The sequence below is a fragment of the Streptomyces alboflavus genome (genome assembly GCF_000716675.1).
Taxonomy (GTDB): Bacteria; Actinomycetota; Actinomycetes; order Streptomycetales; family Streptomycetaceae; genus Streptomyces; species Streptomyces alboflavus.
In genome coordinates, this window is record NZ_JNXT01000048.1 from 1 (window position 1) to 57,671 (window position 57,671).

The 57,671-nt window shown below is 71.9% G+C and carries 49 protein-coding genes (1 of these 49 running past the window's edge); 32 read left to right on the forward strand and 17 right to left on the reverse strand.

Features of this window, described 5'->3' with window-relative positions:
* The 6 genes from OO63_RS29875 to OO63_RS29900 all read right to left on the reverse strand — a co-directional run.
* Nucleotides 1-2,083 (reverse strand): TPM domain-containing protein (locus tag OO63_RS29875; RefSeq protein ID WP_063750476.1); only part of this gene is annotated, 2,083 nt, incomplete at its 3' end.
* A gap of 97 nt (nt 2,084-2,180) precedes the next feature.
* Nucleotides 2,181-3,449 (reverse strand): alpha/beta hydrolase family protein, encoded by a 1,269-nt coding sequence (locus OO63_RS29880; RefSeq protein ID WP_051811329.1) that lies wholly within the window; start codon nt 3,447-3,449, stop codon nt 2,181-2,183.
* A gap of 118 nt (nt 3,450-3,567) precedes the next feature.
* Nucleotides 3,568-4,404 (reverse strand): succinate dehydrogenase/fumarate reductase iron-sulfur subunit, encoded by an 837-nt coding sequence (locus OO63_RS29885; RefSeq protein ID WP_033264612.1) that lies wholly within the window; start codon nt 4,402-4,404, stop codon nt 3,568-3,570.
* Nucleotides 4,401-6,344 carry a fumarate reductase/succinate dehydrogenase flavoprotein subunit gene (locus OO63_RS29890; RefSeq protein WP_030359734.1) on the reverse strand — a complete coding sequence of 648 codons (1,944 nt, stop codon included), beginning with the start codon at nt 6,342-6,344 and terminating at the stop codon, nt 4,401-4,403. The genes OO63_RS29885 and OO63_RS29890 overlap by 4 nt, the downstream gene beginning before the upstream one ends.
* The gene (locus OO63_RS29895; RefSeq protein WP_030359735.1) at nt 6,345-7,178 is read right to left on the reverse strand and encodes a hypothetical protein; all 834 of its coding nucleotides are present in this window, start codon (nt 7,176-7,178) and stop codon (nt 6,345-6,347) included.
* Between the two features lie 45 nt (nt 7,179-7,223).
* A complete protein-coding gene (locus tag OO63_RS29900; RefSeq protein ID WP_030359736.1) occupies nt 7,224-7,544 on the reverse strand; it encodes a hypothetical protein in 321 nt (106 codons plus the stop codon).
* 570 nt (nt 7,545-8,114) lie between these two features.
* Between OO63_RS29900 and OO63_RS29905 the strand changes: the two genes are divergently transcribed.
* From OO63_RS29905 to OO63_RS29935, 7 genes are all read left to right on the forward strand, one after another.
* On the forward strand, nt 8,115-10,436 hold the full coding sequence (locus OO63_RS29905) for an ABC transporter family substrate-binding protein (protein ID WP_030359737.1): 2,322 nt from the start codon (nt 8,115-8,117) through the stop codon (nt 10,434-10,436).
* Between the two features lie 248 nt (nt 10,437-10,684).
* Nucleotides 10,685-12,592 carry a translational GTPase TypA gene (gene typA, locus OO63_RS29910; protein ID WP_030359738.1) on the forward strand — a complete coding sequence of 636 codons (1,908 nt, stop codon included), beginning with the start codon at nt 10,685-10,687 and terminating at the stop codon, nt 12,590-12,592.
* A 487-nt stretch (nt 12,593-13,079) separates the two neighbouring features.
* Complete coding sequence (locus tag OO63_RS29915; protein ID WP_030359739.1) at nt 13,080-14,702, forward strand: peptide ABC transporter substrate-binding protein; 1,623 nt, start codon at nt 13,080-13,082, stop codon at nt 14,700-14,702.
* 87 nt (nt 14,703-14,789) lie between these two features.
* On the forward strand, nt 14,790-15,719 hold the full coding sequence (locus OO63_RS29920) for an ABC transporter permease (protein ID WP_030359740.1): 930 nt from the start codon (nt 14,790-14,792) through the stop codon (nt 15,717-15,719).
* Entirely contained in the window at nt 15,712-16,668 is a 957-nt protein-coding gene (locus tag OO63_RS29925) for an ABC transporter permease (protein ID WP_030359741.1), read from the forward strand. The genes OO63_RS29920 and OO63_RS29925 overlap by 8 nt, the downstream gene beginning before the upstream one ends.
* 11 nt (nt 16,669-16,679) lie before the next feature.
* Nucleotides 16,680-17,738 carry an ABC transporter ATP-binding protein gene (locus OO63_RS29930; protein ID WP_030359742.1) on the forward strand — a complete coding sequence of 353 codons (1,059 nt, stop codon included), beginning with the start codon at nt 16,680-16,682 and terminating at the stop codon, nt 17,736-17,738.
* Nucleotides 17,731-18,879: an ABC transporter ATP-binding protein gene (locus tag OO63_RS29935; protein WP_030359743.1), complete on the forward strand. Its 1,149-nt coding sequence runs from the start codon at nt 17,731-17,733 to the stop codon at nt 18,877-18,879. The genes OO63_RS29930 and OO63_RS29935 overlap by 8 nt, the downstream gene beginning before the upstream one ends.
* Before the next feature lie 66 nt (nt 18,880-18,945).
* On the opposite strand, the gene OO63_RS29940 is transcribed toward OO63_RS29935, so the two are convergent.
* Entirely contained in the window at nt 18,946-19,524 is a 579-nt protein-coding gene (locus OO63_RS29940) for a Uma2 family endonuclease (protein WP_030359744.1), read from the reverse strand.
* A gap of 155 nt (nt 19,525-19,679) precedes the next feature.
* On the opposite strand from OO63_RS29940, the gene OO63_RS29945 reads away from it, so the two are divergent.
* The 5 genes from OO63_RS29945 (at nt 19,680) to OO63_RS29965 (ending at nt 25,388) form a co-directional block, all read left to right on the forward strand.
* Entirely contained in the window at nt 19,680-21,308 is a 1,629-nt protein-coding gene (locus tag OO63_RS29945) for a peptide ABC transporter substrate-binding protein (protein WP_030359745.1), read from the forward strand.
* A gap of 67 nt (nt 21,309-21,375) precedes the next feature.
* Nucleotides 21,376-22,299 (forward strand): ABC transporter permease, encoded by a 924-nt coding sequence (locus OO63_RS29950; protein WP_030359746.1) that lies wholly within the window; start codon nt 21,376-21,378, stop codon nt 22,297-22,299.
* Nucleotides 22,292-23,278 (forward strand): ABC transporter permease, encoded by a 987-nt coding sequence (locus tag OO63_RS29955; protein ID WP_030359747.1) that lies wholly within the window; start codon nt 22,292-22,294, stop codon nt 23,276-23,278. The genes OO63_RS29950 and OO63_RS29955 overlap by 8 nt, the downstream gene beginning before the upstream one ends.
* A 6-nt stretch (nt 23,279-23,284) precedes the next feature.
* Nucleotides 23,285-24,328, forward strand: a complete 1,044-nt coding sequence (locus OO63_RS29960; protein WP_051811330.1) for an ABC transporter ATP-binding protein — start codon at nt 23,285-23,287, stop codon at nt 24,326-24,328.
* Nucleotide 24,329: 1 nt separating this feature from the next.
* Nucleotides 24,330-25,388: an ABC transporter ATP-binding protein gene (locus OO63_RS29965; protein WP_199819517.1), complete on the forward strand. Its 1,059-nt coding sequence runs from the start codon at nt 24,330-24,332 to the stop codon at nt 25,386-25,388.
* Nucleotides 25,389-26,030: 642 nt separating this feature from the next.
* Here OO63_RS29965 and OO63_RS29970 read toward each other — a convergent pair.
* On the reverse strand, nt 26,031-28,202 hold the full coding sequence (locus tag OO63_RS29970) for a prolyl oligopeptidase family serine peptidase (RefSeq protein WP_033264613.1): 2,172 nt from the start codon (nt 28,200-28,202) through the stop codon (nt 26,031-26,033).
* A 211-nt stretch (nt 28,203-28,413) separates the two neighbouring features.
* Here OO63_RS29970 and OO63_RS29975 point away from each other — a divergent pair, with 211 nt between their 5' ends.
* The 8 genes from OO63_RS29975 (at nt 28,414) to OO63_RS30010 (ending at nt 36,831) form a co-directional block, all read left to right on the forward strand.
* Nucleotides 28,414-28,608 (forward strand): hypothetical protein, encoded by a 195-nt coding sequence (locus tag OO63_RS29975; protein ID WP_030359751.1) that lies wholly within the window; start codon nt 28,414-28,416, stop codon nt 28,606-28,608.
* Between the two features lie 205 nt (nt 28,609-28,813).
* The gene (mshB, locus tag OO63_RS29980) at nt 28,814-29,722 is read left to right on the forward strand and encodes an N-acetyl-1-D-myo-inositol-2-amino-2-deoxy-alpha-D-glucopyranoside deacetylase (protein ID WP_030359752.1); all 909 of its coding nucleotides are present in this window, start codon (nt 28,814-28,816) and stop codon (nt 29,720-29,722) included.
* Nucleotides 29,723-29,949: 227 nt separating this feature from the next.
* Nucleotides 29,950-30,303, forward strand: coding sequence for a DUF6113 family protein (locus OO63_RS29985; protein ID WP_106983407.1), 354 nt, complete (start codon nt 29,950-29,952; stop codon nt 30,301-30,303).
* A gap of 140 nt (nt 30,304-30,443) precedes the next feature.
* Complete coding sequence (locus OO63_RS29990) at nt 30,444-32,729, forward strand: hypothetical protein (RefSeq protein WP_030359754.1); 2,286 nt, start codon at nt 30,444-30,446, stop codon at nt 32,727-32,729.
* A 199-nt stretch (nt 32,730-32,928) separates the two neighbouring features.
* The gene (locus OO63_RS29995) at nt 32,929-33,903 is read left to right on the forward strand and encodes an ABC transporter ATP-binding protein (protein WP_030359755.1); all 975 of its coding nucleotides are present in this window, start codon (nt 32,929-32,931) and stop codon (nt 33,901-33,903) included.
* A 62-nt stretch (nt 33,904-33,965) separates the two neighbouring features.
* The gene (locus tag OO63_RS30000; RefSeq protein ID WP_051811335.1) at nt 33,966-34,760 is read left to right on the forward strand and encodes an ABC transporter permease; all 795 of its coding nucleotides are present in this window, start codon (nt 33,966-33,968) and stop codon (nt 34,758-34,760) included.
* Nucleotides 34,761-34,789: 29 nt separating this feature from the next.
* Nucleotides 34,790-36,061, forward strand: coding sequence for a sensor histidine kinase (locus OO63_RS30005; protein ID WP_030359757.1), 1,272 nt, complete (start codon nt 34,790-34,792; stop codon nt 36,059-36,061).
* A gap of 80 nt (nt 36,062-36,141) precedes the next feature.
* The gene (locus OO63_RS30010) at nt 36,142-36,831 is read left to right on the forward strand and encodes a response regulator transcription factor (RefSeq protein WP_078619458.1); all 690 of its coding nucleotides are present in this window, start codon (nt 36,142-36,144) and stop codon (nt 36,829-36,831) included.
* An 82-nt stretch (nt 36,832-36,913) separates the two neighbouring features.
* Here OO63_RS30010 and OO63_RS30015 read toward each other — a convergent pair whose 3' ends face one another.
* The 3 genes from OO63_RS30015 to OO63_RS30025 all read right to left on the reverse strand — a co-directional run bounded on the left by OO63_RS30015 (nt 36,914) and on the right by OO63_RS30025 (nt 40,260).
* Nucleotides 36,914-37,762 carry a transglutaminase family protein gene (locus OO63_RS30015; protein WP_030359759.1) on the reverse strand — a complete coding sequence of 283 codons (849 nt, stop codon included), beginning with the start codon at nt 37,760-37,762 and terminating at the stop codon, nt 36,914-36,916.
* 170 nt (nt 37,763-37,932) lie between these two features.
* On the reverse strand, nt 37,933-38,787 hold the full coding sequence (locus tag OO63_RS30020; protein WP_030359760.1) for a transglutaminase-like domain-containing protein: 855 nt from the start codon (nt 38,785-38,787) through the stop codon (nt 37,933-37,935).
* Nucleotides 38,788-39,192: 405 nt separating this feature from the next.
* Nucleotides 39,193-40,260, reverse strand: a complete 1,068-nt coding sequence (locus tag OO63_RS30025; protein ID WP_030359761.1) for a GNAT family N-acetyltransferase — start codon at nt 40,258-40,260, stop codon at nt 39,193-39,195.
* Between the two features lie 143 nt (nt 40,261-40,403).
* On the opposite strand from OO63_RS30025, the gene fdxA reads away from it, so the two are divergent.
* Nucleotides 40,404-40,724 (forward strand): ferredoxin, encoded by a 321-nt coding sequence (fdxA, locus tag OO63_RS30030; RefSeq protein WP_030359762.1) that lies wholly within the window; start codon nt 40,404-40,406, stop codon nt 40,722-40,724.
* Between the two features lie 93 nt (nt 40,725-40,817).
* Entirely contained in the window at nt 40,818-41,972 is a 1,155-nt protein-coding gene (locus tag OO63_RS30035; RefSeq protein WP_051811332.1) for a bifunctional succinyldiaminopimelate transaminase/glutamate-prephenate aminotransferase, read from the forward strand.
* A gap of 134 nt (nt 41,973-42,106) precedes the next feature.
* On the opposite strand, the gene OO63_RS30040 is transcribed toward OO63_RS30035, so the two are convergent.
* Both OO63_RS30040 and OO63_RS30045 read right to left on the reverse strand, forming a co-directional pair.
* Nucleotides 42,107-42,544 (reverse strand): hypothetical protein, encoded by a 438-nt coding sequence (locus OO63_RS30040; RefSeq protein WP_030359764.1) that lies wholly within the window; start codon nt 42,542-42,544, stop codon nt 42,107-42,109.
* A 323-nt stretch (nt 42,545-42,867) separates the two neighbouring features.
* Nucleotides 42,868-43,890, reverse strand: coding sequence for a heavy metal transporter (locus tag OO63_RS30045; protein WP_428835933.1), 1,023 nt, complete (start codon nt 43,888-43,890; stop codon nt 42,868-42,870).
* A 120-nt stretch (nt 43,891-44,010) separates the two neighbouring features.
* On the opposite strand from OO63_RS30045, the gene dapE reads away from it, so the two are divergent.
* Both dapE and OO63_RS30055 read left to right on the forward strand, forming a co-directional pair.
* Complete coding sequence (gene dapE, locus OO63_RS30050) at nt 44,011-45,132, forward strand: succinyl-diaminopimelate desuccinylase (RefSeq protein ID WP_030359766.1); 1,122 nt, start codon at nt 44,011-44,013, stop codon at nt 45,130-45,132.
* Nucleotides 45,133-45,279: 147 nt separating this feature from the next.
* Entirely contained in the window at nt 45,280-46,029 is a 750-nt protein-coding gene (locus tag OO63_RS30055; RefSeq protein WP_051811337.1) for an LOG family protein, read from the forward strand.
* 245 nt (nt 46,030-46,274) lie between these two features.
* Here the strand turns inward: OO63_RS30055 and folP are convergent, their stop codons facing one another.
* Nucleotides 46,275-47,135 (reverse strand): dihydropteroate synthase, encoded by an 861-nt coding sequence (gene folP, locus OO63_RS30060; RefSeq protein WP_030359768.1) that lies wholly within the window; start codon nt 47,133-47,135, stop codon nt 46,275-46,277.
* 150 nt (nt 47,136-47,285) lie between these two features.
* Between folP and OO63_RS30065 the strand changes: the two genes are divergently transcribed.
* Together OO63_RS30065 and OO63_RS30070 are read left to right on the forward strand one after the other, a co-directional pair.
* Nucleotides 47,286-47,699, forward strand: coding sequence for a DivIVA domain-containing protein (locus OO63_RS30065; protein ID WP_030359769.1), 414 nt, complete (start codon nt 47,286-47,288; stop codon nt 47,697-47,699).
* Complete coding sequence (locus tag OO63_RS30070) at nt 47,696-48,286, forward strand: DNA-3-methyladenine glycosylase I (protein ID WP_030359770.1); 591 nt, start codon at nt 47,696-47,698, stop codon at nt 48,284-48,286. Before OO63_RS30065 ends, OO63_RS30070 begins: the two co-directional genes overlap by 4 nt.
* A gap of 43 nt (nt 48,287-48,329) precedes the next feature.
* Here the strand turns inward: OO63_RS30070 and chcB are convergent, their stop codons facing one another.
* On the reverse strand, nt 48,330-49,130 hold the full coding sequence (chcB, locus tag OO63_RS30075; protein ID WP_030359771.1) for a 2-cyclohexenylcarbonyl CoA isomerase: 801 nt from the start codon (nt 49,128-49,130) through the stop codon (nt 48,330-48,332).
* Nucleotides 49,131-49,469: 339 nt separating this feature from the next.
* Here chcB and OO63_RS44055 point away from each other — a divergent pair, with 339 nt between their 5' ends.
* On the forward strand, nt 49,470-49,637 hold the full coding sequence (locus OO63_RS44055; RefSeq protein WP_003966491.1) for a DUF3117 domain-containing protein: 168 nt from the start codon (nt 49,470-49,472) through the stop codon (nt 49,635-49,637).
* Between the two features lie 271 nt (nt 49,638-49,908).
* Here OO63_RS44055 and OO63_RS30080 read toward each other — a convergent pair whose 3' ends face one another.
* A complete protein-coding gene (locus OO63_RS30080; protein ID WP_078619455.1) occupies nt 49,909-50,607 on the reverse strand; it encodes an O-methyltransferase in 699 nt (232 codons plus the stop codon).
* A gap of 172 nt (nt 50,608-50,779) precedes the next feature.
* Here OO63_RS30080 and sigE point away from each other — a divergent pair, with 172 nt between their 5' ends.
* From sigE to OO63_RS30105, 5 genes are all read left to right on the forward strand, one after another.
* On the forward strand, nt 50,780-51,553 hold the full coding sequence (gene sigE / locus OO63_RS30085) for an RNA polymerase sigma factor SigE (protein ID WP_193560569.1): 774 nt from the start codon (nt 50,780-50,782) through the stop codon (nt 51,551-51,553).
* Nucleotides 51,550-52,530 carry an anti-sigma factor family protein gene (locus tag OO63_RS30090; protein ID WP_078619456.1) on the forward strand — a complete coding sequence of 327 codons (981 nt, stop codon included), beginning with the start codon at nt 51,550-51,552 and terminating at the stop codon, nt 52,528-52,530. Before sigE ends, OO63_RS30090 begins: the two co-directional genes overlap by 4 nt.
* Nucleotides 52,531-53,222: 692 nt before the next feature.
* Nucleotides 53,223-54,881: a S1C family serine protease gene (locus OO63_RS47075; RefSeq protein ID WP_428835934.1), complete on the forward strand. Its 1,659-nt coding sequence runs from the start codon at nt 53,223-53,225 to the stop codon at nt 54,879-54,881.
* Between the two features lie 182 nt (nt 54,882-55,063).
* Nucleotides 55,064-55,552: a sec-independent translocase gene (locus tag OO63_RS30100; protein ID WP_030359776.1), complete on the forward strand. Its 489-nt coding sequence runs from the start codon at nt 55,064-55,066 to the stop codon at nt 55,550-55,552.
* A gap of 287 nt (nt 55,553-55,839) precedes the next feature.
* Nucleotides 55,840-56,511: a hypothetical protein gene (locus OO63_RS30105; RefSeq protein WP_030359777.1), complete on the forward strand. Its 672-nt coding sequence runs from the start codon at nt 55,840-55,842 to the stop codon at nt 56,509-56,511.
* A 114-nt stretch (nt 56,512-56,625) separates the two neighbouring features.
* Here the strand turns inward: OO63_RS30105 and OO63_RS30110 are convergent, their stop codons facing one another.
* A protein-coding gene (locus OO63_RS30110; RefSeq protein WP_030359778.1) for an Mrp/NBP35 family ATP-binding protein crosses the window boundary here: on the reverse strand, nt 56,626-57,671 show its 3' portion. The gene runs 88 nt beyond the window's last position; 1,046 of the gene's 1,134 nt are visible here — the last part of the coding sequence; the start codon falls outside the window, past its right edge; the stop codon is at nt 56,626-56,628.

Here is a 57,671-nt window from a genome sequence, read left to right on the forward strand (position 1 = left end):
CGCCGAAGCCGCCCCCGCCCGTCCCCCCGGCGCCCCCGCGCCCGAGCCCGCCGAGGATCTGCCCGAGGACGATCCCGCCGAGCACGGCCCCGCCCGTTCCGCCCGCGCCACCGCCCCCGCCGCCGTACGGATTGCCGTAGGCCCGGACGTCCCGCTCGGCGAGCGCCTGGGCCTCGCGGGCCAGGGAGTCGGCGCGCCGGGCATCGGCGAGTGCCGCACCCGCCCCCGCACCGCCCGACACCGCCTCCGCCCCCTCTGCCCCCTCCGCCCGCTCCAGGTGCCGCTGCGCCTCCGCGAGCCGCGTCCGGGACGCGGCTCCCACCGCGCCGCGGTGTGTCGTGACGTAGTCCGTGGCCGCGGCGACGGCGCTGCGGGCGGTGAGGAGGGCCTGGCCCAGGAGGGACCGGGCGCGGGCGTCCGTGTTTTCGCGGTCCTCGCGTTCGCGCGCGCCGGACAGGGCGGCGTCGAGCGCGGCGTCGGCCTCCTCCACCCGGCGCAGGGCGTCGATCGGGTCGTACGGCCCGGCGGCGACGGCCCGCCGCACCGCGCCGGTGACGGCCTCGGCCCGGGCCACGCGCCCGCGCAGGTCGGCGTCGGGCGCGCCGCCGGTGCCGGTGAGCCGTCCGCGGGCCTCGGCGAGGTCGGCCTCCGCCTCGCTCAGGGCACCCGGCAATCGGCCCGCCGCCCGGGCGAGTTCACCGGCGAGCCGCTCGACGGCGGTGAGGAAGGTGTCGGCCTGGTCGACGGCGCCCTCGGCCGCGCGCAGGTGGACGGCGGCCGTGCCGTTGTCGGCGCCGTCGACGGCCGTGCGGGCCTGGTGCAGCTGGCCGGTGGCGAACACGAGCCGGTCCTTGGCCTGTTCGATGTTGCCGACGACCGCTTCGCTCGCGCCGGGGGAGTAGCGGGCGCGCAGCTCCTTCAGGGTGCTCTCGGCTTCCATGGTGCGGGCACTGACCTGCTGGAACGCCGTCTCGGCGTGGTCGAGGGCGGCGGGCGCGGCGCGTTCGAGGGCGCGCAGCTGGTCGAAGGCGGCGGCCTCGGCGTCCAGGCGGCGGCCCGCCTCGGTGCAGCGGGCGACGATCTCGTCGAGCATGCGGCGCCGGGTCGCGTCGTCCTCCGGGTAGGCGTCGTCGAGCTCCTGTCGCAGCCGGAAGGCTGCCGTCAGCTCCGCGCGCGCGGCGGCCACGGCGGCCGTGAAGGGCCGCGCGGCCTCCTCACCGAACTGGGCGGTGGCGAAGCCCAGTTCCTCGGCGCTGGTGCGCACCGCGTCGTCGGTCTCCACGAGCAGGGCCCTGGCCCGGGCGTCGAGGTCGGGCAGCGGCTCGGGCCCGGCGCCGGTGCCACGGCCGGGTGTCGTACGGGAGGTGAGGCGCCGCCGCCGACGCCGGAACGCGACCAGCGCGAAGCCGCCCGCCGCGCAGGCCGCGACCACCGGGAGCACCAGATCGCCCGCCACCCCGTCGTCGGCGCCGCCGCCGGTGCCGCCCCCGCCGGGATCGGCCTCGCCCGGGGTGATCGTCGGTGCCACCACCCGCTGCCCGTCGAGCACCGCCGCGTACCCGTTCGCCGCGCCGACGGCGGCGCCCGCCCAGTCGTGGCGCCGCAGGGCGGGCTCGACGGCGGTGGCGGCGACGTCCCGCAGCTGCTCGTCGGTGAGCCGGGCGGCCGCGTCGAGGGAGTAGGCGTACTGCCGGTCGTGGGTGGCGACGGCGAGCAGCACGTCGTCGGCGCCGAGGCCGTTGCGGTCGGCGGTGGTGTCGGCCCAGTCCTGCGCGGACCGCCCGGAGAAATCGCGTACGTACACGACGAACAGCTGGATCCGCTGCTCCTCGTAGAGCCGGTCGAGCGCGTCGGCGACGGCGGCGCGGCGGTCGCCGAGCGCGTCGGTGCGGTCGGTGATCTGGCCGTCGCGGTCGAGACGGACCGGGTCGTCGGCGGGCGCGGCACGCGCGGAGGGCGCGGCGGGCAGGGCGGACGCGGCGCCCGCCGGGGGCGCCGACAGCGGGAGCCAGCACCAGAGCAGCAGCGCGGCGGCCGCCGCCCGCGCGGATATGTGCGACGGGGCGCGGGAGGACGGCGTCACATCTGGCAGCGTATGACCGCATATGGGGTCACGCGACCGGGGCGGGGCGGCACCCCCGTCGCCGCCCCGCCCCGCACGCCCCGACCCCGCCGCCTGGCTACGGAGCCACGAACCGGACCTCGGGGAAGCGGTCCGAGGGGCCGTCGAGCAGGTGGTCGTCGCGCCCGCCGAGCGTGCGGTCGAAGAACGAGGCCACGTACGCGCGCTGGGCGGCCGTGGCGCGCGCCGGGTCGACGGTGCCGATGTTCTTCTCGACCACGTCGCGCCCCACCCCGGCCTGCGGCAGGACCGCGGCGAGGTCGGTGTAGGTCTGGTGCTTCGCGCCGCGCAGGTTCAGGTCGCGCTTCCAGCCGGTGCCGTGCTTCCAGAAGGAGCCCCAGGACGGCTCGGTGGTGTGGTCGCTGCCGTCCCGGCCCATCAGCAGGAACGGCCGGTGGTCCAGGCCGTGCCGGGCGACGGGCGTGAGGTTGGTGCCCTGGGGTTCCCCGTTGTGCTCCAGCGTGCCGTCCAGGTTGACGCCCGCCTTCACGCGCTTGTCCTCGTACATGGTCTCGGCGGCGGCCATCCCGCCCGCGGAGTGCCCGACCACGCCGACGCGGCTTTGGTCGACCGCCCTGCCCAGGCCGTGCGGCAGCGCGCCGAGCCGGTCGAGCACGAACTTGTCGTCGGCGACGCGGGTGGTCAGGACCTTCTCCATGAGTCGCGGCAGCTTTTCCGGCGGGCTCTTGGCGAGCGCGTCCCGCAGCGGCTTGTCGGTCTTCACGGAGCCGTCGGGGAACTCGACGCCCGGCGACTCGTAGGTGTGGTCGACGGTGACGACGACATAGCCGCGGCTTGCCATCTCCTCGACGAGGGAGGTGCCCCAGGTGCGGGGGTCGTTCGCGCCCGCCGAGTACAGCAGCACGGGCAGCCGCCCGCCGCCGGTCTCGACCCGGGCGCCCTCCCGGGCGTGCGTCCGCATGCCCGCCCAGTCGACGGCGTCCTTCGGGATCCCGTGCGGCGCGGCCGCGTTCCAGCGCGCGGCCGCGCCCTTCGCCATGTACGGCGCGAAGCCGTGCCCGCCGGTGGCACGAGCCGGGTACCAGACGCTCACCATCAGCTCCCGGTACGGCTGCGCGGTGACCCACGGGTCGTTCCGGGAGTGGTCGACCAGGCGGGTCGAGAACGTACCGACGGCGTGCGGTCCTGTGGGCGCGGGCAGCGCGGCCCGCACGCCGTGTCCCGCCGGGGCGTCGCCCGAGCCCTGCGCGGACGCCGGCGAGGCCGCCCCGGCCGCGAGCACGGTGGTCACGGCGAGGCCCAGGGCGAGGGCGCCCTTGCGGGCACGGGCGGAGGTGCGGGACGAACGAAGATCGCGGAAGTTCATGCCTCCATGCTGGCCTGGCACAACGCCCGCCACCATGGAGGCAATCCGGAGAATCCCAGCTGGGGGATTACCCCCACCCAGGACTCTCCGGCCGCTTAGCCCCTCGTCCCGTACGCCGCTAACTCGTCGGCCGCCGCCGGATCTTGTTGCCGAGCCAGACCAGCGGGTCGTACTTGCGGTCGACGGCCCGCTCCTTCAGCGGGATCAGCGCGTTGTCGGTGATGTGGATGCCCTCGGGGCACACCTCCGTGCAGCACTTGGTGATGTTGCAGTAGCCGAGGCCGTGCTCCTCCTGGGCCGTCGCCTTGCGGTCGAGGCCGGTGGCGGCGGCCGCGTCCAGGGGGTGCATGTCGAGTTCGGCGACGCGCATCAGGAAGCGGGGCCCGGCGAAGGCCGTCTTGTTCTCCTCGTGGTCACGCACCACATGGCAGGTGTCCTGGCACAGGAAGCACTCGATGCACTTGCGGAACTCCTGGGAGCGGTCCACGTCCTCCTGCATCATGCGGTACTCGCCGGGGCCGAGGTCCTTCGGCGGTACGAACGAGGGGACCTCCCTGGCCTTGGTGTAGTTGAAGCCCACGTCCGTCACCAGGTCCCGCACCACCGGGAAGGCCCGCAGCGGCGTCACCGTGACGACCTCGTCGCGCGCGAACACCGACATCCGCGTCATGCACATCAGACGCGGCCGCCCGTTGATCTCCGCGGAGCACGAACCGCACTTGCCCGCCTTGCAGTTCCACCGCACGGCGAGGTCGGGGGCCTGGGTGGCCTGGATCCTGTGGATGATGTCGAGGACCACCTCGCCGTCGTTGACCTGGACGGTGAAGTCCTCCAGATCACCGCCTTCGACGTCGCCGCGCCAGACCCGGAAGCGCGCGTCGTACGCCCCCGAGCCCTCGTCGCCGCCCCCGTCCGCGGCCGCGCTGGAACCCGTGCCGGAAGTCGTCGTACTCACTCGTAGAGCTCCTCTTCGGCGAGGTACTTGACCAGCTCCTCCTTGTCGAAGAGGGCGAGCAGGTCGGGGCGGATGGGGTCGGTCGTGACCCGGGTGAGCTCGATCTGGCCGCGCTCCGGGTCGCTCACCGCGAGGACGCCCGTCGGGTCGGCGAGGGCGCACAGCAGGTTCACGCGGCGCCACTCGCGGTTCATGCCGGGGTGGTCCTCGCGGGTGTGCCCGCCGCGGCTCTCCGTGCGCTCCAGGGCCGCGCGCGCCACGCACTCGCTGACCAGCAGCATGTTGCGCAGGTCGAGCGCGAGGTGCCAGCCCGGGTTGAACTGGCGGTGCCCCTCGACCCCGGCCCTGCGGGCGCGCCGCCGCAGCTCCGCCAGCTTCTGCAGGGCCTCGGCCATCTCGCCCTCGCGGCGGATGATGCCGACCAGGTCGTTCATGGTCTGCTGGAGCTCCTGGTGCAGGGTGTACGGGTTCTCGGGCACCGCGCCCGCCTCCGGGCTCTCGGCGCTGAACGGGCGCAGCGCCTCGGCGGCGGCCGCGTCCACCTGCGCGTCGTCCACGACCGGGGCGGTGGCCAGGTCGTCCGCGTACCGCGCCGCGTACAGCCCCGCCCGGCGCCCGAACACCAGCAGGTCGGAGAGGGAGTTGCCGCCGAGCCGGTTCGAGCCGTGCATGCCGCCCGCGACCTCACCGGCCGCGAAGAGCCCCGGCACGCCGCGCGCCGCCGCCGTGTCCGACTCGACCGCGATGCCGCCCATCACGTAGTGGCAGGTCGGCCCGACCTCCATCGCCTCGGCCGTGATGTCGACGTCCGCCAGCTCCTTGAACTGGTGGTACATGGACGGCAGTCGGCGCCGGATGACCTCGGCGGGCATACGCGTCGACACGTCCAGGAACACCCCGCCGTGCGGGGAGCCGCGGCCCGCCTTCACCTCGGAGTTGATGGCGCGGGCCACCTCGTCGCGGGGGAGCAGCTCGGGCGGGCGGCGGTTGTGGTCCGGGTCGTCGTACCAGCGGTCGCCCTCCGCCTCCGACTCCGCGTACTTCTCCTTGAAGACGTCCGGGACGTAGTCGAACATGAAGCGTTTGCCGTCGGAATTGCGCAGCACTCCGCCGTCTCCGCGCACGGACTCGGTGACGAGGATGCCCTTCACCGACGGCGGCCAGACCATTCCGGTCGGATGGAACTGCACGAATTCCATGTTCAGGAGCGGCGCCCCGGCGAGCAGCGCGAGCGCGTGCCCGTCACCGGTGTACTCCCATGAATTCGACGTCACCTTGAAGGACTTGCCGATGCCGCCGGTGGCGAGCACCACGCTCGGCGCCTCGATGACGAAGAAGCGCCCGCTCTCACGCTCGTAGCAGAAGGCGCCCGAAACCCGCTCGCCGTCCTTGAGGCTGTCTTCTTTCAAGATGCGGGTGACCGTGCACTCCTGGAACACCTTCAACCGGGCTTCGTAGTCGCCGAATTCACGCTCGTCCTCCTGTTGCAGGGCGACGATCTTCTGCTGGAGCGTGCGGATGAGTTCGAGGCCGGTGCGGTCTCCGACATGCGCGAGCCGCGGATACTCGTGCCCGCCGAAGTTCCGCTGCGAGATCCGCCCGTCCTTCGTACGGTCGAAGAGCGCGCCCCACGTCTCCAGTTCCCACACCCGGTCGGGCGCCTCGCGGGCGTGCAGCTCCGCCATCCGCCACTGGTTGAGGAACTTGCCGCCGCGCAGCGTGTCGCGGAAGTGCACCTGCCAGTTGTCGCCGGAGTTCACATTGCCCATGGACGCGGCGATGCCGCCCTCGGCCATCACCGTATGGGCCTTGCCGAACAGCGACTTGCAGATCACGGCCGTACGTGCGCCCTGCTCACGGGCCTCGATGGCGGCCCGCAGCCCGGCGCCACCGGCGCCCACGACCACGACGTCCCACTGCTGCCGCTCTACTTGAGACATCTAGAAGAACCTCGGATCGTCGAAAGCGCCGGAAGCGATCAGATACACGTAGAAGTCGGCGAGTGCGACGCTGATCAACGACGCCCAGGCGAGCAGCATGTGGCGGCCGTTGAGCCAGCCGACCCAGCGCCACATCCGATAGCGCACCGGATGCTTGGAGAAGTGTTTGAGCTTGCCGCCGACGATGTGCCGGCAGGAATGGCAGGAGAGCGTGTACGCCCAGATGAGCGTGATGTTCACCAGGAACACGAGGGTGCCGAGCCCCATGTGCCCCCACTCGTAGTCCTCGTTGCGGAAGGCGAGGACGGTGTCGTACGTGAGAATGCCCGCGACCGGCACCGCCGCGTAGAAGAAGTACCGGTGGATGTTCTGCAGGATCAGCGGGAAACGCGTCTCACCCGTGTACTTCGCGTGCGGTTCCGCCACCGCGCAGGCGGGCGGTGACGCCCAGAAACCGCGGTAGTAGGCCTTGCGGTAGTAGTAGCAGGTGAGGCGGAAACCCAGCGGGAAGATGAGGATGAGCAGCGCCGGGGAAAGACCCCACCAGCTGCCGAAGATCTCCCAGTTGGGCCCGTTCCGCATCGGTTCGCAGTTCTCCGCGACGCACGGGGAGTAGAACGGCGAGACGTAGGGCGCCTCGTAGTAGTCGGCGTTCGCGAACGCCCGCCACGTCGAGTAGACGACGAAGGCGAACAGTCCGGCGGCGGTCGCGGCGGGCTGGAGCCACCAGCGGTCCGTCCGCAAATGGGCAGCGGTGATGGCGGCGCGCGTGCCGTGCCGTACGCCGCCGGGACCCGTGCCCTTCTTCAGATGGGGTTCCGTGCCAGTGGCCAACGAGGCTCCACTCCTTCGTCGACGGGCGGATCGTCGCGGGGGTCGCTAGGGCGCGCGGCGGTCGCGGGCGCCCAGGCCCTCGTCGTCCGAGTCCGTCCACAGGGACCGGTCGTACGGCGTGTCGGGGATGGTGACCAGCTCGGGGCGGGTCTTGGGGGGCGCGGGCGGGGCCGGTGGCGCCGCGGCGGAGGTGGCCGCCGCGCGCAGCAGGGCGACGCTCTCGCGCAGGTGGTCGGTGTCCATGCGGACGCGGCGGAAGTCGACGCCCGCGAGTGCCGCGTCGGCGCGCTGCTCGATCTTGCCCACGGTGCGGACCAGGTCGTCCACGCAGCGCTGAATGGCCGTCAGATCATCGTGCAGAGCCATGACTTGCCCTCACTTCACAGGTGCGGTGGCAACGCTCATGCGCCTGAGAGTGTCGCCCCTCACATCCCGTGTTGGGAACCCACGTGCGTGGATTCGACCCCTCCGGGTGAGATCTCGGGCGCGGGCGCCTTGGGCGGGGGTGCTGTGGCCGTGGGCCGGGGTTGCCCCCGATCGCGCTGCGCGCTCGTCCTCAATCGCCGGACGGGCTCAAATTTTCCGCCGGTGGGGCAGAGGGGGGATTCCCGCCGGTGCGTCCGAGGGGAGCCGGTCGAGTTGGGGCGGGTGGGTGGGAGAAAGCCTGCCCGGCGTTTGAGGGCGAGCGCGCAGCGCGACCGGGGGCGCCCCCGGCCCACGGCCGGGTCACATCGGGCCGCGCCGCAGGGGGGAGCCAGCCGCGGCCGGGGGCCGTTCCGCCGCACGGGTGGCTTCCAGGGCGCCCCCCGTCGTGTCGGCGCCCCCGCCAGAACTCCGTCCCGTTCAGTGGATGACATACGTGTGATCAACTCCATATTTCCCCCGTGATACCGCCAAACGTGCACCCCGCACGGGCAACCCCCGGAGGTACCCGTCATGCCCCTCGACCGCTCCAGGCGATCCGCCGTCTTCCTCGCCGCCGGAGTCCTCGCGCTGCCCGCCCTCACCGGGTGCGGCTCGGGCGAGGAGTCGAGCGCCCCGACGGCCGGGCAGGACATCGCCCCCGCGGCCCGGGAGAAGATCGCCGACGGCGGCTCGGTGAAGTGGGCCGTCGACGCCCTCCCCGAGACCTTCAACTCCTTCCAGTCCGACGCCGACGAGGCCACCACGCGCGTCGCAGGCGCCGTCCTGCCGTCGATGTTCCGCCTGGACTCCCGCGGCAGACCCGAGGCGGACGCCGACTTCCTGGAGTCCGCGAAGGTCGTCGAGCGCGAGCCCCAGCAGGTCGTGCTCTACAAGCTGAACCAGCAGGCGGTGTGGAGCGACGGCCGCGAGATCGGCGCCGACGACTTCGCCGCCCAGTGGCGCGCCCTCTCCGGCAAGGACAGCGCGTACTGGACCGCCCGCAACGCCGGCTACGACCGCATCGGCAAGATCGAGCGCGGCGCCAACAACCTGGAGGTGCGCGTCACCTTCGACAAGCCCTACGCGGACTGGCGCTCCCTGTTCTCCCCGCTGTACCCGAAGGACGTCATGGGCACCCCGGACTCCTTCAACGACGGCGCCCGCACCAAGCTCAAGGTCACCGCGGGCCCCTTCGCCCTGAAGGACGTCGACCGCGACGACGGCGAGCTGACCCTGCGCCGCAGCGCCCGCTGGTGGGGCAGCCCCGCCAAGCTCGACAAGCTGGTCCTGCGCGCCGTCCCCCGCGACAAGCGCGCCGCCGCCCTCGCCGAGGGCAAGGTCGACCTCGCCGAGATCGACGCCGACGAGGCGGGCCGCATCGCCCTCGCCGCCCGCGACAAGGGCACCCGGGGCCCGCTCGCCCACGGCCCCGGCGCCGCCCTCACCCCGGCCGGGGCGCTGCGCTCCTGGGCCCGCGCCCACGGCTCCGACGAGGAGGCCGCGGACATCGAGCAGGAGGCCCGCGCGAAGACCCGCAAGGCCGTCGAGCGGTACGCCGAGGAACAGTCGGGCCTGCGCGGCTACGAGGTCCGCAAGTCCCTCGAACCCGCCTACACCCAGCTCGCCCTCAACGGCTCCGAGGGCCCCCTCGCCGACGACCGTGTCCGCCGCGCCGTCGCCCGCGCCCTGAACCGCGACGAACTCGCAAAAACGGTTCTGAAGCCCCTCGGCCTGCCCGCCGAGCCCGTCGGCAGCCACCTCGCCCTCGCCGGTCAGGACGCGTACGCCGACAACAGCGGCGCCCTCGGCGACCAGGACACGGCGGAGGCCTCCGCCCTCCTCGCCGACGCGGGCTGGACGCCGGGCGGCCCGCTCAAGGAGAAGGGCAAGGAGAAGGGGGAGGGCACGAAGAAGGAGGGCGACGGGGGCGACGCCGGGTCGGAGGCCTCGGACACCGACTCCGACTCCGGGTCGGGCTCCGGGTCCGAGTCCGACGACGGCACCTACATCGTCGGCGAGGACGACCAGAAGCCCGGCGACCCCCGCGCCGCCCTCCTCAGCCCCGACCGCGCCGCCGCCTTCCAGCAGTCCGTCCTGATGCGGCAGGCCGACGCCCTCACCGCGCGCCGCGAGGCCGACAAGGAACAGAAGAAGGACCCCGGCGGCCACGCCAAGCAGCACGCGAAGAAGCAGGCCCAGGGCGGCGCCCCGGGCGCGTACGCCCCGAAGGGGACCGCCGCCCCCAAGGGCGCCGCCCGCAAGGGGGCCAAGGGCGCCGCCGCGGGCCCGCTGGCCAAGGACGGCAAGGCGCTCACGCTGCGCTTCGTGCTCCCGTCCGGGGCGGGCTCTGAGTCGCTGCGCGGGGTCGCCGACCGGATCTCGCGGATGCTGCAGCGCATCGGGGTGCGCACGGAGATCGCCAAGGTCGCCGACGACAGCTACTTCAAGGACCACATCGCGTCCGGCCAGTACGACCTGGCGCTGTACTCCTGGCCGGCGTCCGCGTTCCCCGCGACCGACGCCCGCCCGATCTTCGCCAAGCCGGTGCCCGCCGCGGACGGCTCCCTGAACGTCGAGCAGAACTACACCCGCGTCGGCACCGACCACATCGACCAGCTCTTCGACCAGGCCGTGAGCGAGCTGGACGAGTCCGAGAACCGGTCCCTGGTGAAGAAGGCGGACGCCCGCATCTGGGCGGCGGCCGGATCCGTCCCCCTCTACCAGCGCCCCCAGCTGGTGGCGGCCCGCACCAACCTGGCCAACGCGGGCGCCTTCGGCTTCGAGACCCCGAGGTACCAGGACATGGGCTTCCTGAAGCCGGGGGCGAAGGCGGGCAAGCAGCCGAGCCAGTAGTGAAGGGGCGGACGGGCGGGAAATAGCCCGTCCGGCGCTTGAGGACGAGCCAGGCCGGAGGCCGCGATCGACGGCGCCCCCGGCCGGGCGGAACCCCGTGTTCCGGGGCTGCCCAGGAGCCCGACAAGCCGCCCCCGGCGAGGCCACGTAGGATGGGGTAAGGCCGTGGCACGTCTGCCCGGCAGGGCACGCGTACGAAATGGACGTACGCGCCGCCGTCCAAGCCTCCCGGGAGAAGCGCACCTCGCATGCCCACGCGCCACGACATTCGTAACGTCGCCATCGTCGCCCACGTCGACCACGGCAAGACGACCATCGTCGACGCCATGCTCAAGCAGGCGGGCGCCTTCGCCGCGCACGCCGCCGAGTCCCTCGACGACCGCATGATGGACAGCAACGACCTGGAGCGTGAGAAGGGCATCACGATCCTGGCCAAGAACACGGCCGTCAAGTACCACCCGAAGGATGGCGGCGACGTCATCACCATCAACATCATCGACACCCCGGGCCACGCCGACTTCGGCGGCGAGGTCGAGCGCGGTCTGTCGATGGTGGACGCGGTCGTCCTCCTCGTCGACGCCTCCGAGGGCCCGCTGCCGCAGACCCGCTTCGTGCTCCGCAAGGCGCTCCAGCAGCGGCTGCCCGTCATCCTCTGCATCAACAAGACGGACCGTCCGGACTCGCGCATCGACGAGGTCGTGAACGAGACGTACGACCTGTTCCTCGACCTGGACGCCGACGAGGACCAGATCGAGTTCCCGATCGTCTACGCCTGCGGCCGTGACGGCGTGGCCTCGCTGACCAAGCCGGAGGACGGCACCGTCCCGGCCGACAGCACCAACCTGGAGCCGTTCTTCACCACGCTGCTCCAGCACGTCCCGGCCCCCGAGTACGACGAGACCGCGCCGCTCCAGGCCCACGTCACCAACCTGGACGCCGACAACTTCCTCGGCCGTATCGCGCTGCTCCGCGTCGAGCAGGGCGAGCTGCGCAAGGGCCAGACCGTGGCCTGGATCAAGCGCGACGGCACGATCGCCAACGTCCGCATCACCGAGCTGATGATGACCGAGGCGCTCACCCGCAAGCCCGCCGAGGTCGCGGGCCCCGGCGACATCTGCGCCGTGGCCGGTATCCCGGACATCATGATCGGCGAGACCCTCGCCGACCCCGAGAACCCGATCGCGCTCCCGCTGATCACGGTGGACGAGCCCGCGATCTCCATGACCATCGGTACGAACACCTCGCCGCTGGTCGGCCGCGGCGGCACCGGCAAGGGCGCGGACGCCAAGGCGGCCGTCAAGGACCGCAAGGTGACCGCCCGCCAGGTCAAGGACCGTCTGGACCGCGAGCTCATCGGCAACGTCTCGCTGCGCGTCCTGGACACCGCGCGCCCCGACGCCTGGGAGGTGCAGGGCCGCGGCGAGCTGGCGCTCGCGATCCTGGTCGAGCAGATGCGCCGCGAGGGCTTCGAGATGACCATCGGCAAGCCGCAGGTGGTCACCAAGGAGGTCGAGGGCAAGACGTACGAGCCCGTCGAGCGCATGACCATCGACGTGCCCGAGGAGCACATGGGCGCGGTCACGCAGCTCATGGGCGTCCGCAAGGGCCGCATGGACAACATGTCGAACCACGGCTCGGGCTGGGTCCGCCTGGAGTTCGTCGTCCCGTCCCGCGGCCTCATCGGCTTCCGCACGGAGTTCCTGACCCAGACCCGCGGCACGGGCATCGCGCACTCCATCCACGAGGGCCACGAGCCGTGGTTCGGCGAGCTGAAGACCCGTAACAACGGCTCCCTGGTCGCCGACCGCGCCGGCGCCGTCACCGCGTTCGCGATGACGAACCTCCAGGAGCGCGGCGTGCTGTTCACCGACCCCGGCACCGAGGTGTACGAGGGCATGATCGTCGGCGAGAACTCGCGCTCCGACGACATGGACGTGAACATCACCAAGGAGAAGAAGCTCACCAACATGCGCTCCTCCTCGGCCGACTCCTTCGAGGCGATCGTCCCGCCGCGCAAGCTCTCCCTGGAGCAGTCCCTGGAGTTCTGCCGCGACGACGAGTGCGTCGAGGTGACCCCGGAGGCCGTGCGCATCCGCAAGGTCGTCCTGGACCAGAAGGAGCGCGGCCGCACGGCCTCGCGCGCCAAGCACGGCTGAGCCACCCTTCAGGCAGCGTCCTGAGGCCGGTTTCGCGCACTCCCCGGAGTGCGCGAAACCGGCCTCTCGCGTTGCGGCGGGCGCTACGGTTGCGGTGTGACGCGCGTCGACCCCGGGGGCCGTCACGAACTCCCTGACGGCCCTCCTGGCAACCGGTTTTCGCCCGCGATCTGTCCGGTATGCGGACCCACTTGACCGTTAGATGTGTAACACGTCCGTTTCGCAACCATCTATCTGGGATCGGTTTGTCCGGATTTTGGAAGTTGTACGTGCCAGGTGTGATTGAACCGAGACCAAAAGGGTGTGGTCGGGCCGTACCTCATGGCTAATAGTTGACCGCGTATAGCTCGGGTCAATGGGTCACGCGCTGTGGGGAGCGCCGACTCACGAGCACACTGGGGTACTCGATCTTCGCCGTCAGGGGTGGCGGCGCTGCTCTGCGTACCCCCTCTTGTAGTGAACAAGTGGACTCATGAGGAGGAACCCCATGCGTGGTGCCAAGAGCGCCAAGTGGGTCGCCATAGCCGGCGTTGTGGCGCTTACCGCTACTGCCTGTGGTGGAGGCGACGACGACAAGGGCAGCGGCAAGGTCGACCCGAAGGGGATCGTCAGCTACGCCAATGGTGAGCCGCAGAACCTGCTGCAGCCGTCCAACACCATGGAGGCGTACGGCAGCGTCGTCATCGACGCCCTCTTCACGGGGCTTGTCCACTACGACAAGCAGGGCAACATCACCTATGAGAACGCCGAGTCGGTCACGCCCGACAAGGCGAACAAGGTGTGGACCGTCAAGCTCAAGAAGGGCTGGAAGTTCCACGACAACACGCCGGTCACGGCGAAGTCGTACGTGGACGCCTGGAACTGGGCCGCCGACCCGGCCAACGGCCAGCAGAACAGCGCCTGGTACCGCGACATCGTCGGCTACGACGACGTCCACCCGGCCAAGGGCAAGGCCAAGAAGAAGGCCATGTCCGGCCTGAAGGTCGTCGACGAGAACACCTTCACCATCACGCTGAAGAACGGCATCCCGTACTACCAGTACAAGCTGGTCTACAAGCCCTTCTTCCCGCTGCCCGCGGCCGCCCTGAAGGACCCGAAGAAGTACGGCGAGGCCCCGGTCGGCAACGGTCCCTACAAGTTCTCCAAGTGGGACCGCAAGAAGCTGATCTCGGTGCGCACCTGGCCCGGCTACAAGGGCGAGGACAAGCCGAAGAACGGCGGCATCGACTTCAAGGCGTACACCAAGGACACCGCGGCCTACGCGGACCTGAAGTCGGACAACGTCGACACGATGCCGATCGTGCCGAACAGCGAGCTCGCCAACTTCAAGAACGACTTCGGCGACCGCGCCATCGTCTCCGACTACTCGGCGCTCAACACGGTCAACTTCGCCTTCTACACGCCGCAGTGGAAGAAGACCGACATCAAGGTCCTCCAGGGCCTGTCGATGGCGATCGACCGCGACACCATCGCCAAGACGGTGTTCTACGGCACCCGTGAGTCCGCGACCGGCTGGGTCGCCAAGGGCGTCAAGGGCTACCAGGACGACGCCTGTGGCAAGTTCTGCAAGTTCGACCCGAAGGCCGCCAAGGCGTCCATCAAGGCCGGCGGCGGTGTCCCGGGCAACAAGATCCAGATCCAGTACAACGCCGACCAGCCGCACAAGGACTGGGTCGTCGCGGTCTGCAACTCCATCACCAAGGCCACCGGCGTCAAGTGCACCGGCGACGCGGTGACGGACTTCGCGGCCGACACGGAGATCCGTGACCAGAAGAAGGTCAAGTCGATGTACCGCTCCGGCTGGGTGCTCGACTACCCGTTCAACGGCAACTTCCTCGCCGACCTCTACGGCACCGGCGTCGACGGCAACAAGGGCGGCTTCTCGGACCCGAAGTTCGACAAGCTGACCGCTGAGGCCGACAAGGCCAAGACGATCGACGAGTCCGCCGAGCTGTACCAGAAGGCCGAGAAGGAGCTGGTCAACAGCTTCCCGGGCATCCCGCTCTGGTACAACAAGACGCTCTCCGCCTACTCGAACAACGTCAAGAAGATCGAGTTCGACCAGGCCGGCGACCCGGTTCTGTCCGACGTCGAGGTCTTCGAGAAGTAGCAGTCGCCGGAGTTCCGCCCCGGAAGCGACGCCCGGTGATCCCGGGCGTCGCTTCCGGGCGGCTCCGCAATGGACGGAGGCACCACTATGGGGCGCTACGTCGCGAGGCGACTGCTCCAGATGATCCCGGTCTTCATCGGGACAACCCTGCTGATCTTCCTGATGGTGAACGCCCTTCCGGGTGACCCGGTCAAGGCGCTGTGGGGAGACAAGCCGCCGGACCCGGCACAGGTCGCGCAGATCAAGCACGACCGGGGTCTGGACCTGCCCCTCTGGGAGCAGTACCTGCACTACATGAAGGGTCTGTTCCAGGGCGACTTCGGCAACACCATCGCCGGCAACCGGCCCATCCTCGACGAGATCACGCAGGCGTTCCCGGTCTCCATGCGGCTCGCCGCGATGGCCTGGACGTTCGAGCTCGTCGTCGGCATCACCCTCGGTGTGATCGCCGGTGTGCGGCGCGGCCGGATCATCGACACCACCGTGACGTTCTTCACGCTCCTCGTGATCTCCGTCCCGATCTTCGTGTTCGGCCTCGGCTTCCAGCTGATCTTCGGCAACGAACTCGGCTGGGTGAAACCGACCGTGCAGGACTCGGAGAACTTCCAGCAGCTGATGCTGCCGGCGCTCGTGCTCGGCCTCGTCGGCCTCGCCTATGTGGCCCGACTGACCCGTACCTCCATCAAGGAGAACCGGTCGGCGGACTACATCCGCACCGCCGTCGCCAAGGGCCTGCCGAGACGCCGCATCATCTCCCGGCACCTGTTGCGCAACTCCCTGATCCCCGTGGTCACTTACCTCGGTACGGACATCGGAGCCCTGATGGGCGGCGCGGTCATCACCGAGGGCATCTTCAACGTCACGGGCGTGGGCAACCTGCTGTACACGGGGATCGCCCGGCGTGAGGGCGCGATCATCGTGGGCATCGTGACCGTCCTCGTCATCGTCTACCTCCTCGCCAGCCTGCTCGTCGACCTGCTCTACGCGGTCCTGGACCCGAGGATCCGTTATGCCTGACCTGATGAAGACCCCGCCCGCGGACGAGCCGGAGGTGGCGCTCGCGCCGCCGAGCGGCAAGGCGGCCGAAGCCGGAGAGGTGGGCGGTGCCCGCAGCCTCTGGGGCGACGCCTGGCGCGACCTGCGCCGCAGGCCGCTGTTCGTCGTGTCCGGCCTGCTGATCCTCCTCGTGCTCCTCGTGTCGGCCTTCCCCGGCCTGTTCACGAGCACCGACCCGGGCAGCGGCGACCTGACGAAGAACTTCCTCGGTTCGCCGAACCTGACCCACTTCTTCCAGGACGACTGGTTCGGGTACGACCGGCAGGGCCGCAGCATCTACGCCCGCGTGGTCTTCGGCGCCCGCAACTCCGTGATGGTCGGCCTCGGCGTCACGCTGCTCGTCACCTTCTTCGGCGGCCTGGTCGGCATGCTGGCGGGCTACTTCGGTGGCTTCTGGGACAGCCTGCTCTCCCGGATCACCGACGTGTTCTTCGGCATCCCGTTCCTGCTCGGCGCGATGGTCGTCCTGAACGCCTTCACCGACCGCGACGTGTGGGTGATCACCGGTGCGCTCGCGTTCCTCGGCTGGACACAGATCGCGCGCGTCATGCGCGGCGCGGTCATCACGACCAAGCACGCGGACTACGTGATGGCGGCCAAGGCACTCGGCGCGGGAACCAAGCGGATCCTGTTCCGGCACGTGCTGCCGAACGCCGTCGCCCCGGTCATCGTCGTCGCGACCATCGCCCTCGGCACGTACATCGTCGCGGAGTCGACGCTGTCGTACCTGGGCCTCGGCTTCGGCAGCGACGCCGTGTCCTGGGGTGCCGACATCTCCGACGCGACGCAGGACATCCGGAACAACCCGCACACGCTGATCTTCCCCGCCGGAATGCTCAGCATCACCGTGCTGGCGTTCATCATGCTCGGCGACGCGGTACGCGAAGCCCTCGACCCGAAGCTGCGCTGAGGGAGGCGTACGTGACGATCACAGAGAAAACCGCGGACGTCCCCGCCCCCCGCTCGGGTGAGGACAAGAGCGGTCGGCTGCTCGACGTGAAGGACCTGCACGTCGAGTTCCACACCCGCGACGGTGTGGTCAAGGCCGTCAACGGCGTCAACTACAGCGTGGACGCGGGCGAGACGCTCGCCGTGCTCGGCGAGTCCGGCTCGGGCAAGTCCGTGACCGCGCAGGCCATCATGGGCATCCTCGACATGCCGCCCGGAAAGATCCCGCAGGGCGAGATCGTCTTCCGGGGCCAGGACATGCTGAAGATGTCGGGCGAGGAGCGCCGGAAGATCCGCGGCCGCAAGATCGCGATGATCTTCCAGGACGCGCTGTCGTCCCTGAACCCGGTGCTCTCCGTCGGCTACCAGCTCGGCGAGATGTTCCGGGTGCACGAGGGCATGAGCCGCAAGGAAGCCAAGGCCAAGGCCGTCGAGCTGATGGACCGGGTGAAGATCCCCGCCGCCAAGCAGCGGGTGAGCGACTACCCGCACCAGTTCTCCGGCGGCATGCGCCAGCGCATCATGATCGCGATGGCGCTCGCCCTGGAGCCGGACCTGATCATCGCCGACGAGCCGACGACGGCCCTCGACGTGACGGTCCAGGCGCAGGTCATGGACCTGCTCGCCGAGCTCCAGCGCGAGTACAACATGGGCCTGATCCTCATCACCCACGACCTCGGTGTGGTCGCGGACGTGGCGGACAAGATCGCCGTCATGTACGCGGGCCGGATCGTGGAGACGGCGCCGGTGCACGAGCTGTACAAGCGGCCGGCGCACCCGTACACGCGCGGTCTGCTCGACTCGATCCCGCGCCTGGACCAGAAGGGCCAGGAGCTCTACGCGATCAAGGGCCTGCCGCCCAACCTCCTGAAGATCCCCTCGGGTTGCGCGTTCAACCCGCGCTGCCCCAAGGCGACGGACATCTGCCGCACGGATGTACCGCCGCTGGTTCCGGTGACGGAGCGGGACGGCGCGGAGCTCGTGGGCCGCGGCAGCGCCTGCCACTTCTGGAAGGAGACGATCCATGGCTGAGGTCAGCAAGAACGACGAGCCGACGGACGTCACGCCGAACGTCACCGAGGTGGAAGCGGTCGACGCGGAGACGCCCGAGGACGCGGTGGCCGTCATCGAGGCCCCCGCCGAGCGCGGCGAGCCGATCCTCCAGGTGCGCAACCTGGTGAAGCACTTCCCGCTCACGCAGGGCGTCATCGTCAAGCGCCAGGTCGGGGCGGTGAAGGCGGTCGACGGGATCTCCTTCGACCTCTACCAGGGCGAGACGCTCGGCATCGTGGGCGAGTCGGGCTGCGGCAAGTCGACGGTCGCCAAGCTGCTCATGACTCTGGAGCAGGCCACCGCGGGCGAGGTCTTCTACAAGGGCCAGGACATCACCAAGCTGTCCGGCCGGGCGCTGAAGGCGGTCCGCCGCAACATCCAGATGGTGTTCCAGGACCCCTACACGTCCCTGAACCCCCGTATGACGGTGGGCGACATCATCGGGGAGCCCTTCGAGATCCACCCGGAGGTGGCGCCGAAAGGCGACCGCCGCCGCAAGGTCCAGGAGCTCCTCGACGTCGTCGGCCTCAACCCCGAGTACATCAACCGCTACCCGCACCAGTTCTCGGGCGGCCAGCGCCAGCGCATCGGCATCGCGCGCGGCCTGGCGCTCAACCCCGAGATCATCATCTGCGACGAGCCGGTCTCGGCCCTGGACGTGTCCGTCCAGGCCCAGGTCATCAACCTGATGGAGAAGCTCCAGGACGAGTTCAACCTGTCCTACCTCTTCATCGCGCACGACCTGTCGATCGTCCGGCACATCTCGGACCGCGTGGGTGTGATGTACCTCGGCAAGATGGCCGAGATCGGCTCCGACGAGCAGATCTACGACCACCCGACGCACCCGTACACGCAGGCGCTCCTCTCGGCCGTCCCGGTCCCCGACCCGGAGGCCCGCGAGGGCCGCGAGCGCATCATCCTCACCGGCGACGTGCCGTCCCCGGCCAACCCGCCCTCGGGCTGCCGCTTCCGCACCCGCTGCTGGAAGGCCCAGGACCGCTGCGCCGAGGAGATCCCGCTCCTCGCCATCCCGGAGCGTTTCGTGGGCAAGGACACACCCGCCGCCCACGAGTCGGCGTGCCACTTCGCGGAGGAGAAGGACGTGGTGCACGCGGCGTAGCGCCGTGGTGCCGTGCGTGTGCCCCGTCGGCAGGCCCGGCGGGGCACACGCATGTTCCGTCGCGGGTCAGCGCCGGTCCGGCTTTCCGTAGCGCCGGAACTCGGACGTGTCGACGGTCCAGGGGCCCAGGGATACCTGGTCGCCGAAGATGTACGGCTCCTTCTCCCCGTAGTGCGTCCCGCACGGCTCGGAGTGCACCTCGATGGTGCCCTTCCTGGGGTCGACGATCAGGTAGTGCTCGATGCCCATGGCGGGGTACTCGGAGAGTTTCTCGACGTAGTCGTTCTCCGGGTTCGAGGGGGAGACGATCTCGATGACGGCGAGGACCTGCGTGGCGTCCACGGCCAAGCCCTCTTCGTCGAGCACCACCTCCGGGATCACCACCGCGTCCGGGCGCCGCATGCGGCCGATGGAGGGGTGCTCGATCTCCGGTCCGTTGGCGCAGATGTAGCCGGGGTGGGTCGCGGGGAGCTGTTCGTCCAACTGCTTGCAGATACGGCGAACCGTGCCCTCGTGCCGCTTCGAAGGGCACATCATGGCCAGTATCGGACCGGAGGGGCCGATCTCGACGCTCCAGGAGCCTTCGAGCCGCTCTGCGTAGACCCCGAGCTCCTCGGCGATGGCGCGCATCTTGGCGTAGTCCATATGTCCAGCCTAGCGAGCCTGCCCGGCCCGAGATGTGGCATCCGGATGGCCTCCCCCTCATACGGCCGGGCTAAATGTGCGGTTCGTCCGCTCTGCCGTGATATTTGCGGTAACACGCGCATTGTCGGCGCGCAGAGCGATCGAGGAGGCACTCCATGCGTGGAGCCACGCACGCCAAGTGGGCCGCTGGTGCGGTGGCCGTCGCACTCGCGGCGACGGCCTGTGGGGGTGGGAGCAGCGGTGGTGGCGGCGACGGCTCCGGGGTGGTGGGGTCGTCCTGGGGGGATCCGCAGAACCCGCTGGAGCCCGCGAACACGAACGAGGTCCAGGGCGGGAAGGTCCTGGACATGGTCTTCCGGGGGCTGAAGCGGTACGACCCGAAGACCGGCGAGGCCAAGGACATGATCGCCGAGTCCATCGAGAGCGAGGACTCGCAGAACTTCACCGTCAAGCTCAAGGACGGGTGGAAGTTCAGCAATGGCGAGGACGTCACCGCGAAGTCGTTCGTCGACGCGTGGAACTACGGGGCGCACCTGAAGAACAACCAGAAGAACGCCTACTTCTTCGGGTACATCGAGGGCTACGACAAGGTGCACCCCGAGAAGGGCGATGCGACGGCCGACACCCTGTCCGGGCTGAAGGTCGTCGACCCCAAGACGTTCACCGTGAAGCTCACGCAGAAGTTCTCCACCTGGCCCGAGACCCTCGGCTACCCCTCCTTCGCGCCGCTGCCCAAGGCGTTCTTCGACGACCACGCGGCCTGGCTGTCCAAGCCCGTCGGCAACGGCCCGTACACCATCAAGTCGTACCAGAAGGGCTCCAAGATGGAGCTCAGGAAGTGGGACGGCTACAAGGGGGACGACAAGGCGGAGAACGGGGGCGTGGACCTCAAGGTCTACACGGACAACAACACCGCCTACACGGATCTGATGGCGGGGAATCTGGATCTCGTCGATGACGTTCCGGCCTCGCAGTTGAAGAACGTGAAGAGCGACCTGGGGGATCGGTACATCAACACCCCCGCGGGGATCATCCAGACGCTCGCCTTCCCCTTCTACGACAAGAAGTGGGACAAGGCGGGCGCGGAGAAGGTCCGCCAGGGGCTCTCCCGGGCGATCAACCGGGAGCAGATCACCGACACGATCTTCCAGAAGACCCGCACCCCCGCCAAGGACTGGACCTCGCCGGTGCTCGGCGAGGACGGCGGCTACAGCGACAGCGTGTGCGGTGAGTGGTGCGAGTACGACGCCGACGAGGCCAAGAAGCTCGTTGAGGAGGGCGGTGGCATTCCCGGCGGCACCCTCAAGATCTCGTACAACGCGGACACCGGCTCCCACAAGGAGTGGGTGGACGCCGTCTGCAACTCCATCAACCGGGCCCTCGGCAACGACAAGGCCTGCGTCGGCAACCCCATCGGCACCTTCGCCGACTTCCGCAGCCAGGCGTCCCAGCAGAAGCTCGACGGGGCCTGGCGCGCGGGCTGGCAGATGGACTACCCGCTGATCCAGAACTTCCTGGAGCCGAACTACTACACGGACGCCTCGTCCAACGACGGCAAGTACTCCGACAAGGACTTCGACAAGCTCATCAACGAGGCCAACGGGGAGACGGACGCGGCCAAGGCCGTCACCAAGTTCCAGGACGCCGAGAAGATCCTCGCCAAGGACATGCCCGCCATCCCGCTCTGGTACCAGAACGGCAGCGCCGGCTACTCGGACCGGGTCTCCGACGTCGCGCTGAACCAGTTCAGCGTGCCGGTGTACGAGGAGATCAAGGTCAACTGACGTCGGTGGAGCGGCCGTTCGGCGCCCCCGCCGGGCGGCCGCTCCCACTACTCCTGGAGCGAGCCCCATGGGTCGTTATGTGATCCGGCGTCTGCTGCAGATGATCCCGGTCTTCTTCGGCGCCACCCTGCTGATCTTCCTGATGGTCAACGTGATGGGCGACCCCATCGCGGGCCTCTGCGGCGACCGCAAGTGCGACCCCGCGACGGCCGCCCAGCTGAAGAAGGAGTTCGGCCTCGACAAGCCCGTGTGGCAGCAATACGCGACGTACATGGGCAACGTCTTCACCGGCGACTTCGGCACCGCCTTCAACGGTCAGAAGGTCACCGAGCTGATGTCCTCGGCGTTCCCCGTGACCCTCAGGCTCACCCTCGTCGCCATCGTCTTCGAGATCGTCATCGGCATCTCGCTCGGCGTCCTCACCGGCCTGCGGCGCGGCAAGCCCGTCGACACGGTCGTGCTGCTCCTGACGCTCGTGGTCATCTCCATCCCCACGTTCGTGACCGGCCTGCTGCTTCAACTGCTGCTCGGCGTCGAGTGGGGCGTCATCAAACCGTCCGTGTCGACCGAGGCGACCGTCGACGAACTGATCGTGCCGGGACTCGTGCTCGCGTCCGTCTCCCTGGCGTACGTCACCCGCCTCACCCGGACCTCCATCGCCGAGAACCGCCGCGCCGACTACGTCCGCACGGCCGTGGCGAAGGGCCTGCCGCGCCGCCGCGTCATCACCAGGCACCTGCTGCGCAACTCACTGATCCCGGTGGTCACCTTCATCGGCACGGACGTGGGCGCCCTCATGGGCGGCGCCATCGTCACCGAGCGGATCTTCAACATCCACGGCGTCGGCTTCCAGCTCTACCAGGGGATCCTGCGGCAGAGCACCCAGACCGTCGTCGGGTTCGTGACGGTGCTCGTCCTCGTGTTCCTCCTCGCGAACCTGATCGTCGACCTGTTGTACGCCGTACTCGACCCGAGGATCCGCTATGCCTGAACCCCATGAGCCCGCCGAGGGCGCCATTGCCGGGACCGGCGCGGGCGGCGCGATGGACCTCGCGGCGAGTGAGGCGACGACGCTGGCCCCGGGCGGTCCCGAAGGCGGCCCCGGCGGCACCGGCGCCGCCGCCCCCGCCCGCAGCCTGTGGTCCGACGCCTGGCACGACCTGCGCCGCAACCCGGTCTTCGTCATCTCGGGCCTGATCATCCTCTTCCTGGTCTTCATCTCGCTGTGGCCCTCCGCGATCGCCTCCGGCGACCCCCTGGACTGCGACCTCGCCAACGCCCAGAAGGGCTCCTCGCCCGGCCACCCCTTCGGCTTCAACGGCCAGGGCTGCGACGTCTACACACGCACCGTGTACGGCGCCCGCTCGTCCGTCACCGTCGGCGTCTGCGCCACCCTCGGCGTCGCGGTCCTCGGCAGCGTGCTCGGTGGGCTCGCCGGGTTCTTCGGCGGCGTGTGGGACGCGATCCTCTCCCGCATCACCGACATCTTCTTCGCGATCCCCGTCGTCCTCGGCGGCCTGGTGCTGCTCTCCGTCGTCACCAGCAACACCGTCTGGCCCGTGATCGGCTTCATGGTCCTGCTCGGCTGGCCGCAGATCTCCCGCATCGCCCGCGGCTCCGTCATCACCGCCAAACAGAACGACTACGTCCAGGCCGCCCGCGCCCTCGGCGCCTCCAACTCGCGGATGCTGCTGAGGCACATCACGCCCAACGCCGTCGCTCCGGTCATCGTCGTCGCGACCATCGCCCTCGGCACCTACATCGCCCTGGAGGCCACCCTGTCCTACCTCGGCGTCGGCCTGAAGCCCCCCACGGTGAGCTGGGGCATCGACATCTCCGCCGCGTCCCAGTACATCCGCAACGCCCCGCACATGCTGCTCTGGCCCGCGGGCGCCCTCGCGGTCACCGTGCTCGCGTTCATCATGCTCGGCGACGCGGTGCGCGACGCCCTCGACCCGAAGCTGAGGTAGGCGCCCATGGCGACCACGGCATCCCACACGGCAACCGGCACCGCAACCGACCCGGCAGCCAAGCTGCTCGAAGTCCGCGACCTGCACGTGGAGTTCAGGACCCGCGACGGCGTCGCCAAGGCCGTGAACGGCGTCGACTACGCCGTGGACGCGGGCGAGACCCTCGCCGTGCTCGGCGAGTCAGGATCCGGCAAGTCCGTCACCGCGCAGGCCGTCATGGGCATCCTCGACATCCCGCCGGGCCGCATCACCTCCGGCGAGATCCTCTTCCAGGGCAAGGACCTGCTGAAGCTCAAGGAGGACGAGCGGCGCAAGATCCGCGGCGCGGGCATGGCCATGATCTTCCAGGACGCCCTCAGCTCCCTGAACCCCGTGCTGAGCGTCGGCGACCAGCTCGGCGAGATGTTCGTCGTGCACCGCGGGATGTCCCGCAAGGACGCCCGCGCCAAGGCCGTCGAGCTGATGGACCGGGTCCGCATCCCGGCCGCCAAGGAACGCGTCACCCAGTACCCGCACCAGTTCAGCGGCGGCATGCGCCAGCGCATCATGATCGCCATGGCGATGGCGCTCGAACCCTCCCTGATCATCGCCGACGAGCCCACCACCGCCCTCGACGTCACCGTCCAGGCCCAGGTCATGGAACTCCTCGCCGAGCTCCAGCGCGAGCTGCACATGGGCCTCATCCTGATCACCCACGACCTCGGCGTGGTCGCCGACGTCGCCGACACCATCGCCGTCATGTACGCGGGCCGCATCGTCGAGAAGGCCCCCGTGCACGAGATCTACAAGGCCCCCGCGCACCCGTACACCAAGGGCCTGCTCGAATCCATCCCGCGCCTGGACCAGAAGGGCCAGGACCTCTTCGCCATCAAGGGCCTGCCTCCCAACCTCATGAACATCCCGCCAGGATGCGCCTTCAACCCGCGCTGCCCGATGGCCCAGGACGTGTGCCGCACCGACGTCCCGCCGCTCGCGCGGGTCACGTACGAGGGACTCACCGCGGAGCGGCGCAGCGCCTGCCACTTCTGGAAGGAGACCCTCCGTGGCTGACATGGCCAAGACGGCGGGCGTGGCCGAGAAGCCGGTCACGACCGAGCCGCTCCTCCGGGTGCGCGGGCTCGTCAAGCACTACCCGCTCACGCAGGGCATCCTCATCAAACGGCAGATCGGCGCCGTCAAGGCCGTCGACGGCGTCGACTTCGAACTCGGCGCCGGGGAGACCCTCGGCATCGTCGGGGAGTCCGGCTGCGGGAAGTCCACCGTCGCCAAGATGCTCGTCAACCTGGAGCGGCCCACCGCCGGGGAGATCCAGTACAAGGGCGAGGACATCACCAAGCTGTCGGGGCGTGCGCTGAAGGCGGTCCGCCGGAACATCCAGATGGTGTTCCAGGACCCCTACACCTCCCTCAACCCGCGCATGACCGTCGGCGACATCATCGGGGAGCCGTACGAGATCCACCCGGAGGTTGCGCCGAAGGGCTCGCGTCGGCAGAAGGTCCAGGAACTCCTCGACGTCGTGGGCCTCAACCCCGAGTACATCAACCGCTATCCGCACCAGTTCTCCGGCGGTCAGCGCCAGCGCATCGGCATCGCGCGGGGGCTGGCGCTGCGGCCCGAGATCATCGTCGCCGACGAGCCCGTCTCCGCGCTCGACGTGTCCGTCCAGGCGCAGGTCGTCAACCTCCTGGACCGGCTCCGACGTGAATTCCACCTCTCGTACGTGTTCATCGCCCACGACCTGTCCATCGTGCGGCACATCTCCGACCGGGTCGGGGTCATGTACCTCGGGCGGATCGTCGAGACCGGGACCGACGCCGAGATCTACGAACATCCGACGCACCCCTACACGCAGGCGCTGCTGTCCGCCGTGCCCGTGCCCGATCCGGACGCCCGGGAGCATCGTGAGCGGATCATTCTGAGCGGGGACGTGCCGTCGCCCGCGAATCCCCCTTCCGGGTGTCGGTTCCGGACGCGGTGCTGGAAGGCGCAGGAGCGGTGTGCGTTGGAGGTGCCCGCTCTTGCCGTTCCGGCGGAGTTCCGGGGGGTCGGGGGGCCTGCGGAGCATGATTCGGCTTGCCACTTCGCGGAGGAGAAGCACGTGGTGCCGTGAGCGGCGGCTCGGAGGGCGGCCCCGTGCGGGTGGGTCCGCCTCTCTCCCACCCGCCCGCCCGAACTCGCCCTGGGCCTGCCCGAACCCCCGGCACCTCCAGCCTCGCCCGGGCGCACCCCCGTATCGCGCTGCGCGCTCGTCCTCAAACTCCCCCAAGCTCTTAAGGAGCAGGGGGTACCCCCATGACGGGCTTTCTCCCACCCGCCCGCCCGGACTTGTCCCGGGCCTGCCCGAAAGCCCGGAACCCTCAGCCTCGCCCGGGCGCACCCCCGAATCGCGCTCCGCGCTCGTCCTCAAACGCCGGACGGGCTGAAAACAACTTCGCCGGGGCGGGCTGAAGGGCGTCGGGCAGGCTGTGCGTCCCACCCGGGCCGAAGCGATAGCCGGGGCGGGTGGGTGGGAGAGAGCCCGTCCGGCGATTGAGGACGAGGCGCGGAGCGCCGATTCGGCGGAGGACTGTCCCACGGGAAGGGGTGGGGCTGGGGCAAGGAAACATCAGGGCAACCCCGTTGACCCGTGGGGGAGACACGGGGCGGGCAGGGTGGGGAGTACGGCCGTGCGGGTGCCGTTGGACCGGTCGGGGTGCGCCATGTCACCCCGACCGGTCACCCCGGCGGCCAGCCGTCCGTGGACGGGGAGCGGTCAGGTCAGGGACAGCGCGCGCTTCAGGAAGTCGACCTGGAGCAGCAGGAGGTTTTCGGCCACCTGTTCCTGGGGGGTCATATGGGTGACCCCGGAGAGGGGCAGGACCTCGTGCGGCCGCCCGGCGGCGAGCAGCGCCGAGGACAGCCGCAAGGCGTGCGCGACGACCACGTTGTCGTCGGCGAGCCCGTGGATGATCTGCATCGGACGGTGCGGCTCACCGGGGTCGACGAGGCCGTCGTCGGAGACGAGGGAGCTGTTGCGGTAGGCCTCGGGCGAGGTCCGCGGATCGTCGAGGTACCGCTCCTGGTAGTGGGTGTCGTACAGGCGGAGGTCGGTGACGGGCGCCCCGACGACGGCGGCGTGGAAGACGTCGGGGCGGCGCAGGACGGCCATGGCGGACAGGTAGCCGCCGAAGGACCAGCCGCGCATGGCGACCCGGCCGAGGTCGAGCGGGAAGCGCTCGGCGAGCGCGTGCAGCGCCTCGACCTGGTCGTCGAGGGTCCGGGTGAGATCGCCCTTGACGGACTTCTCCCAGGCGGGCGACCGCCCCGGCGTCCCGCGCCCGTCGGCGACGACGACGGCGAAGCCCTGGTCGGCGAACCACTGCGAGGTCAGGTAGACGTTGTGGGCCTTCATCACACGCTGCCCGTGCGGACCGCCGTACGGATCCATGAGTACGGGAAGCGGCCCGTCCGCCGGTTCGTACCCGGTGGGGAGCAGCACGGCGCACGGAATCCGCCGCGCGCCCCCTTCGATAAGCGTCACGCGCGGGGTGAGCCCCGGGCGCTGGGCGTGCGAGGCGACGGTCGCCACCTGCTTGCCGTCGCGCAGCACGGACACCCGTGAGCCGGGACGGTCAAGAGTGGCCGAAACCAGCACGGTGACCTCGCCCGCGCGGACTGCCGAGTGCACCCCGGGCTCCTGCGAGACCCGCTCCACGCCGAGCTCGTTGACGCGGTAGACATGCACCTCGCCGATCTCCGGATCGGCGGCGCCGGAACCCGCGGACGCCGAGATCAGCGCGGAGTCCTCGGTCACGTCGAGCACGGCGCGGACATGCAGCTGAGGGCTCGTCAGCGGCCGCTCGCCCCACGCGAGCACCCGCGCGCCACCCTCGTCGGCGATGCGCACGAGCCGCCCGCTGGGCGACCACGAGGGCGAACCGGGGAAGAGTTCAAGCCAGTCCGCGTCCTCGTCGGCGTGCACCATCCGCGTCGAGCCGTTGTCGGGGTCCACCGCGAGATACAGCGCGCTGCGCTGGTCCCGGGCCTGCACCAGGAGCAGCGGCGCCCCGTCCGCCGACCAGTGCACCCGCGCCAGATAGGGGTAGCGGGCCCGGTCCCACGCGACCTCCGTGCGCACCCCGTCCAGGCCGACCACGAACAGCCGCACGTCGGCGTTGTCGGTGCCCGCCGCCGGATAGGCGACCGACGCCGGCTCCCGGTCCGGGTGCGCCGGGTCGGCGATCCACCAGCGCCGCACGGGCGCGTCGTCGACCCGCGCCACCAGGAGCCGGTCGGACTCCGGCGACCACCAGAAGCCGCGGTGGCGGTCCATCTCCTCGGCCGCGATGAACTCCGCGAGCCCGTACGTCACCGTGTCCGCCTCGACCGCGTCCGGCGCCGCGAGCGCCCGGTCGCCCTCGCCGTCGGCGCCCGTGACGCGCAGGGCGCCCCCGGACACGTACGCGATGTGACGGCCGTCCGGCGAGGGCCGCGGGTCGATCACCGGGGCGGGGACGGACAGTTCGCGAGCCGTGCCCGCGCGCAGCTCCGCGACGAAGAGGCGGCCCGACAGGGCGAAGGCGGCGAGCTCCACGGCCGCGTCGGTGGCGTACCCGACGATGCCGGAGCCGCCCTCGCGGCTGCGCTCGCGCCGCGCCCGCTCCGCCGCCGAAAGGCGCTCCGCGGAGCCGTCGAGCAGCGCCCGCGGATCGGCGGCGACCCGCTCGGCACCGCCGTCGGCCAGGTCGAGGACCCAGAGCGCGCCCGTCCGGTCCGTGCCGGAGGCGGAGCGTACGAAGACGACGCGGGAGCCGTCGGGGGCCACGGTGAAGGCGCGCGGCGCGCCCAGGGAGAAGCGCTGCGTGCGGGCATGTTGGCGCGGGAACGAAAGCCGCTGCGCGGCACCGTCCTTGGGCCCGTCGGTTTCCGGGGTCTCGATGGTCATTCCCCGAGCCTATGGCTCATGCGCCCCTTGTGCTGCGGTGCTCCGACTCATGTGGCTCGACACATAGTTATGATCCGTAGCGCTTGGTGGGTATGACCTTGCTGGCACGGCGAGTTGGGTCCTGTCGGCCGGACGCAGGGGGCGGTCCCGAGGCGGCTCGGGGCAGTCGGTCGGAACGTTGTCGCGTGATGGGAATGGGAGGTGAACCGCCGTGGCACTCTCGGTATCGGTGGTGCTGCTGCTGGCGATCATCGTGGTCATGCTGGTGCGGAAACAGGGGCTCAAGACGATCCACGCGATCGTCTGCGCGCTGCTCGGCTTCTATCTGGCCAGCTCGTCGCTCGCACCGACCATCGATGAGCTGTCGACGAACCTGGCGGGGGTCATCGAGGACATCAAGTTCTGACGGCATCCGCTGTACGGGCCGCCGCGGCCGGGCTCGACCTGGCGAGGGGAGCGGGGGGACAGGGGCCCGGTGATCAAGGGGCAGAGGGTGACAAAGGGGGATGGACCGGGGCGGGCGGGCGTGGGGACGGGGGAGCGGGAGGCGAGCGGGCGCGAGGGGCTCACGGGCCCGCGGCGGGCGCGCTCCGGGCTCGTAGGCTGTTCCCATGACGGAACAGCCCGCCCGGCGCCTGCTGCTCGTGCACGCGCACCCCGACGACGAGTCGATCAACAATGGCGCGACCATGGCCAAGTACGCGGCCGAGGGCGCCCGAGTCACGGTGGTGACGTGCACGCTCGGCGAGGAGGGCGAGGTCATCCCGCCCGACCTCGCCCATCTGGCCGCCGACCGCGAGGACACGCTCGGCGCCCACCGCATCGGTGAGGTCGCCGCCGCGATGAAGGAGGTCGGCGTCACCGACCACCGCTTCCTCGGCGGCGCGGGACGCTACCGCGACTCCGGGATGATGGGCACCGAGCAGAACCACCGCCCCGGCGCCTTCTGGTCCGCCGACGTCGACGAGGCGGCGGCCGACCTCGTCGAGGTGATCCGCGAACTGCGCCCGCAGGTGCTCGTCACGTACGACCCGGACGGCGGCTACGGCCACCCCGACCACATCCAGGCCCACCGCGTCGCCATGCGCGCCGTCGAGCTCGCGGCCGAGCCCGCCTTCCGCGCCGACCTCGGCGACGCGTACACCGTCGCCAAGGTCTACTGGAACCGCGCGCCCCGCACCACCGTCGAGGACCGCTTCCGGCGGCTTCCGGACGAGCTGCCCGCCTCCCCCTTCACCGCCCTCGCCACGGTGGCCGACGTGCCCGGCGTGACCGACGACGAGCGCGTCACGACGGAGATCGACGGACGGGCCTTCGGGGCGGCCAAGGCGGCGGCGATGCGCGCCCACGCGACCCAGGTCGAGGTCCACGAGCGGCTGTTCGCCCTGTCCAACGGCCTGGCGCAGCCGATCTTCGACGTGGAGTACTACGAACTGGTGAGAGGCGAGGCGGGCACGGTGGACGGCGGACGCGAGACGGATCTCTTCGCGGGGCTCGGCGTGGCGGAGGGAGCGAAGTGAGCGCGCGTTCGAGGGCTTCGTCCTCTTCATCTTCGTCTTCGTCTTCGTCTTCGTCGTCCTCGGCCAAGGCGGCCCGTGCCGGAGCCGTCGGCAAGGGGAGCGGAAGCGGCAAGAGCGGCGCCGCCAAGGCCGCCGCCACCCCCGCCCGCACGGCCGCCGGTTCCGGCCGCGCCGGTGCGTCCGCGGCGCCCGGAGGCTTCCTCGCGCAGCCGCTGAACGCCGTGCGCCTGGTGGCGTACGCCGGGCTCTTCCTGCTCGGCACGGTCGTCGGGGTGGCGGGCGCGCTCGCCCAACAGGGCTGGTTCCCCGGTGGGTTGCTGCTCGCGCTCGCCGGTTCCGCGGGTGCCTTCTACGGCGGCTCGCGCGCCACCGGCACCCGGGGCGGGGCGATCGCGCCCGCCGCAGGCTGGCTCGTCGCCGTCATGCTGCTCACCGCGACCCGGCCGGAGGGCGACTTCGTGTTCGGCGCCGGCCTCGGCTCGTACGTCTTCCTGTTGGGCGGTATGGGGGTGGCTGTGATGTGTGCCACCCTCGGGCAGTCACCGCAACCGGGCGCGTCCGACGCCCGACTTGGCAAGTGACGTACCACTTGAGCCCGTGTCCCGCACGGGTTTGACGCCGGTCACGGGATGACCGTGGGCGGCGGCCAGTATGGTGGTGCGCGCCGCCGAGCCGCCCGAGTGGTCGAAACGGGCGGTGGAGCCAACCAGGAGAACCTGCCTTGAGTCGTGAAACTGACAGTTCGTCCTCCGGTCCCCAGGGACGCACGGGGGCCGCGTACCCGTCGGGCACGCCGCCGTACGGCTCGCCCGCACAGGGCGCCGCGCCCGAGGGCGGTCCGGACGGCGTCGGCCGGGGTGCCGGCGACGAGCGGAACGACGAACCCAAGACCGAGACCACGCTGACCACCCGCATCCGGATCAACATCCCCGGTTCGCGGCCGATCCCCCCGGTCGTCATGCGCACGCCCGTCGGTGACGCCGACGGCGACAGAGGCGCGGACGACCGGCGCGCGGACGGCGCCGGGGGCGCGGGGTCGGGCACGAGCGCCCTCAGCGGCGCGGGCGCGACGGGTCTGTCGGGTCCCTCCTCGACCGGAGCATCCTCCGCTTCCGCCTCCCCGGCCGCCGGTGCCGCCCCTTCCGGGGGTCCGGCCGCGCCCCAGGGCGCCGCGGGCGGCGAGGACGGCGACGAGAAGGCCAGCGACTGGTTCGCGCCGCGCAAGTCCGCCCCGAAGGGTGCACCGGGTCCCGCGGCGTCCTCCGGCTCGCCGTCCTCCGGCTCTTCCGGCGCTTCCGGCGCTTCCGGTTCCGGTTCGGGCGGTCCGGGTGCGGGGTCCGGCACCGGTGCGTACGACGTGTCCGGCGCCGTCGCGAACGGGCCGCTGGGCTCGGGCGGGCCGCGCGGCGGTGAGTCGCAGCGCGGGGACCTGCCGTACTTCTCCGGCGGCGAGGGCGAGTACGGAGCCTCCGGCCAGAGCCCCGTCGGGCCGACCGGGGGACCGGTCACCGGCGACGGCCCGATGCTGCCGCCCGGCCCCGGGCCCGACCTCGGCGGCTATCCGAACGGCACCGACCTCTACGGCAGCGCGGGCTACGGCTCGGGCTCGGACGCCTTCCCCGACGGCGGCCCGCTGGGCGACGGCCCGGGCGGCCCGGGCGGACCTGGCGGACCCGGCGGCCAGGGTGCCCCGGGCGGCCCCGGAGGACCTGGTGCTCCCGGCGCCCCCGGCAACCCCGTCGCCCCCAACGGCCCCGGCGCCCCCGTCACCCCCCGCCTCAGCGACGACACCGCCATCCTCACGCCGCAGAAGCCCGCCTCCGGCCAGCGTCCGCCCGTCCCCGGCGGGCCCGGTGCGGGCGTGCCCGGCGGCCCCGGCGGCAACGTCTCCGGCGACACGCTGAACAGCGGCATCCCCGTCGTCCCGCCCGCGCAGAACTCGCCGTTCGCGCCTGGCGCGCACCTCGACGAGCCGGGTCCGCACACGCCGCCGAAGCTGCCCGAGCCGGTGCAGCCGAACGTGCCGGCGGCGCCCGCGGCCAAGAAGAAGAAAAAGGGCCGCAGCAAGCTGGTCCTGCTCGGCGGAGTGGTCGTCGTCCTCGGCTGCGGCGCTTATGGCGCCGGGCTCCTGATGAACCACGCCGACGTACCGAAGGGCACCACCGTCCTCGGTGTCGACGTCGGCGGCGGCACCCGCGACGAGGCCGTGAAGAAGCTCGACGCGGCGCTCGGCGAGCGCGTCAACAAGCCCCTGAAGCTGACGGTGGGCGGCGACCAGGTCACCCTCAAGCCGGACCAGGCGGGCCTCACCCTCGACAGCCAGGCCACCGTGCGCGCCGCCGCGGGCAGCGACTACAACCCGGTGTCGGTGATCGGCGGCCTCTTCGGCGGCGAGCGCGTCGTCGAGCCCGAGATGCCCGTCGACGAGGAGAAGCTGGCGGCCGCCCTGGAGCGCGCCGCGGGCGGCTCGGGCTCGGCCAAGGAGGGCACGGTCAAGTTCGTGCCCGGCAAGGCCGTCGCCGTCTACGGCAAGGCGGGCAAGGGCATCGACGCGGCCAAGGCGTCCGAGGCCGTCGCCGCCGCGTACAAGAAGCAGGTCGAGACGGGCAGCGCGGGCACGGTCGCGGTGCCGGTCACCAACCGCAAGCCGACGGTCTCGGACGCCGAGGTCGACGCGTTCATGACGCGGTTCGCGAAGCCCGCCATGTCCGCCAACGTCACCATCAGCGTCAAGGGGACCAGCGCGTCGATCCCCCTCGGCCCGGCCAAGTCGCTGCCGCAGATCCTCGGCGCGAAGCCCGCGAGCAGCGGCAGGCTCACGGAGACGTACGACCTCAAGGCGCTCAAGCAGCTCTACGGCAACACGTTCGACGGCATCATGATCCAGCGCGCCAACGGCAAGAAGACGCCGGTCCAGCCGACGGACGTCGCCGTGGCCATGGGCAAGGCGCTCCGGGGCAAGACGCCCGCGGAGCGGATCGGCGTGATCGAGACGAATCCGAGCTAGCCGAAGCCGGAGCGAAACGAAACGGGCAGCGAAACGAAACGGGCGGGGTGCCGGAAGGCACCCCGCCCCTTCGCGTTCCTCCGGCCGACCGGCCGGACGGCCCGCCGCTCCGTCACCCGTACGACATGACACCTGTCATCCCGGTCCGGTCACACACGACACTGCCGGGACACCGCTGTGACCAGCAACGATGGTGCACATGACGACGACAGAGACAACGGCGGGCACGGCCCGGGGCACGGCCGCGGAGGCAGCCGGCAGCGCCGTGAGCTTCGACCGGGTGACCAAGGCGTACGGCGACGTGGTGGCGGTGGACGGGCTCAGCCTCGACCTGTATCCGGGCGAGACCGTGGCGCTGCTCGGGCCGAACGGCGCGGGCAAGTCGTCCACGCTCGACCTGCTCCTCGGCCTGCGGCGCCCGGACAGCGGCACGGTGAGCGTGTTCGGGACCGGCCCGCGCGAGGCGATCACCGCGGGGCGGGTCGGCGCGATGCTGCAGTCCGGCGGCCTCATGGACGAGGTCACCGTGGGCGAGCTGGTCCGGCTCGCCTGCGACCTGCACCCGCGCCCGTACCGCGTCCAGGACGTCCTCGCCGCCGCCGGGATCGCCCAGATCGCCGACCGCAGGGTCAACAAGCTCTCCGGCGGCCAGGAGCAGCGCGTCCGGTTCGCCCTCGCCACCGCCGGGGCCAACGACCTGATCGTCCTCGACGAGCCGACGACCGGCATGGACGTCACGGCACGCCAGGCCTTCTGGGCGACCATGCGCGAGCAGGCCGACCAGGGCCGTGCCGTCCTGTTCGCCACGCACTACCTGGAGGAGGCCGACGCGATCGCCGACCGCGTCCTGGTCCTGCACCGCGGCCGGCTCCTCGCCGACGGCACGGCCGCCGAGATCAAGGCACGGGCGGGCGCCCGCAAGGTCAGCTTCGACCTGGACGAGCTGCGCGCGGACGGGGCGGCGGCCGTCGAACAGCGGCTGCGGGAGCTGCCGTTCCTGTCGGCGCTCGACCTCTCCGGCCACACCGTCCGGCTCCAGTCGACCGATGCCGACGCCACCGTGTACGCGCTGTACGGCCTCGGTGTCCACCCGCGGAACCTGGAGGTCGCGGGCCTCGGCCTGGAGCAGGCCTTCGTCGCGATCACGGCGGCGGAGGAGGCGAGGTCGGCGTGAGCGGGACGAGCGGAGCGATCGACGAGGCGGCCCGCACCCGCGGCCTTCAGAAGGAGAACCACATGACCACGCACACCACACCGAACGCTCCTACTTCGGGCAGCCCGCGCTTCACCTCCGGCGCCCTGGTCACCCTCGAGGTCCGGCGCGCCCTGCGGAACAAGAAGTTCCTGTTCTTCTCCGTGATCTACCCGGCGCTCCTGTTCGTGATCATCGCGGGCGGCGCCGACAGCACCACCGAGGTCGCCGGGACCGGCCTCGCCCTGCCCGCGTTCATGATGGTGTCGATGGCGTCGTTCGGCGCGCTCACCGCCGTCCTGATGGGCAACAGCGAGCGCATCGCCAAGGAGCGGCAGAGCGGCTGGGTGCGCCAGCTCAGGCTGACCAGCCTGCCGGGGCGCGGCTACGTCCTCGCGAAGACGGCGAGCGCGGCCGTGGTCAGCCTGCCGTCGATCGTGGTGGTGTTCGTGACCGCCGCCGCCGTCAAGGACGTACGCCTGGACGCCTGGCAGTGGCTGGCCCTGACCGGCGCGATCTGGGCGGGCAGCCTCTGCTTCGCCGCGCTCGGCGTGGCCGTCGGCTACAGCGCCACGGGTGACGCGGTGCGGCCCATCACGATGATCCTGTACTTCGCCCTGTCCCTGCTCGGCGGCCTGTGGATGCCGACCACCACGTTCCCGCACTGGCTCCAGACGCTCGCCGACTGGACGCCGACCCACGCGTACGCGGCCCTCGGCAGGGCCATCGAGCTGGGCGGCGCGCCGCACGCCGGGGACGTCGTGCTGCTCCTCGCGTACTTCCTGCTGTTCGCGGGCGGCGCGGCCTGGCTGTACCGGAAGGACACACTGAAGGCGTGAACGAACCACACGACCCCGACCGGCACCCCATGCACTCGTTCGGGCAGCCCGTCCTCGACCGCCGCCAGGCCCGCGTGAAGCTGGCCTGGATCGGCATCTGGCTGGTCTTCCTCGCCGGGCCCGTGAACGACCTGATCGACGGCGGCCACGGCGGCACCGCCACCGTCCTCGGCTCGCTGGGCCTGACGGCGTTCGTCGGCTGCTACCTGACGCTGGTCTTCCGGTACACCACGAGGATCCGGGAGTGGGGCGTGGTGTACGTGACGCTCGCGGGCCTCACCGTCCTCGCGGTGGTCCTCGCCGTCACCATGGGGACGGCCTGGCTCGGTCTGTTCGTGTACGTGGCGGTGGCGGCGGGCGCGGTGCTTCCGATGCGGCGGGCGGTGTGGGCCATCCCGGGAGTCACGCTCCTGATGGTGGCGATCGGCACGGGGGAGACCGACGCGGCCGACCTGTTCCCCGGCCTCGGCGTGACCACGCTCCTCGTCGGGTTCGCGATGACGGGCGTGCGGCAGCTGATCCGCACCACCGTCGAACTGCGCCAGGCGCGCGCCACGGTCGCCCAACTGGCCGCCAACGAGGAGCGGTTGCGCCTCTCCAGGGACCTGCACGACCTGCTCGGCCACTCCCTGTCCCTGATCACCCTGAAGAGCGAGCTGGCCGGGCGGATGCTGCCCGACCACCCCGACAAGGCCGCCCAGCAGGTCGCGGACATCGAGCAGGTCAGCCGTCAGGCCCTGGTGGACGTGCGCGAGGCCGTCACCGGCTATCGGCGGCTCACCCTCGCCGGGCAGCTCGCCGGGGCCCGCACGGCCCTCACCGCCGCGGGCATCGACGCCGACGTCCCCCTGGAGACACCCCGCGGCGACACCGCGCCGGACGAGGAGCGGGAGGCCGCGCTCGCCTGGGCGCTGCGCGAGGCGGTCACCAACGTCGTACGGCACAGCGGCGCCCGGCGCTGCGCGGTCACGCTGACCCGTCGGCAGACCCTCGCCGGGCCCTTCCTCGAACTCGCGGTCGAGGACGACGGGGTGGGCCCGGGGGAGGACGGCGTGGGCCTCCCGCCCGGCAGCGGGCCCGGCAGGCAGGGCAATGGCCTGACGGGGCTCACGGAGCGCCTTGAGGCGGTCGGCGGGGTCCTTGACGTGTCGTCCGGGGGCGGGGCAGGGGCGGGGCGGGTGTTCGGCGGTCGGCGGTGGCACGGCGGTGACCGGCCGGGGTTCCGGCTCGCGGCGCGCGTACCGCTGGTCGCGGGCCCCCAGGAGGGCGCCGCACCCACCGCCCTAGGATCGTCCGCATGAGCGGTACGGACGGGCCTGTGGAGGCCACGGGGGCAGCGGGCGGGACCGGGGCGGACGGCGGCACGGGGCCCGCCCGCGGGATGGCGTCGGCGCCCGGCACGGGGCCCGTCCACGGGACGGCGTCGGCGCCCGGCACGGGGCCCGCCCCCGACACCCCCGCCCGCCCCATCCGCGTGCTCCTCGCCGAGGACCAGTCGATGGTCCGTGAGGCGCTCGCCGCGCTGCTCGGCCTGGAGCCGGACATCGAGGTCGTCGCACAGGCGGCCCGCGGCGACGAGGTCCTCGACGCCGCCCGGGCGGGGGACGTGGACGTGGCGCTCCTGGACATCGAGATGCCGGGCCGCACCGGCATCGAGGCGGCCGCGGAGCTGCGCGAGGCCCTGCCGGAGCTGAAGGTCGTCGTGCTCACCACCTTCGGGCGGCCCGGCTATCTGCGCAGCGCCATGGAGTCCGGGGCCGTCGCCTTCCTGGTCAAGGACGCGCCCGCGTCCCAACTCGCCGACGCCGTGCGCCGGGTCCTCGCGGGGGAGCGCGTCATCGACCCCACACTGGCCGCCGCCGCCCTGGCCGAGGGCGCCAATCCGCTGACGGCCCGCGAGCGCGAGATCCTGCGCGCCGCGGCCGACGGCGCCACGAACGCCGAGCTGGCCGCCGCCCTGCACCTCTCCCAGGGCACCGTCCGCAACTACCTGTCGACGGCCATCCAGAAGCTGGCGGCCCGCAACCGCGCGGAGGCGGTCGGCATCGCCCGCGAGAAGGGCTGGCTCTGAGCGGCGGGTCGAGCTGCGCGGTCGAGCCGCCTGGTCGAGCTGCCCGGTCGAGCCGCCGGACCGAGCCGCCCCGCCGGACCGGTCAGTTGAGCCGTGCCCGCGCCGCGCTCGCCTGCCTGCGCACCCGGTCCGCCGCCTCCTCGTCGTCGGCGGCGAGGGCCTCGGCGTACGCGTCGAGTTCCGCGGCGCCGGTGCGGAAGTCGCCGAGCCGGACGAGGAGCTGAGCCCGGTCGTAGTGCAGCCGGTTCTCGTGCGCGGGCAGGAGCAGGGCGAGTTCGACGGCCCACAGGGCGACGTCGGCGCGCTCGGGGCGGGTGGCGGCCCAGGCGCGGATGTTGTTGAGGACGCGCCGCACGATGTCCAGGGCACCGGCGGGCCGCAGCATCGCGGGGTCGAGCGGCGCCCCGGTGGCCCCGGCGACCATCAGCTGCGCGTCCAGGGGGCTCAGGACCCGTCCGCCGTCGAAGGGATTGGCCAGTACGCATCTCTCGTACGCGTCGTGCGGGCCGAAGCCGACGACGAAGTGGCCGGGCAGGGCGACGCCATGGACGGGCGCCCCGGCGCGCCGGGCGACCTCGATCCAGACGACGGAGAGCAGGATCGGCAGGCCGCGCCCGCGCCGCAGGACCTGGTGGAGCAGGGACGACTCCAGGCGCTGGTAGTCGCCGGGGCGCCCGCCGAACCCGCACCGCACGCCGAGGAGTTCGGCGACGGCGGCCGCCCACGCGCGCGGGCAGCAGGGACCGGCGGGCAGCAGGGCCGCGAGCCGGTCCAGACGCCGCCGTGCCGCCGCCATGCCCCGCGCGTCGAGGGCGGGGTCCGCCTCCGTGCCGATCAGCAGGCACAGCCGCGCGAGGTCGGGCCGCTCGGCCCTGGCCTCGGCCGCGAAGGCCCGGCGCCACGGTGTGGTCCGTGCGGGTCGGGGGTGCATACGTCCGTGGTGCCCGTCCGGACCGATCGCTACCGGTCGATGCCCGGGCCAAGCACTTCGCCTACGGAGACCGCCTACGGTCATCGCATACGAACACCGCGCGCCCCCGGCCCTTCCAGCCCGGCTCCGCGCCCGCCCCGCCCTCCAGAGCGGCGCCGCCCCCCCACCCCTCAGTTCAGCTTCGCCCGCGCCGCCCGCGCCTCCAGGCGCACCCGCTCCGCCGTCGTCGGCTCGATCGACGCCACCACCTCGGCGTACTCGTCCAGACCCCGCGCGCCCGCCAGGAAGTCGCCGCGCTCGACCAGCAGATGGGCGCGTTCGTAGCGCAGCCGGGCCGGGTGCGAGGGCAGCAGCAGGGACAGCTCAAGGGCCCACAGCGCCACGTGGGAGCGCTCGGAGCGGGCCGCGGCCCAGGCGCGGATGTTGTTGAGGATGCGCAGCATGATGTTCAGGGGGTCGGCCGCCGACAGGAGCGAGGGGTTCAGCCTGCCGCCCGACGCCTGCGCCACCAGTTGCTCGGCGTCCTCGGTGGACAGCAGCCGGCCGCCGTTGAACGGGTCGGCGAGCACCTGCTCCGGCTTGCCGTAGGCGTCGGGGGAGCCGAAGCCGACGACGAAATGGCCGGGCAGCGCCACGCCGTACACCGGCGCCCCGGCGCGCCGGGCGACCTCGATCCAGACGACGGAGAGCAGGATCGGCAGGCCCCGCCTGCGCCTGAGGACCTGGTGGAGCAGGGACGACTCCAGGCGCTGGTAGTCCGGCGGGCTGCCGTGGAACCCGTGCTGCCCGCCGAGGAGTTCGGCGGCCGCCGCCGCCCATTCGCGTGGCCCGCCGGGACGAAAGGGCAGCTGTCCGGCGAGCTTGTCCAGCTCGATCTGCGCCGCGTCGATGCCCGCCTCGTCCAGCTCCGGGTCCGCCTCCCCGCTGAGCAGCAGGCACAACAGGGACAGGTCCGGCCGCTCGGACCTGGCCTCGTCGGCGAACCTGCGCCGCCATTCACTGGACTTCGCGGGCTGTGCGCGCATCCGTGCCTCTGTCGTTTCTGTCTGGCACCGGTGGGATTCTCCGGTCGGGTTCATCCGTGGTGCGGTTGCCGGTGGTGCGGTCGCCGGGGCGCCGAGGTCGGGCGGTGCCCCTGGGGCCTGTGGTGGAGCGGTCGTGCGGTGTCCCCCGTCGCGTTGCCGGTGAGGCAAATTCCCGGGGGACCTTAGCCGTAAGCGTCGGGCCCCCCGGTGACTGGCCATATCGCACCGCTCATGCCCGCGCCCGCTGTCCGCACTCTCCGTCGTCCGGACCGACCGCGTCTTGGTCGTTTCCGTCACTCAGGACAGCTCACGCGCGCACCGCCCGTCACGACCCGGGCGGCCTCCCCGGCCCTTCACCTCCCGTCACCCTTCCGGGTCACCCCCTCGACGGTTCCCCGCGGTGGCTCACTGTCCTACGCCACCACCCGGACCGTCTCGTTCCGGTTCCCGGTAGTGGTGATAGTGGTGGTGGGTCGCGAAGCCCATCTGGTCGTAGAGGGCCCGCGCGCCGCCGTTGTCCTGCTCCACCTGGAGCCACGCGGCCGACGCGCCCTCCGTGAGCGCCCGGCGCGCGAGGGCCGCCATCACGGCCGTCGCCAGGCCCGCGCGCCGCCGCGCCGGATCCACCTCGACCGCCATGAACCCGGCCCACCGCCCGTCGACCACGCACCGCCCGATCGCCGCGGGCGGCCCCTCGCCGCCGGGCACGGTCGCGAACCACACCGAAGGGCCGCTGCCGAGCACGTGCAGGACCTGCGGCCCGACCTCCCCGGACCGCTGGTAGCGGCCGAGCCAGTCCGCGCCCACGGACCGCGAGAGCGCCACGTGCCCGGTCTCCACGTCGAGGTCCCCGACCGGCGCGAGCGCGCCCACCCGCAGCTCGGCGCTCACCTCCCGCTCCCAGCCCCGCTCGACGAGCTCGGCGCACAGCCGCTCCTGCGTGCCCGCGCCCCCGGTCGCGGTCTGCACGTACGCGGGCAGCCCCCGGTCGGCGTACCAGCGCCGCACGAAGCCGAGCGCCTCGTCGAGCGGGCGCCCCGGATCCCCCAGCGGCAGCACGGAGTTGGCGCGCCGCGTGAACCCCGCCCGGCGCCCGGTGGAATCTCCAGAGGACGGCTCCTGCACCGCGGCCCGCAGCTCCCAGTCGCCGAGCCGCTCGCTCTCCACCGGCTGCCAGGCCCGCGCCGCGACCCGCGCCAGCTCCTCGTACGTGGCCGCGGGGCCGCGTCGGCGGGCGGGCGTGGCGGGCACGGTCTTGCCCGCGACCAGCGTTTCCTGGGCGATCCGGACGATTTCCCCGTCCCTGCGTGTGATCACCAGCACACCGTCAGTCCACGATGTGAGAACGCCCACCGTGTCGGTGAACTCCTGTGACGGCGCCCCACCTTCGACCAGGCGTCGGACAGAGACACGTTTGCCCACGTCAGATGGGGTGATTCGGACCTCGAGTCGTCCGCCGGCGGTGAATTCCACAGCTCTGTACGCCCCTCCTGTTCGGATCATGCCCGGGAACGGAGATACTAGGTGCGGGCATCGACGACGCCGCGCTCCCGCGCGCCAGGCGAGCGGAGCCTGAGGACGGCCCGCCAACGCCCGTATCGAGGAGGAACGACAGCGTGACCTACGTCATCGCGCAGCCTTGTGTCGACGTCAAGGACAAGGCGTGCATCGAGGAGTGCCCGGTCGACTGCATTTACGAGGGCAAGCGGTCCTTGTACATCCACCCGGACGAATGCGTCGACTGTGGAGCCTGCGAACCGGTCTGCCCGGTCGAGGCGATCTTCTACGAAGACGACACTCCTGAAGAGTGGCAGGACTACTACAAGGCGAACGTCGAGTTCTTCGACGACCTCGGCTCGCCCGGTGGTGCCAGCAAGCTCGGCCTGATCGAGCGCGACCACGCCTTCATCGCCGCGCTGCCGCCGCAGAACCAGTAAGCGGCCGCACGAGCGCCGCCCCGGTCCCGTACGGCTCTTTCCGCTGTACGGGACCGGGGCGTTTGTCGAACTACACACCCCTGGAGCCCGTCCGTGTCTGGACCCACCGACCGCCCGTCCGGCACCCGTGGAGCGTCGCCGCGCGACCGCCTCCCCGACTTCCCCTGGGACAAGCTCGAGCCCTACAAGGCGACGGCGGCCGCCCACACGGACGGCATCGTCGACCTGTCCGTGGGCACCCCGGTCGACCCCGTGCCCGAGCTGATCCAGAAGGCGCTGATCGACGCCGCCGACTCACCGGGCTACCCCACGGTGTGGGGCACCGCGGAGCTGCGCGACGCCCTCACCGGCTGGTGCGAGCGCCGCCTCGGCGCGCGCGGCGTCACGCACCGGAACGTGCTCCCGATCGTCGGCTCCAAGGAGCTCGTGGCCTGGCTCCCGACCCAGCTCGGCCTCGGCCCCGGCTCCAAGGTCGCCTACCCGCGGCTCGCCTACCCGACGTACGAGGTGGGTGCCCGTCTGGCCCGCGCGGAGTACGTCACGTACGACACGGAGGCGCTCGCGGCGGACCCCGAGACGGCGGGCCTCGACCCGACGGACCTGAAGCTGCTCTGGCTCAACTCGCCCTCGAACCCGACCGGCCGTGTCCTGTCAAAGGACGAACTGACGCGCGTCGTGGCGTGGGCGCGCGGCCACGGAGTGCTTGTGGCGAGCGACGAGTGCTACCTGGAACTGGGCTGGGAGGCGGAGCCGACGTCGGTCCTGCACCCGGACGTGTGCGGCGGCTCCTTCGAGGGCCTCGTCGCGGTGCACTCGCTGTCCAAGCGCTCGAACCTCGCCGGGTACCGGGCGGCGTTCCTGGCCGGTGACGCCGACGTGCTCGGCGATCTGCTGCAGATCCGCAAGCACGGCGGGATGATGACGTCCGCCCCGACGCAGGCGGCCGTGGTGGCCGCCCTGGGCGACGACGCGCACGTCCACGAGCAGCGCGAGCGGTACGCCGCCCGCCGCACGGCCCTGCGCGACGCCCTCCTCGGCCACGGCTTCCGCATCGAGCACAGCGAGGCGAGCCTGTACCTGTGGGCCACCCGCGACGAGTCGTGCTGGGACACGGTCGCCCACCTCGCCTCCCTGGGCATCCTGGTGGCGCCCGGCGACTTCTACGGCGAGGCCGGGCGGAACTTCGTCCGGGTCGCCATGACGGCGACGGACGAGCGGGTGGCGGCGGCGGTGTCGCGCCTGCGGTGAGGCGGGACCCGGCGCTGCCGGGGCGCGCACGACGCGAAGAAGGGGTGCGGGAGGCGGTGGGCCTCCCGCACCCCTTCGGCGTACGCGGGCGGGGAGTGCGTACGCGGGTGGATCGGTCGTGTGTCCGCGGCGGGTCAGCCGAGCGGCAGGCCCTTGAGCGGGAGCTGGTCGGTCGGGGCGCCCTTGCCGAGCGCGTCGGTGGGCAGGCCGCCCTGGGTGGCCGTGCCCGCGGTGTCGCCGACGACGTCACCGGCGGATCCGGCGAGGTCACCGCCGACCTGCTGGGCGGCGGGCGCGGCGGTCCGCACGCTCTTGCCGAGGGCGTTGCCCGCGGCGGGTGCGGCGTTCTTCACGGCCTTGCTTCCCGCCTGCCCCGCCAGGTCGGTCACGTTCCGGGCCGCGTCGTCGACGGCGTCGCCCACGTTCGCGCCGTCCAGGGTGGTGACCCCGCTGAGCGCGGGGGCGGCCGGGAGCTCGGCGGCGCTGGCGGAGCCGGCCGCACCGACCACGGGTGCCGCTGCCGCAACGAGCAGCGCGGCACGGGCGATCCGACGGGTCAGGGGGAGGGACATGATGCTCCTTCAGAACGGAGAGAACGTGTGAGGTGCCCGGCCGATCCGTACTGCGGGGCGCGGTGCGGACTGCGGCGCTCGGACGCAGTGACTACCGCTCGAAGGCCTTGAAGGTTGCGGTGCGCCAACGTAAAGAGTTGGCAATGCGTCGCATAATCAGGTCCGGATAAAATCGGGCAAACAGCGTTCGCGTCTGACGGCTTGAACCCCGTGAAACCCTTTGTTCCCAAGGGCTTTGTGACATGCGCGAAGGGTCGCGCGAACATCCGCCACAGGTGTCACCGCGCGGCGACCGCCATGCCCCCTTCGAGTGATCGGCCGCACTACTGCCCAGTGACGATTCGGACCTCACCGGCGGGCCCGGGGCCCGTGCCGACCCCGCCGGATGCGCCGCCGGAGTCATGCGCGGCACCGTCGGACCCGGTATTTTCGCTCACTTCGGACTTCTGCGGACCGGCCTCCGCCTTTCGCCATCCATGCCCGTAATCCGCAGAATCCGCGGAATCCACAGAATCCCCGGAATTCGCAGCGGAATCCACAGAATCCCCGGTGGATGGCGTGTACGTGCCGTAACCGTCGCTCCGGGCCCGCCACTCGCGGCCCGCGTACGAGACCCGCTCGATGCGCAGCGCGGAGGCGTGGGCCACGGCCCAGTGGGTCAGCTCCCAGCCGCGTCGCGCGGCGCCGCCGCCCGCGGCGACCGCCTCCGGCACCGGCACGCGGACCACTCCGCCCGCCGCGTCGCCCTTCGGCAGGACCTCCGCCCCGAAGTCCCGCACCAGCGCCCGGCGCACCCGTTCCGGGCCGCCGGGGTCCGCGCCGGGCCGCCCCTCGCAGGTGAGGGTCGCGGGCGCCCGGCCCGTGAGGGCGGCGGCGAGCAGGACGGCGTCCGGCTCGTGCTTGGCGTACGCCTGCGGGAAGCCGCTGCGCTGGACCCGCTGCGCGGCCACCGTCAGGGGCAGCCGCGCATAGCCCGGCACCTCCGCAAGGCGGGCGTAGAACCGCCCGGCCGCGTACACCGGGTCCATGACCTGCCGCCGGGTGCCCCAGCCCTGCGAGGGCCGCTGCTGGAACAGGCCCAGCGAATCGCGGTCGCCGTGGCGGACGTTGTGCAGGCCGGACTCCTGCAGCGCGGTCGCGAGGGCGATCGTCACGGCGCGTTCCGGCATCCCGCGCCGGGTGCCGACGGCCGCGACCGTCGAGGCGTTCACGGCCTGCTCCACGCTCAGTTCGTACGCGGCCCCGTCGCCGTCGCCCGACACCACCGCGCACCGGGGCCCCGGCTCCCCGGACACGTACTGCATGACCCCGTAGCCCACGACCGCGAGCAGGACGGCCACGGCCACCCCGATGCGCGGGAGGCGGCCGCGCCGAGCGGAGGCGGCGGTTCCGGACACGCGCCCCAAGGTACTGGAGCGGACGGGCCCGGGCGGGTGGTCCCCGCGCGGAGAGTTAGGGTCGAAGCCATGGACCGGACGCCAGCTCACACCGCAGCCACGACCGCACCGGCAGGCGCGGCCCCGCTCGACCTCACGCTCGACGCCGCCGCGCTGACCGCCGCGCTCGTCGACTTCCCGTCGCCGAGCGGCGAGGAGAAGGCGCTCGCCGACGCCATCGAGACGGCCCTGCGTGCCCTGCCGCACCTGACGGTCGACCGGTTCGGGAACAACGTGGTGGCCCGCACGCACCTGGGCCACGCCGAGCGCGTGGTCCTCGCGGGCCACATCGACACCGTGCCGATCGCGGGCAACGTCCCCTCGCGCCTGGACGAGGACGGCATGCTGTGGGGCTGCGGCACCTGCGACATGAAGGCGGGCGTCGCGGTGCAGCTGCGCATCGCCCAGACGGTCACCGAGCCGAACCGCGACCTCACGTTCGTCTTCTACGACAACGAAGAGGTCGCCGCGCATCTGAACGGCCTGGGCAAGGTCGCCGAGGCCCACCCCGACTGGCTCGCGGGCGACTTCGCCGTCCTGCTCGAACCCACCGACAGCCAGGTCGAGGGCGGCTGCCAGGGCACCCTGCGCGTCTTCCTGAAGACCAAGGGCGAGCGGGCGCACTCCGCGCGCGCGTGGATGGGCTCCAACGCGATCCACGCCGCGACGCCGATCCTGGAGAAGCTGTCCGCGTACGAGCCGCGCAAGCCCGTCGTCGACGGACTCCAGTACCACGAGGGCCTGAACGCGGTCCGCATCGAGGGCGGCGTCGCCACCAACGTCATCCCCGACGAGTGCACCGTCGTCGTCAACTTCCGCTACGCGCCCGACCGCACGCCCGAGGAGGCCGAGGCGTTCGTGCGCGAGTACTTCGCCGACTGCGGCATCGACGAGTTCATCGTCGACGACCACTCCCCGGCCGCCCGGCCCGGCCTCACGCACCCCGTGGCGGCGGCCTTCATGGCATCGGTCGGCGGCGAGGCGCGGCCCAAGTTCGGCTGGACGGACGTCGCCCGCTTCAGCGCGTTCGGCGTGCCCGCGGTCAACTACAGCCCCGGCAACCCGATCCTCGCCCACAAGGTCGACGAGCGCGTCCGGGCGTCCGAGATCCCCGAGGCCGAGGCCCGGCTGCGCGCCTGGCTGACCGACTGAGCCCGGTCACGGCCGGACGCGGCCGCCCGACTTCTGGAGTTACGCCCCGCGTAACGCCCGTAGACCTACGCTGAAGTGGCACAACGAACGAGTTGAGCGCGGCCGTGCGGGTGGGCCGGGGTCGACCGGCAGTGGAAGGGGATGTTCATGGGCAGTCCGGAAGCACAGGGTCCGCCGGAGGAGCAGCACCTGGGTCCTGTGGTGCGGCGGCGCGATCAGATCACGCCCGGCACCACCGACCAGCGCCTCCTCGACACCGAGGGCGACACCGAGTGGGTGCACACCGACCCCTGGCGGGTCATGCGCATCCAGTCCGAGTTCGTCGAGGGCTTCGGCGCGCTCGCCGAACTCCCCAGCGCCATCAGCGTCTTCGGCTCCGCCCGTACGCGGCCGGGCACCCTCGAGTACGAGGCCGGGGTCCGGATCGGCAAGGCGCTCGTCGAGGCGGGCTTCGCCGTCATCACCGGGGGCGGGCCCGGCGCCATGGAGGCCGCCAACAAGGGCGCCCGCGAGGCCAAGGGCATCTCCGTCGGGCTCGGCATCGAGCTGCCCTTCGAGCAGGGGCTCAACCCCCACGTCGACATCGGCGTCAACTTCCGCTACTTCTTCGTCCGCAAGACCATGTTCGTGAAGTACGCCCAGGGGTTCGTCGTCCTGCCCGGCGGGCTCGGCACCCTCGACGAGCTCTTCGAGGCCCTCACCCTCGTCCAGACCCGCAAGGTCACCCGCTTCCCCATCGTCCTCTTCGGCACCGCCTACTGGGGCGGCCTCGTCGACTGGCTCCGCGACACCGTGGTCGCCCAGGGCAAGGCCTCCGAGAAGGACCTCCTCCTCTTCCACGTCACGGACGAGGTGGAGGAGGCGGTGGCGCTGGTGACGAAGGAAGTGGGCCGCTAGGCGGTGCCCTCGCGGGGCGCCCCAGTCCCGCCCCTTCTCCGAAACCGGGGCTGCGCCCCTGGACCCCGCTGATCGGCGCTTCGCGCCTCGTCCTCAAACGCCGGACGGGCTAGAAACTTCCCCGGGGCGGGCTGAAACCTTGCCGCAGCGGCGAGATATTTAGCCCCTCCGGCGTTTGAGGAGCGGGGTCTGGGGCGGAGCCCCAGTTACGGGAAGGGGCGGGGTTGGGGAGCCCCCGGCAGGGCCTACGCCAGCCCCCTCCGGGCGACCGCTGGAGGCCTACGGCCAGCGATCGTGGCGACCATGTCCACCACCTGCCGCGTCTCGGCGACCTCATGCACCCGATACACCTGCGCCCCCAGCCACGCGGACACAGCGGTCGTGGCCAACGTCCCCACCACCCGCTCCTTGAGCGGAGTGTCCAGCGTCTCCCCGACGAAGTCCTTGTTGGAGAGGGAGACGAGCACGGGCCACCCGGTGTCCACGAGCTCCCCGAGCCGCCGCGTGGCCTCCAGGGAGTGCCGCGTGTTCTTCCCGAAGTCGTGCCCGGGATCGATGAGCACGGACTCCCGCGGCACACCGAGCCCGACGGCCCGCTCGGCGAGCCCGACGGTCACACGGAGGATGTCGGCGACGACGTCGTCGTACTGGACGCGATGCGGCCGCGTACGCGGCTCGGCGCCACCGGCGTGGGTGCACACGAGCCCCACCCCGTACCGCGCGGCGACCTCGGCGAGCTTGGGATCGACCCCGCCCCAGGCGTCGTTGAGCAGATCGGCCCCGACGTCGCAGACGGCCTCGCCGACCTCGTGCCGCCAGGTGTCGACGCTGATGACGACGTCGGGGAAGCGCCGCCGCACCTCGGCGACGAAGCCGACGGTCCGCCGCGCCTCCTCCTCGGCGGTGACCTCCTCGCCGGGCCCGGCCTTGACCCCGCCGATGTCGATGATCGCGGCGCCTTCGGCGACGGCCTGCTCCACGCGCGCGAGGGCGGGCTCGTCGTGGAACGTGGCCCCCTGGTCGTAGAAGGAGTCCGGGGTCCGGTTCACGATCGCCATGATCACCGGCTCGTGCGCGTCGAACTCGCGCCTGCCCAGCCTGAGCATCCCCTGTGAGCCTCCTTGTCGTTCTTCTGTCCGGCCTCGCGGTCCGGCCGCCTGCGACCTTAACTGTCACACCCGCATGGCACGATCGGAGCCAGACAGTTTCCGTGTCGGCCGCGGTGCGGCCGGCATCCGAGCGTGGGGACCGCAGAGATGGTCATGTTCCTGTTCCTGGTCATCGCCCTCGTCGTCGTGGTGGGCGCGGTGACCCTCGCGGTCCTCGGCGGCGGGGAGAGCGGCGCGCTGCCCGAGGCGCCGCCGGAGCGGCTGACCGACCCGCTGCCGCCGGACCGCCCGCTGCGCCGCGCCGACGTGGAGGCGGTGCGCTTCCCGATGACGGTCCGCGGCTATCGGATGGTGGACGTGGACGAGTGCCTGGACCGGCTCGCCGCCGAGCTGGCGGAGCGGGACGCCCGCATCGCCGAGCTGGAGTCGGCGCTCGCGGGCGCCCAGGCGACGGCGGTCGGCGGACCCGGCCTGTTCAAGAAGTACGACGCGGCGGAGCGCGGGCAGGAGCGGCACGGCGCCCCCGCGCCGTCGGACGAGCGACCGGAGGACGGCAGATGAGCGGCGGGGCGATCCCGGGCCCGGACGGCGGCCTGCGCTGCCCCTGGGGCCTGTCCACCGAGGACTACGTGGCGTACCACGACGAGGAGTGGGGCCGCCCGGTGCACGGCGACGACGCGCTGTTCGAGCGCGTGTCCCTGGAGGCGTTCCAGTCGGGCCTGTCGTGGATCACGATCCTGCGCCGCCGCGAGGGCTTCCGCGCCGCGTTCTCCGGCTTCAAGATCGCCGCGGTCGCGGAGTTCGGGGACGCGGACCGGGAGCGGCTGCTCGCCGACGCGGGGATCATCCGCAACCGCGCGAAGGTGGACGCGACGATCTCCAACGCGCGCGTGCTCGCCGACTGGCCCGCCGGTGAACTGGACGAGCTGATCTGGTCGTTCGCCCCGGACCCGGCCGGGCGCCCGGCGCCGCGGACCCTCGCGGACGTGCCCGCGGTCACGGACGAGTCGACGGCCCTGTCCAAGGCGCTGAAGAAGCGCGGCCTGCGCTTCGTCGGACCCACCACGGCGTATGCCCTGATGCAGGCCTGCGGCCTGGTGAACGACCACCTCGCGGACTGTGTGGTCCGCGAGGCGGGCGGGGCCTGAGCGTACGGGGCCTGAGGGGACGGGGCCTGAGGCCCCGGGCTGCTCAGCGGCCGAGGTACTTGGGCTTCGCCTTGTCCAGGAACGCCTTCACCGCGATCGTGTGGTCCTCGGAGGCGCCCGCCCGGGTCTGCAGCTCGTCCTCCTTGTCCAGCGCCTCGTCCAGGCTGTGCCCCGCGGCGTAGGCGAGCGACTCCTTGATCGCCGCGTACGCCAGGGTCGGGCCCTCGGCGAGCGCGCGGGCCGTCTTCAGGGCGGTCTCCGCGAGCTCGGCGGCGGGCACGACCTGGTTGGCGATCCCCAGGTCGTACGCCTCCTGCGCCTTGATGCCGCGCGGGAAGAGCAGCAGGTCGGCGGCGCGGCCCGGGCCGATGAGGCGCGAGAGGGTCCAGGAGACGCCGGAGTCGGCGGTCAGCGCGACGCCCGCGAAGGACGTGTTGAACGACGCCGTGTCCGCGACGATCCGGTAGTCCGCGGCGAGGGCGAAGCCGAAGCCCGCGCCGGCCGCCACGCCGTTGACCCCGGCGACGACCGGCTTCGGCATGCCGGTGAGGGCTCGCACGATCGGGTTGTAGTGCTCACGCACCGTGCTCATGGTCTGCCCGGAGCCGGTCTCGCGGTCCTCCTGCAACAGGCCCACGTGCTCCTTGAGGTCCTGGCCCACGCAGAAGGCGCGTCCGGTGGCGGTGAGCAGCACCGCGCGCACGGCGGGGTCCGCCGCGGCCGAGCGCGCCGCCTCCCGGAGGGCGACCTTGGCCTCGACGTTCATCGCGTTCATCGCGTCGGGGCGGTTCAGCGTGATCGTCGCGAGCCCGTCGCTCACCTCGTAGAGCACGGTGTCGGCCATGGTGGGTCCCCTCCGCTGTCCTGTGGTCCGCTGTCGTGTGGTCCGCTGCCCGGTGGGCTTCGGGCCCAGCATGACCTAGATCATCGGCCCTCGGTACGCCGCCGCCGATGTGACCTGCGTCAAAGTGCGCGGGGCGGGAGAAGCGTGTGGGGCGGCGAAGTATTGCAGTCACATCGCCGAATTGAGTGGTTTTGCGGACGCGCGTTGCGCAAGCGATGCCGACTGATGTTGGTCATCGGGTCCCGCGATGCGGGATAATGACCTGGAAGCAATGTGTTCGATGCCGCTGACACCTGGGTTGTCGGCTGCGACAAGCTGGTTTCAGGAAGGGGAACGAGCATGGCGGCCATGAAGCCGCGGACGGGCGACGGCCCGCTCGAGGTGACCAAGGAGGGGCGGGGCATCGTCATGCGCGTTCCGCTCGAAGGCGGCGGTCGACTTGTCGTCGAACTGACCCCCGACGAGGCCGACGCCCTCGGCGACGCCCTGAAAAAGGTTGTCGGCTGACGCGAAAGCGCCCACAGGGTTCACCGTTTTTCTGCACTGCCCCGGCATCGTACGACGAGCCGGGGCAGCGCTGTGTACGGGGGCCGAAGGCATACGTGAGCTTGACGGGGGGCTGGACGACGAGGGGCCGCCGTGGGGCCCGCGGCCTGCGTGAACGTCCGGATACCGCTGCGGTACGGCAGCGCCCCGAAGGGGCGCGGGGAACTGCGTGACCAGCCACAGTGCACCCGCAGATCCAAGACGGCACAGCGCGGCAGATCCAGCGAAGCGCTCAGCGTTTGACGGCGCAGAGGAGGCCGTCGCCCACCGGGAGCAGCGACGGCACCAGGTCCTGGCTCTCGCGGACGGCCCGCAGCAGCTCACGCAGCCGCAGCACCTCCACGGGCTGCGGTCCCGAGTCCACGGTGCGGCCGTCCGCGAAGACGCCCTCGAAGCAGACCAGGCCGCCCGGACGGAGCAGGCGCAACGATTCAGCGAGGTAGTCGAGGACTTCCGTGCGGTCGCCGTCGCAGAAGACCAGGTCGTAGCCGCCGTCCGCGAGGCGGGGCAGCACGTCGAGGGCGCGTCCGGGGATGAAGCGGGCGCGGTTGCCCGCGAAACCGGCGGCGCGGAAGGCCGTGCGGGCGAACTGCTGGCGCTCCGGTTCCGGATCGACCGTGGTCAGGACGCCGTCGGGGCGCATTCCGTGCAGCAGGTGGATGCCCGACACTCCCGTGCCCGTACCGATCTCGGCGACCGCCTTGGCGTCCACGGTGGCGGCCAGCATGCCGAGCGCGGCGCCGGTGCCGGGGGACACCGAGCGCAGCCCGGCCTCCCGCGCCCGGTCCCGGGCCCACCGCAGCGCCTCGTCCTCGGCGACAAAGGCGTCGGCGAACGCCCAGCTCGTCTGCCGGTTGCCGGTAATGGCCCTCTCCTGTCCCCGTGGTTGCCTGGCCGTGACTGTATCCGTTGGGGCCGGGAACCCGCAGATGGGACCGTGCGTTTAGAAGGGGTGTGAGGACAGCGGGGGCATAGACATGGATCTGGAACTCAAGTCGGCTCGCGGAGTTTGCGTGACGCAGACCCGACGCGCCGGGTACGGCAAGAGCCAAGTACCAAATTCACGTAAAAACGCTTATCCGGAGCTAACGGGCGAGGTGGTTATGGTAGGGGCTCCACTGGACACCACCAGAGCCGACAGGGGAGGTGCGGCTGCGCGCGCAGATCGGAGAAGGCCACTCAAGCGCTTTCTCGGATTCGCGGGCAAGCCGAAATCCGTGACCGACACCGCTGACCGTTCCCGCGCCACCGACTCCGCTCAGACCGCGACCTTTGCCGCTGACGCGGAATCGCAGGCGTGGACTCCTCCCACCTGGGAAGAGATCGTCAGCACGCACAGCGGCCGCGTCTACCGCCTCGCCTACCGCCTGACGGGCAACCAGCACGACGCCGAGGACCTCACGCAGGAGGTCTTCGTCCGCGTCTTCCGCTCGCTGTCGACGTACACGCCCGGCACGTTCGAGGGCTGGCTGCACCGCATCACCACGAACCTCTTCCTGGACATGGTGCGCCGCAAGCAGCGCATCCGGTTCGACGCCCTGGGTGACGACGCCGCCGAGCGCCTCCCCAGCCGCGAGCCGTCCCCCCAGCAGGTGTTCAACGACACCCACTTCGACGCGGACGTCCAGCAGGCGCTGGACACCCTCGCGCCCGAGTTCCGTGCCGCCGTCGTCCTGTGCGACATCGAAGGCCTTTCGTACGAGGAGATCGCCGCCACCCTGGGCGTCAAGCTCGGTACGGTCCGCAGCCGTATCCACCGCGGTCGCTCCCAGCTCCGCAAGGCCCTCCAGCACCGTTCCCCCGAGGCCCGCGCCGAGCGCCGCTCGCTGGCCGTGAGCGGAGCCGTGGCGCTGGGAGGAGGGGGCGCGACCGCGTGAGTGGATCACGGTCCAATCCTGCCGAGCGGCATCTCGCCGAGCAGCACCTGGGGGACCGGCTCGCCGCGCTGGTCGACGGTGAGCTCGGTCATGACGCGCGCGAGCGAGTGCTCGCGCATCTCGCGACCTGTCCGAAGTGCAAGGCCGAGGCCGACGCGCAGCGCCGCCTCAAGAACGTCTTCGCGCAGACCGCGGCGCCGCCCCCCAGCGAGAGCTTCCTCGCCCGCCTTCAGAGCCTTCCCGCCGCCGACATCGACGACATCGGTCGGTCCGGGGGCCCGCGCACGCCCGTCGACGACGGGTTCGCCACCGGGTCGTCGGAGAGCACCGGCCTGCCCCAGGGCGGTGTCCTCAGCATTCGCGGGGGAAGATCCGAGCCCTTCGCCGGGTACGACCCCTCGGGCGCCCACGCCGCGGTGCTGCCCAGTGAGCGGCGCGGCTTCCGCATCCATGACGTCGGCCGGCCCGAGGCCGAGCGGTCCGTCTGGCTCGGCCGCCGGTTCGCGTTCGCCGCGGCCGGGGCGGTGTCGCTGGCCGCGATAGCACTCGGCGGGGTCACGATGGGCACGCCCCTGACCGCGGGCGAGCAGCGCGCGGGCGGCGTCGGCGCAGCCAACAGCAACGCCTCGCCGCTGCGTTCCCCGAGCACCGCCAACGCCGCCGTGCCCGACTCCGTGCGGCGTCGCGGCGCCAATCCGCTCTCCGTCCAGGGACCCCGGTCCCCGGCCCTCGCGCCCACCACGGCCGCCGCGCCCCTGCTCGCGGGCGCCCGGCTGCGCCCCGGGCACGGGCCCGACACCCCGCAGGTCACGGCCCCGCTCCTGGCCGGGGCGGGCGTCATGTCCCCGCTGGTGCGGGCCGTCGCCGACGAGTCCAGGGACGGCACACCCCAGGGCCTCACCCTGAACGCCACGGTGGACTCCACCCTCAAGGCCACCCCCAGGCCCGACCCGCTCTACGGCAGGCAGTACCACTGACGGCCCACCACCCCCCTTCGCCGACGTGAGCTGCACGTCGGCGAAGCAGACCTGGTTGAATCCTCGGTGGGCCGTGCCCGCCGGGGACTCGGCGGACCCGGCGACAAGCACGTAATCGGCGTCCGCCGCGGGCCAGTTGTGGGGAGAGCATGGACGTTGGCACTGGGCCTGAGGGCGGGAATGGTTCGGCGGGGGCGTCTGGTGAGCAGGTGGCCCCTGGCGGGGAGGCTCGGGGCGCGATGCCCCCGGGCCGGGACGCGGCAGCTCCGGGCCGGGACGCGGCGGTCGGCGGTGCTGCGGTCGGCGGTGCGAGCCCGCAGGGCGGGGTGACTCAACGGTCGGGGCCGGAGGATGCGGTGCCGGGTGAGGCGGTGGCCCAGGGTGCGGTGCCGGGCGGTGCTGTGTCCGAGGGGTCGGTGGCCCAGGACGCGGTGCCCGCTGACGCCACACCTGCCGGTCGTGGCCCTGCGGACGCGTCCTCGGCCGGTGCGGGTGTCCCCGTGCCCGCTGGCACCGCACCCGCCGAGCGGGCCCCCACCGACCGCCCCCGCCCCCTGCACGACCCCGACCCGTACAGCACGCCGCCTTACGGCGAGCCCGGGCCCTGGGCCCCCGCCCCGCCCGTACAGCACCCCGTGGCGACCCCGGCCCAAGGCACCCCCGTCTACGGGGCCCAGAGCCACGGCGCCCCCATACCCGGTGCCCCGGCCCCTGGTGCCCCCGTGCACGGCACACCGCCGCCCGGAGCCGGAGCCCCGTACCCCGGAAGTCAGGAACAGAGAAGTCAGGGGCAGAGCGGAACCCAGGGGCAGAGCGGAACCCAGGGACACGGCCAGCAAGCTCCCGGCGCGCCCCTCCACGGCACGCCCGCCCAGGGCACCCCCACCCACGAGGTCCCGCCGCACGGCACCCAGGCCCCCACCCCCCTGCACCAGGGCATGCCCGCGCCCGCCGCCCCGGCTCCCAGTACGCCTCAGCAGCCAGCTGCCCAGGGACACGTGCCGCACGCACACGGGACGCAGCCCCAGGCCATGCCCACCCCCGCCACCCCAACCCACGGAACGCCCCCGCCTGGGGCCGACGCGTTCGCCCAGCCGAACCCCGGACCGGAGGTCGCCGGAGCAGGAGCCGTTGGGCACGGTGTCGTCGGGCCCGGTGGGCCCTGGCAGCGTTATGACCCCTGGAGTGCGCCGCTGCAGCAGACCGGTGCCGCCGTCGAGACCGAGGGGCAGCGGCGTCGGCGGGGGCGGCGGGTGCTGGTTCTCGGGGCCGCGCTGATCGCGTTGGTCGCGGGTGGGATCGGCGGGGTCGTCGGGGCGCAGTTGGAGCGGGACGGTGGGTTCGGAGGCGACGTGGAGTTGCCGCAGGCCGAGTCCGGGTCCCAGAAGCGGTCCAAGGACAGCGTCGCCGGGATCGCGGCGAGCGCCCTGCCCGGCGTCGTGACGCTGCACGTTCGCGGCGACGACGGCGCGGGCACCGGCACCGGCTTCGTCCTCGACGCCAAGGGCCACATCCTCACCAACAACCACGTGGTCGAGCCCGGCGGCTCCGGCGGCGACATATCGGTCACCTTCAGCGGCGGCGAGACCGCCGACGCCAAGGTCGTCGGCCGTGACGCGGGCTACGACCTGGCCGTCGTCAAGGTCTCCGGCGTCCGCGGGCTCAAGCCGCTGCCCCTCGGCAACTCCGAGAACGTCCAGGTCGGCGACCCCGTCGTGGCCATCGGCGCGCCCTTCGACCTCGCCAACACCGTCACCTCCGGCATCATCAGCGCCAAGGAGCGCCCCATCACGGCGGGCGGCGAGAAGGGCGACGGCAGCGACGTCTCGTACGTCAACGCGCTGCAGACCGACGCGCCCATAAACCCGGGCAACTCCGGCGGACCCCTCGTCGATTCCCGGGCCCGTGTCATCGGCATCAACAGCGCCATCCGCTCCGCCGGCAACGACTCCGGCCCCGACGGCGGCCAGTCCGGCTCCATCGGCCTCGGCTTCGCCATACCGATCAACCAGGGCAAGCGCGTCGCCGAGGAACTCATCAACACCGGCCGGGCCACGCACCCCGTCATCGGCGTCACCATCGACAAGCAGTTCACCGGCGACGGCGCCCGGATCGCGCGCGAGAGCCGGAACGGCGGCCCCGCCGTCAACCGCGGCGGGCCCGGCGCCAAGGCGGGCCTGAAGGCGGGCGACGTGATCACGGCCGTGGACGGCCAGCGCGTGCACTCCGGCGACGAGCTGATCGTCAAGGTCCGCGCCCACCGCCCGAAGGACCGCCTGGAGCTGACCGTCGAGCGCGGCGGCGACGAGCGCAAGGTGACGCTGGTCCTCGGCACGGCGAGCGGGGAGTAGGCAGGGGGCGGCGGCAGCAGCGGGGAACGGCGGACGGGCGGTCCGCGGCCCCGCCTGGTCCAGCGCCCAGGCCGCACCGCCCCACCCCGCCCCGCGTTGTCCGCGGTGTCGCCCTGCGGCTACCGGACGGACAACCGCGCCGGGTACCGTAGACCCGGTCCGGACGGCAAGGAGCTTTCAAGGTGTTCAACGACATTGGCGCACTCGAGATAGTGACGCTGGTCATCCTCGCCGTGCTGATCTTCGGCCCGGACAAGCTGCCGAAGCTCATTCAGGACGTGTCGCGGACCATTCGCAAGATCCGCCAATTCTCCGACAGTGCGAAGCAGGACATACGGAATGAACTGGGCCCGGAATTCAAGGACTTCGAGTTCGAAGACCTGAACCCGAAGAAGTTCATCCGCAAGCAGATGGAGAACGACGACCTCGGTCTGAAGGAAATCCGCAACGGCTTCGACCTGAAGAAGGAAATGGCCGAAGTCGCGGACGCCGTGCACGGCCGCGACAGCGATTCCGGCGACGACTCGGGCAGCCGGGCCACGGGTTCCGCGGGCTCCTCGACGACGTCGGCGAACGGTTCCGGTGGCGGCCGCATCGACATGGAGAAGCGGCCCGAGCCCGGAAAACCGGCGGCAGGCGACCCGCCGCCGTTCGACGCGGACGCCACCTGAGGCGACCCGCCGACGCCTGACGGCCCCCGTCGGCCCCCGCACGCACCGCACGGCGGTCCGGCGAAACCCCGCGCCGCCCCCGGCGCCCGCGTGCGCCGGTGCGTGTCCGAGATGCGCCGCCCGGCGCCCGGTACGGCCTGGTCGGGACCCTCGCGAACACCCCTTCCGCCGACCGGTTCACCGGCATCCGGAATCGGTGTGGCTATCCTGCCTTGTTGTCCGGCGTGAGGACGCCCGAGGGGGGCGGGCCGCTCCGGACCGACGAGAGCGAGGAGGCGGCCGGGTACATGGAGACGACAAGTCGGGTGGGCGCGCAGGCGCCAGCCGCGGATGGTGCCGCGCAAGCGGTGCCCTCCGCCCGGCGTACGGTCGACGGCTACCTGCTGGCGCCCTTCCCCTGGTACGGCCTGGACGAGGCCTTCACGGGACCGCGCTGGCTGATGCAGGTCGGCACCGCCGCGGACGGGGCCGTCGAGCACGGCTCCATCGGTCACGGTGACGAGCCGTCGGTCAGGGCGGAGGGTTCCTTCGGGAACGGCGACAAGGAGCGGTTCGCGGTCGTGGTGACCATCGCCGCCAACCCGGTGCGGCGCAGCGCCGACGGCACCGGCGTCCTGGAGGCGACCTCGGTGTCCTCCGCGGCCTGGCTCGCCGGGGTGGGGCTGCTGTCCTTCACCTGGCCCGGCCAGATGGACCACAGCCTGCGGGACGACTGGCTCGACCAGCAGACGGAGACCGCCTGGGTCCTCGCCGACGACCTGCACGGGTCCGACTGGTCGACCCTCTCCCTGCCCGTGGACGGGGTCCCGACCTCGTTCCACTACCGGGAGTCCGAGTACGGCTGGGTGCTCGCCGGGTCCACGAAGGAGGGGGTGCATCTGGGGGCGTACGGACGCGGAATGAGCGCGTACGGCCTCGGGTTCTCCGTCGTACAGGACATCGGCTCCTACGCGGAGTAGTCCCGCCGACGGGTCGACCGCACGCCGGGCGGGCTGGGAATCAGCCCGTCCGGCGCTTGAGGACGAGCGCGGAGCGCGATGCGGGCGCCATGCGGGGCGCGCGACGCGAACGGTTCAGAACTTGTTCCGGGGCGTGATGCCCAAGGAGAGACCCGAAAGACCCCGCTGGCGGCCACCCAGCTTCCCCGCGATCGTGCGCAACGCGCTCCCCGCCGGGGACTCGGGGTCGGACAGGACCACAGGACGACCCTCGTCGCCGCCCTCGCGCAGGCGCACGTCGATGGGGATGGAGCCGAGCACCGGCACGGTCGCGCCCGTCGTCTTCGTCAGGCCCTCCGCGACCTTCTGGCCGCCGCCGGTGCCGAACACGTCGACCATCTCGCCGCAGTGCGGGCAGGGCAGGCCGGACATGTTCTCGACCACGCCGACGATCTTCTGGTGGGTCTGCACGGCGATGGAGCCCGCGCGCTCGGCGACCTCGGCGGCGGCCTGCTGCGGGGTCGTGACGACGAGGATCTCCGCGTTCGGGACGAGCTGCGCGACGGAGATCGCGATGTCGCCCGTGCCCGGCGGCAGGTCCAGGAGCAGCACGTCCAGGTCGCCCCAGAAGACGTCCGCGAGGAACTGCTGGAGCGCGCGGTGCAGCATCGGGCCGCGCCACACGACGGGTGCGTTGCCCGGGGTGAACATGCCGATCGAGATGACCTTCACGCCGTTCGCCGACGGCGGCATGATCATGTTCTCGACCTGGGTGGGGCGCCCCTCGGCGCCCAGCATGCGCGGCACGCTGTGGCCGTAGATGTCCGCGTCCACGACGCCGACCTTCAGGCCGTCGGCAGCCATCGCCGCCGCCAGGTTCACCGTCACGGACGACTTGCCGACGCCGCCCTTGCCGGAGGCGACCGCGTACACCCGGGTCAGCGAGCCGGGCTTGGCGAAGGGCACCTCGCGCTCGGCGGTGCCGCCGCGCAGCGCGGTGGCCAGCTCCTTGCGCTGCTCGTCGCTCATCACGTCCAGGGTCACGTCGACGCGCGTGACGCCCTCGACGGCGGCGACCGCGTCCGTGACGTTCTTCGTGATCGTCTCGCGCATGGGGCAGCCGGAGACCGTCAGGTAGACGGTGACGGCGACCGCGCCGTCGGCGCCGATCTCCACCGATT

Coding starts and splice junctions, on each gene's coding strand:
- OO63_RS29905 (WP_030359737.1), top strand. CDS start 8,115: ATGCCCCTCGACCGCTCCAGGCGATCCGCCGTCTTCCTCGCCGCCGGA.
- OO63_RS29965 (WP_199819517.1), top strand. CDS start 24,330: ATGGCCAAGACGGCGGGCGTGGCCGAGAAGCCGGTCACGACCGAGCCG.
- OO63_RS30005 (WP_030359757.1), top strand. CDS start 34,790: ATGCACTCGTTCGGGCAGCCCGTCCTCGACCGCCGCCAGGCCCGCGTG.
- OO63_RS30020 (WP_030359760.1), bottom strand. CDS start 38,787: ATGCGCGCACAGCCCGCGAAGTCCAGTGAATGGCGGCGCAGGTTCGCC.
- OO63_RS29890 (WP_030359734.1), bottom strand. CDS start 6,344: ATGTCTCAAGTAGAGCGGCAGCAGTGGGACGTCGTGGTCGTGGGCGCC.
- OO63_RS29945 (WP_030359745.1), top strand. CDS start 19,680: ATGCGTGGAGCCACGCACGCCAAGTGGGCCGCTGGTGCGGTGGCCGTC.
- OO63_RS29925 (WP_030359741.1), top strand. CDS start 15,712: ATGCCTGACCTGATGAAGACCCCGCCCGCGGACGAGCCGGAGGTGGCG.
- mshB (WP_030359752.1), top strand. CDS start 28,814: ATGACGGAACAGCCCGCCCGGCGCCTGCTGCTCGTGCACGCGCACCCC.
- OO63_RS29900 (WP_030359736.1), bottom strand. CDS start 7,544: ATGGCTCTGCACGATGATCTGACGGCCATTCAGCGCTGCGTGGACGAC.
- OO63_RS29960 (WP_051811330.1), top strand. CDS start 23,285: ATGGCGACCACGGCATCCCACACGGCAACCGGCACCGCAACCGACCCG.
- OO63_RS30040 (WP_030359764.1), bottom strand. CDS start 42,544: ATGTCCCTCCCCCTGACCCGTCGGATCGCCCGTGCCGCGCTGCTCGTT.
- OO63_RS29970 (WP_033264613.1), bottom strand. CDS start 28,202: ATGACCATCGAGACCCCGGAAACCGACGGGCCCAAGGACGGTGCCGCG.
- chcB (WP_030359771.1), bottom strand. CDS start 49,130: ATGGCCGACACCGTGCTCTACGAGGTGAGCGACGGGCTCGCGACGATC.
- OO63_RS30000 (WP_051811335.1), top strand. CDS start 33,966: ATGACCACGCACACCACACCGAACGCTCCTACTTCGGGCAGCCCGCGC.
- OO63_RS29920 (WP_030359740.1), top strand. CDS start 14,790: ATGGGGCGCTACGTCGCGAGGCGACTGCTCCAGATGATCCCGGTCTTC.
- OO63_RS29950 (WP_030359746.1), top strand. CDS start 21,376: ATGGGTCGTTATGTGATCCGGCGTCTGCTGCAGATGATCCCGGTCTTC.
- OO63_RS29955 (WP_030359747.1), top strand. CDS start 22,292: ATGCCTGAACCCCATGAGCCCGCCGAGGGCGCCATTGCCGGGACCGGC.
- OO63_RS29915 (WP_030359739.1), top strand. CDS start 13,080: ATGCGTGGTGCCAAGAGCGCCAAGTGGGTCGCCATAGCCGGCGTTGTG.
- OO63_RS30015 (WP_030359759.1), bottom strand. CDS start 37,762: ATGCACCCCCGACCCGCACGGACCACACCGTGGCGCCGGGCCTTCGCG.
- sigE (WP_193560569.1), top strand. CDS start 50,780: ATGGTAGGGGCTCCACTGGACACCACCAGAGCCGACAGGGGAGGTGCG.
- OO63_RS30065 (WP_030359769.1), top strand. CDS start 47,286: ATGGTCATGTTCCTGTTCCTGGTCATCGCCCTCGTCGTCGTGGTGGGC.
- folP (WP_030359768.1), bottom strand. CDS start 47,135: ATGCTCAGGCTGGGCAGGCGCGAGTTCGACGCGCACGAGCCGGTGATC.
- OO63_RS30105 (WP_030359777.1), top strand. CDS start 55,840: ATGGAGACGACAAGTCGGGTGGGCGCGCAGGCGCCAGCCGCGGATGGT.
- OO63_RS30070 (WP_030359770.1), top strand. CDS start 47,696: ATGAGCGGCGGGGCGATCCCGGGCCCGGACGGCGGCCTGCGCTGCCCC.
- OO63_RS30010 (WP_078619458.1), top strand. CDS start 36,142: ATGGCGTCGGCGCCCGGCACGGGGCCCGTCCACGGGACGGCGTCGGCG.
- OO63_RS29995 (WP_030359755.1), top strand. CDS start 32,929: ATGACGACGACAGAGACAACGGCGGGCACGGCCCGGGGCACGGCCGCG.
- OO63_RS44055 (WP_003966491.1), top strand. CDS start 49,470: ATGGCGGCCATGAAGCCGCGGACGGGCGACGGCCCGCTCGAGGTGACC.
- OO63_RS29880 (WP_051811329.1), bottom strand. CDS start 3,449: ATGAACTTCCGCGATCTTCGTTCGTCCCGCACCTCCGCCCGTGCCCGC.
- OO63_RS29935 (WP_030359743.1), top strand. CDS start 17,731: ATGGCTGAGGTCAGCAAGAACGACGAGCCGACGGACGTCACGCCGAAC.
- OO63_RS30055 (WP_051811337.1), top strand. CDS start 45,280: ATGGGCAGTCCGGAAGCACAGGGTCCGCCGGAGGAGCAGCACCTGGGT.
- OO63_RS29940 (WP_030359744.1), bottom strand. CDS start 19,524: ATGGACTACGCCAAGATGCGCGCCATCGCCGAGGAGCTCGGGGTCTAC.
- typA (WP_030359738.1), top strand. CDS start 10,685: ATGCCCACGCGCCACGACATTCGTAACGTCGCCATCGTCGCCCACGTC.
- dapE (WP_030359766.1), top strand. CDS start 44,011: ATGGACCGGACGCCAGCTCACACCGCAGCCACGACCGCACCGGCAGGC.